This is a genomic window from Bifidobacterium sp. N4G05, from assembly GCF_002742445.1.
Classification (GTDB): Bacteria; Actinomycetota; Actinomycetes; order Actinomycetales; family Bifidobacteriaceae; genus Bifidobacterium; species Bifidobacterium hominis.
This window is the reverse complement of the sequence record NZ_NJNQ01000008.1, coordinates 1-57,671: the sequence shown is the minus strand read 5'-3', so window position 1 is coordinate 57,671 and position 57,671 is coordinate 1. Positions and strand designations below refer to the sequence as shown.

43 protein-coding genes, 1 tRNA gene and 2 pseudogenes (1 of these 46 running past the window's edge) are annotated in these 57,671 nt (G+C 56.5%); 30 read left to right on the top strand and 16 right to left on the bottom strand.

Features of this window, described 5'->3' with window-relative positions:
* Positions 1-465, top strand: partial view of an amino acid permease gene (locus CE153_RS08130; protein ID WP_180753460.1) — the final stretch only. 1,050 nt of this gene lie to the left of the window's left edge; only the last 465 of its 1,515 coding nucleotides appear in the window; its start codon lies off the left edge, out of view; its stop codon occupies positions 463-465.
* A gap of 126 nt (positions 466-591) precedes the next feature.
* Here the strand turns inward: CE153_RS08130 and CE153_RS08125 are convergent, their stop codons facing one another.
* The 3 genes from CE153_RS08125 to thiS all read right to left on the bottom strand — a co-directional run bounded on the left by CE153_RS08125 (position 592) and on the right by thiS (position 2,612).
* Entirely contained in the window at positions 592-1,506 is a 915-nt protein-coding gene (locus tag CE153_RS08125; RefSeq protein ID WP_003833695.1) for a thiazole synthase, read from the bottom strand.
* 70 nt (positions 1,507-1,576) lie between these two features.
* The gene (thiF, locus tag CE153_RS08120; RefSeq protein WP_099595824.1) at positions 1,577-2,290 is read right to left on the bottom strand and encodes a sulfur carrier protein ThiS adenylyltransferase ThiF; all 714 of its coding nucleotides are present in this window, start codon (positions 2,288-2,290) and stop codon (positions 1,577-1,579) included.
* Between the two features lie 127 nt (positions 2,291-2,417).
* Positions 2,418-2,612, bottom strand: coding sequence for a sulfur carrier protein ThiS (gene thiS, locus CE153_RS08115; protein ID WP_099595823.1), 195 nt, complete (start codon positions 2,610-2,612; stop codon positions 2,418-2,420).
* Between the two features lie 555 nt (positions 2,613-3,167).
* Between thiS and CE153_RS08110 the strand changes: the two genes are divergently transcribed.
* The 4 genes from CE153_RS08110 (at position 3,168) to CE153_RS08095 (ending at position 8,818) form a co-directional block, all read left to right on the top strand.
* On the top strand, positions 3,168-4,133 hold the full coding sequence (locus tag CE153_RS08110) for an aldo/keto reductase (RefSeq protein ID WP_099595822.1): 966 nt from the start codon (positions 3,168-3,170) through the stop codon (positions 4,131-4,133).
* A gap of 126 nt (positions 4,134-4,259) precedes the next feature.
* Complete coding sequence (locus CE153_RS08105; protein ID WP_099571133.1) at positions 4,260-4,754, top strand: MarR family winged helix-turn-helix transcriptional regulator; 495 nt, start codon at positions 4,260-4,262, stop codon at positions 4,752-4,754.
* A 298-nt stretch (positions 4,755-5,052) separates the two neighbouring features.
* Positions 5,053-6,984, top strand: coding sequence for an ABC transporter ATP-binding protein (locus CE153_RS08100; RefSeq protein ID WP_099595821.1), 1,932 nt, complete (start codon positions 5,053-5,055; stop codon positions 6,982-6,984).
* A gap of 1 nt (position 6,985) precedes the next feature.
* On the top strand, positions 6,986-8,818 hold the full coding sequence (locus tag CE153_RS08095; RefSeq protein WP_099595820.1) for an ABC transporter ATP-binding protein: 1,833 nt from the start codon (positions 6,986-6,988) through the stop codon (positions 8,816-8,818).
* 81 nt (positions 8,819-8,899) lie between these two features.
* On the opposite strand, the gene CE153_RS08090 is transcribed toward CE153_RS08095, so the two are convergent.
* Positions 8,900-9,916 carry an FAD:protein FMN transferase gene (locus CE153_RS08090; protein ID WP_099595819.1) on the bottom strand — a complete coding sequence of 339 codons (1,017 nt, stop codon included), beginning with the start codon at positions 9,914-9,916 and terminating at the stop codon, positions 8,900-8,902.
* Positions 9,917-10,133: 217 nt separating this feature from the next.
* Between CE153_RS08090 and CE153_RS08085 the strand changes: the two genes are divergently transcribed.
* The 8 genes from CE153_RS08085 (at position 10,134) to CE153_RS08050 (ending at position 20,173) form a co-directional block, all read left to right on the top strand.
* A complete protein-coding gene (locus CE153_RS08085; protein WP_410050013.1) occupies positions 10,134-11,558 on the top strand; it encodes an MFS transporter in 1,425 nt (474 codons plus the stop codon).
* 300 nt (positions 11,559-11,858) lie between these two features.
* Complete coding sequence (locus CE153_RS08080) at positions 11,859-13,622, top strand: FTR1 family iron permease (RefSeq protein ID WP_180753459.1); 1,764 nt, start codon at positions 11,859-11,861, stop codon at positions 13,620-13,622.
* Positions 13,623-13,711: 89 nt separating this feature from the next.
* On the top strand, positions 13,712-14,368 hold the full coding sequence (locus CE153_RS08075) for an iron transporter (RefSeq protein ID WP_039196667.1): 657 nt from the start codon (positions 13,712-13,714) through the stop codon (positions 14,366-14,368).
* Positions 14,369-14,713: 345 nt separating this feature from the next.
* On the top strand, positions 14,714-15,985 hold the full coding sequence (locus tag CE153_RS08070) for a DUF2318 domain-containing protein (protein ID WP_099595818.1): 1,272 nt from the start codon (positions 14,714-14,716) through the stop codon (positions 15,983-15,985).
* Positions 15,986-16,001: 16 nt separating this feature from the next.
* Complete coding sequence (locus CE153_RS08065; RefSeq protein WP_099595817.1) at positions 16,002-17,357, top strand: ABC transporter permease; 1,356 nt, start codon at positions 16,002-16,004, stop codon at positions 17,355-17,357.
* 125 nt (positions 17,358-17,482) lie between these two features.
* Positions 17,483-18,703 (top strand): ABC transporter permease, encoded by a 1,221-nt coding sequence (locus CE153_RS08060; RefSeq protein WP_099595816.1) that lies wholly within the window; start codon positions 17,483-17,485, stop codon positions 18,701-18,703.
* Positions 18,704-18,705: 2 nt separating this feature from the next.
* Positions 18,706-19,527: an ABC transporter ATP-binding protein gene (locus CE153_RS08055; RefSeq protein ID WP_099595815.1), complete on the top strand. Its 822-nt coding sequence runs from the start codon at positions 18,706-18,708 to the stop codon at positions 19,525-19,527.
* 88 nt (positions 19,528-19,615) lie between these two features.
* On the top strand, positions 19,616-20,173 hold the full coding sequence (locus CE153_RS08050; protein WP_099571123.1) for an FMN-binding protein: 558 nt from the start codon (positions 19,616-19,618) through the stop codon (positions 20,171-20,173).
* 139 nt (positions 20,174-20,312) lie between these two features.
* Here the strand turns inward: CE153_RS08050 and CE153_RS08045 are convergent, their stop codons facing one another.
* The 3 genes from CE153_RS08045 to CE153_RS08035 are packed head-to-tail and all read right to left on the bottom strand — an operon-like array spanning position 20,313 to position 25,887.
* Entirely contained in the window at positions 20,313-20,954 is a 642-nt protein-coding gene (locus tag CE153_RS08045) for a TetR/AcrR family transcriptional regulator (protein WP_099595814.1), read from the bottom strand.
* Entirely contained in the window at positions 20,951-23,143 is a 2,193-nt protein-coding gene (locus tag CE153_RS08040; protein WP_099595813.1) for a YhgE/Pip domain-containing protein, read from the bottom strand. Before CE153_RS08040 ends, CE153_RS08045 begins: the two co-directional genes overlap by 4 nt.
* Positions 23,140-25,887: a YhgE/Pip domain-containing protein gene (locus CE153_RS08035; RefSeq protein WP_099595812.1), complete on the bottom strand. Its 2,748-nt coding sequence runs from the start codon at positions 25,885-25,887 to the stop codon at positions 23,140-23,142. Before CE153_RS08035 ends, CE153_RS08040 begins: the two co-directional genes overlap by 4 nt.
* Before the next feature lie 372 nt (positions 25,888-26,259).
* On the opposite strand from CE153_RS08035, the gene CE153_RS08030 reads away from it, so the two are divergent.
* Positions 26,260-27,531: a putative ABC transporter permease gene (locus tag CE153_RS08030; protein ID WP_099595811.1), complete on the top strand. Its 1,272-nt coding sequence runs from the start codon at positions 26,260-26,262 to the stop codon at positions 27,529-27,531.
* A gap of 161 nt (positions 27,532-27,692) precedes the next feature.
* Here CE153_RS08030 and CE153_RS08025 read toward each other — a convergent pair whose 3' ends face one another.
* Both CE153_RS08025 and CE153_RS08020 read right to left on the bottom strand, forming a co-directional pair.
* The gene (locus CE153_RS08025) at positions 27,693-27,929 is read right to left on the bottom strand and encodes a glutaredoxin family protein (RefSeq protein WP_003833732.1); all 237 of its coding nucleotides are present in this window, start codon (positions 27,927-27,929) and stop codon (positions 27,693-27,695) included.
* An 884-nt stretch (positions 27,930-28,813) separates the two neighbouring features.
* Entirely contained in the window at positions 28,814-30,673 is a 1,860-nt protein-coding gene (locus tag CE153_RS08020; protein WP_099595810.1) for an InlB B-repeat-containing protein, read from the bottom strand.
* Positions 30,674-30,923: 250 nt separating this feature from the next.
* On the opposite strand from CE153_RS08020, the gene CE153_RS08015 reads away from it, so the two are divergent.
* Positions 30,924-31,196: a hypothetical protein gene (locus CE153_RS08015; RefSeq protein ID WP_099595809.1), complete on the top strand. Its 273-nt coding sequence runs from the start codon at positions 30,924-30,926 to the stop codon at positions 31,194-31,196.
* Positions 31,197-31,409: 213 nt separating this feature from the next.
* On the opposite strand, the gene CE153_RS08010 is transcribed toward CE153_RS08015, so the two are convergent.
* Positions 31,410-31,482: transfer RNA gene (locus CE153_RS08010), tRNA-Lys, on the bottom strand.
* A 147-nt stretch (positions 31,483-31,629) separates the two neighbouring features.
* Here CE153_RS08010 and CE153_RS08005 point away from each other — a divergent pair.
* Positions 31,630-33,291: a C69 family dipeptidase gene (locus CE153_RS08005; RefSeq protein WP_099595808.1), complete on the top strand. Its 1,662-nt coding sequence runs from the start codon at positions 31,630-31,632 to the stop codon at positions 33,289-33,291.
* A gap of 352 nt (positions 33,292-33,643) precedes the next feature.
* On the opposite strand, the gene CE153_RS08000 is transcribed toward CE153_RS08005, so the two are convergent.
* On the bottom strand, positions 33,644-34,675 hold the full coding sequence (locus CE153_RS08000; RefSeq protein WP_099595807.1) for a glycosyltransferase family 2 protein: 1,032 nt from the start codon (positions 34,673-34,675) through the stop codon (positions 33,644-33,646).
* A gap of 303 nt (positions 34,676-34,978) precedes the next feature.
* Positions 34,979-35,770: a TetR/AcrR family transcriptional regulator gene (locus tag CE153_RS07995; protein WP_099595831.1), complete on the bottom strand. Its 792-nt coding sequence runs from the start codon at positions 35,768-35,770 to the stop codon at positions 34,979-34,981.
* 175 nt (positions 35,771-35,945) lie between these two features.
* Between CE153_RS07995 and CE153_RS07990 the strand changes: the two genes are divergently transcribed.
* From CE153_RS07990 to CE153_RS07935, 12 genes and pseudogenes are all read left to right on the top strand, one after another.
* Positions 35,946-36,239 carry a DUF2089 family protein gene (locus CE153_RS07990; RefSeq protein ID WP_003833742.1) on the top strand — a complete coding sequence of 98 codons (294 nt, stop codon included), beginning with the start codon at positions 35,946-35,948 and terminating at the stop codon, positions 36,237-36,239.
* A gap of 303 nt (positions 36,240-36,542) precedes the next feature.
* Complete coding sequence (ftsY, locus tag CE153_RS07980; RefSeq protein ID WP_099595806.1) at positions 36,543-37,805, top strand: signal recognition particle-docking protein FtsY; 1,263 nt, start codon at positions 36,543-36,545, stop codon at positions 37,803-37,805.
* Positions 37,806-38,126: 321 nt separating this feature from the next.
* On the top strand, positions 38,127-39,422 hold the full coding sequence (locus tag CE153_RS07975) for an ammonium transporter (protein ID WP_039196694.1): 1,296 nt from the start codon (positions 38,127-38,129) through the stop codon (positions 39,420-39,422).
* Between the two features lies 1 nt (position 39,423).
* On the top strand, positions 39,424-39,762 hold the full coding sequence (locus CE153_RS07970) for a P-II family nitrogen regulator (RefSeq protein WP_003807443.1): 339 nt from the start codon (positions 39,424-39,426) through the stop codon (positions 39,760-39,762).
* A gap of 194 nt (positions 39,763-39,956) precedes the next feature.
* The gene (locus CE153_RS07965; RefSeq protein ID WP_099595805.1) at positions 39,957-41,783 is read left to right on the top strand and encodes a nucleotidyltransferase domain-containing protein; all 1,827 of its coding nucleotides are present in this window, start codon (positions 39,957-39,959) and stop codon (positions 41,781-41,783) included.
* Positions 41,784-42,202: 419 nt separating this feature from the next.
* Entirely contained in the window at positions 42,203-43,651 is a 1,449-nt protein-coding gene (dnaB, locus tag CE153_RS07960) for a replicative DNA helicase (protein ID WP_003833756.1), read from the top strand.
* A 2-nt stretch (positions 43,652-43,653) separates the two neighbouring features.
* Positions 43,654-44,607: pseudogene (locus CE153_RS09180) on the top strand (Mur ligase family protein); the annotation flags it as partial.
* A 117-nt stretch (positions 44,608-44,724) separates the two neighbouring features.
* Positions 44,725-45,180 (top strand): annotated as a pseudogene (locus CE153_RS09175) (DUF1727 domain-containing protein); the annotation flags it as partial.
* A gap of 113 nt (positions 45,181-45,293) precedes the next feature.
* Positions 45,294-46,052, top strand: coding sequence for a type 1 glutamine amidotransferase (locus CE153_RS07950; RefSeq protein WP_099595804.1), 759 nt, complete (start codon positions 45,294-45,296; stop codon positions 46,050-46,052).
* A 197-nt stretch (positions 46,053-46,249) separates the two neighbouring features.
* Positions 46,250-46,498 (top strand): phasin family protein, encoded by a 249-nt coding sequence (locus CE153_RS07945; protein ID WP_099571111.1) that lies wholly within the window; start codon positions 46,250-46,252, stop codon positions 46,496-46,498.
* A 200-nt stretch (positions 46,499-46,698) separates the two neighbouring features.
* Positions 46,699-48,546 (top strand): AarF/UbiB family protein, encoded by a 1,848-nt coding sequence (locus tag CE153_RS07940; RefSeq protein WP_180753458.1) that lies wholly within the window; start codon positions 46,699-46,701, stop codon positions 48,544-48,546.
* A gap of 331 nt (positions 48,547-48,877) precedes the next feature.
* Entirely contained in the window at positions 48,878-49,942 is a 1,065-nt protein-coding gene (locus tag CE153_RS07935; protein WP_099595803.1) for a glycerophosphodiester phosphodiesterase family protein, read from the top strand.
* 114 nt (positions 49,943-50,056) lie between these two features.
* Here the strand turns inward: CE153_RS07935 and upp are convergent, their stop codons facing one another.
* From upp to CE153_RS07915, 4 genes are all read right to left on the bottom strand, one after another.
* Entirely contained in the window at positions 50,057-50,698 is a 642-nt protein-coding gene (gene upp / locus CE153_RS07930; protein ID WP_039196723.1) for a uracil phosphoribosyltransferase, read from the bottom strand.
* A 321-nt stretch (positions 50,699-51,019) separates the two neighbouring features.
* Positions 51,020-51,763, bottom strand: a complete 744-nt coding sequence (locus CE153_RS07925; protein WP_099595802.1) for a hypothetical protein — start codon at positions 51,761-51,763, stop codon at positions 51,020-51,022.
* Position 51,764: 1 nt separating this feature from the next.
* Positions 51,765-52,862 (bottom strand): NUDIX hydrolase, encoded by a 1,098-nt coding sequence (locus CE153_RS07920; RefSeq protein ID WP_081995840.1) that lies wholly within the window; start codon positions 52,860-52,862, stop codon positions 51,765-51,767.
* 87 nt (positions 52,863-52,949) lie between these two features.
* A complete protein-coding gene (locus tag CE153_RS07915; protein ID WP_004220317.1) occupies positions 52,950-55,184 on the bottom strand; it encodes an RNA degradosome polyphosphate kinase in 2,235 nt (744 codons plus the stop codon).
* A gap of 825 nt (positions 55,185-56,009) precedes the next feature.
* Here CE153_RS07915 and CE153_RS07910 point away from each other — a divergent pair.
* Positions 56,010-56,840, top strand: a complete 831-nt coding sequence (locus CE153_RS07910) for a P-loop NTPase (RefSeq protein WP_099595829.1) — start codon at positions 56,010-56,012, stop codon at positions 56,838-56,840.
* Positions 56,821-57,671, top strand: an 851-nt coding sequence (locus tag CE153_RS07905) for a CpaF family protein (protein ID WP_099595801.1), incomplete at its 3' end; no start/stop codon positions are given. The genes CE153_RS07910 and CE153_RS07905, both read left to right, overlap by 20 nt.

The following is a 57,671-nucleotide window of genomic DNA, read 5'->3' as shown; positions in this document are numbered from 1 at the left end:
CGCCACTTGTATCAGCTGGCTTCTGATTCTGAGTCGCCTGCGATGGCACGTTTGGCTGAAGTTTCCGATCACAAGGTGCCTGCGAAGGCGATCGTCGCTTCAGGTTGCATGATTCTGTTCTCCCCGATCATCAACGCGATTCCGGGCATTTCCGGCGCGTTCGTGCTGTTCGCTTCGGCCGCTAGCGCCGTGGTGATTTTCATTTATGTGCTGACGATGCTCGCCCACTGCAAGTATCGTCAGAGCAGCGATTTTCTGCCGGACGGTTTCGTCATGCCCGCTTGGCAGGTGTTTGATTGGATTGCGGTCGCGTTCTTTGTGCTCGTGTATGTCACGTTGTTCCTGTCGACGGACACGATTGGTTCTGCGATTGCCGGTCTGATTTGGCTGGTTACGTTCGGCGGATATTGCCTGCTGCACGAGCGATTCCAGAATCGTGATCTTAAGGAAGCCTTGCATCGGTAGCGTTCGCAGGTAACGCAGGATACGAGTAAGGGGCGTTTGCCGAACGTGGGGGCATCACGTACGTTCGGCAAACGCCCCTTTTCAATATGGTCTTTGCGCGAATCCCCTTACGGGATTTAGCGCACGTCAGCCGATGTAGTCGGCTTCGTTCGTCGGACTGGACGGCACGGCATGATCTTCCGTAACCTTGCCCAAGCCAGACAAATACGCTTCACGACCCGCTTCGATCGCCTTCTTGAACGCGCGTGCCATCAGCGGAATATTGCCGGCGGAAGCGATGGCCGTATAAGCCATCACCGCGTCCGCGCCCATTTCCATGGCTTCCGCAGCCTGGCTCGGACGGCCAATACCAGCGTCGATGATCACCGGAACATTGGAATTCTTGATAATCACTTCAATGAAATCGCGTGCACGCAGGCCCTTATTCGAGCCGATCATCGCGCCAAGCGGCATTACGCAAGCCGCACCTGCGTCTTCAAGACGCTTCGCCGCAATCGGATCGGGGAACATGTACGGCATGACCACGAAGCCTTCTTTTGCCAGCTGTTTCGTGGCTTTGATGGTTTCCTCATTGTCGGGCAGCAGATACTTCGCCTCATGCTCGATCTCCACCTTCACGAAATCCGTCTGGCACACTTCGCGCGCGAGACGGGCAATGCGCACCGCCTCTTCGGCATTGCGTGCGCCGGACGTGTTCGGCAGCATGGTGATGCCCTTCGGAATGTAGTCGAGTAGATTGTTTTCGGTGGTGCGGCAGCGGCGCAACGCCATGGTGACGATCTGCGTGCCTGCGTTCTCAATGGTCGCCTTGATGAGGTTCAGATCGTAGCGGCCGGATCCGAGAATGAAACGGCTTGTGAACTTGTGGCCGCCGAGAATCAGCGGATCGGCGTCACCGGTGGCGATTTCGTCATACGCGTGCGCATCCGGCTCCGGCAGCAGTGCGGTATTCGTGGTGGTGCCGACCAGCTCGTCGAGTGTGGCGTTCGGTGCTGCCGCGAAGTCCTTTTCCGCGGTGGTGATCGTGTTTTCGGTGCTCATGGTTAATCCTTACTATGCGATCAGTGTCGTGTTATTCGTTGTAATTTGCGTTTGTGGTTGCGTTTCGCTGTCAGGCGTCTTCTTCGCCAAGAATCAAGCGAGTGATCATATTGGCTTCATGGCAGGCGACCACGCCCACACGCGGTGCCATCAAACCTGCGCCCGGTACCGGAGCGGTTTCGCCATCGCCGCAGAAGTAGAAATTCTTTGAAACGCGACGAGTATTCACCAAATTGGAGCTGCGGAATCCTGCCATTCCCGAAGCGCTCACCAACTTCTTATTCGGCAGATTCTCAAGCACGGCGTTCACCAGCATCGTCTTGTTTTCCGGCACGTCGAACGCTTCACAAATAATATCTTCATTGTCGAACAGCGTCGGTACGTTCTCGTCGGTCACTTTCACGGTATCAATGGTGATATCGATAAAAGGATTGATCTGACGCAAGTTGCTGCGCAATGCTTCCGTTTTGTACTGGCCGAGATCCTTCAAAAAATACTGTTGACGATTCAGATTCGTCATATCCACGCGATCAAAATCAATCAAATGCAGGTGGCCGACGCCAATGCGGGTCAATGCCACCGCAATCGTCGATCCGAGACCACCGCAGCCACAAATGGCCACGTGCGCCGCGTCGAGCTTGTCTTGCGTGGCTGCGGTATGGCGGTCGAGCAGGGCTGCGCGGATTTCTTCGCGGCTGACGAGCGTGGTCGGGTCGGGCTGGTTGTCGAAAGCGTGCTGGCGGGCGTCGATCTGCGCCTGCGATGCGGATGGTTCAAGAGTCATGGTTGTTCTCGTATTCTCGCTTTCCGTTCGTGCGTTGTTTTTGCGGGGTTGGCCGTGTTTTGTATGTTCTTGCGATTGTTACGCGTGTATTGCGCCGGTCGTAATCGCAAGAAATTTTGAAAGTAGTTCAGCCGCCCTGCACGAACGTGACGATTTCCAACGTATCGGTGCCCTTGAGCTGCGTCTGCGCACGCTGGGCGCGAGGCACGATTTCGCCGTTGAGCTCGACAGCCACGCGGTCGGCGCGCAATCCCTTGTTTTCGATGAGTTCGGCCACGGTGATTGGCGTGGCGACGTCCTCTTCCTTACCGTTGATGATCATTGCGGTTCCCTTCTGTGTCTGTCGTGGCACATGCTTCCTGCACTCCAAATGTCCGTTTCTGGTGAATCGGACATCCGGAGGTTCATTTTTGGTCTCTCAATGTCCGATTCTGCAGAATCGGACACGCACGGCATCTATTTCAGTCCACGGATGTCCGTTTCTGGTGAATCGGACACTTAGGTGCTTGTTTGAGCCGCTTGTGCGTCCGTTTCTGCAGAATCGGACACTCAAGGTTGGTACGAAAAAAGGGTCGCCGAAGGAACCGTACCCTATGAGGTGGTGCGCCCCTCCGTGACCCTAATCACGCGATATTCGGTTATCGCGAACGGAAGATGAGATACGCTTTGCGGCGTGAACAACCCGTCTCCTTACGGCGGCATTACCCGCATCAAGTCCTCGGTCGAAGCTCTATGAGCTCCCTCTCAGCCTTTCGGCTCCCGTTCGGTTGTGTTTTTATCTTCGCGCACGCGCCCGACAAGCTTGCGCCGGTTCACGTTGGGTTAGTCTTGATGTGAACATGTGTGAATTGACAGCGTGCTTGCAAGGAAGGGGAAGATGATGATGAACAACGAATTGGCAGGATTTACGATTCCTCGGCTTGGCATGGGAACAATGGCTTTGGCGATTGAGGGGCGCCCGGATCGTGATACTGCGATTCGTACGATTCATGCCGGTTTGGACGCGGGTGTTCGCTATTTGGACACGGCTTGGTCATATTATCTGCCGAGCGAGCCTGGCACCGGCACTGCGGAAGATTTGGGGTACGGCGAAAAGTTGGTGCGTGATGCGCTCGCTTCGTGGAATGGCTCCAGAGATGAAGTGCTCGTCGCCACCAAAACCGGCTATCGCCGTACTTGCGAGGCCATCGCGGCCACTGATGGCACGCATGCGGTGGGTGCTGATGAGAGTCGCCCGCAAAGTCAGCGTTTGCAGGCCGAAGGCAGCCGTTACGGTTGGATTGCCGACTCCCGCCCCGAAACCATGATTCGTGACGCCAAGGAATCCGCACTGCACTTGGGCGCCGATACGCTCGACCTGTTGTATTCGCATGGCCCCGACCCCGCGGTGCCTTACGAAGACCAATGCGGCGCGTTGAAACAGCTGCTCGACGAAGGCGTGATCAAATATGCGGGCATTTCCCGTGTGAATAACGAGCAGATCGACCTTGCACGCAGCATTATTGGCAGCGGATTGGTTGCCGTGCAAAACCAGTTCTCGCCGTCGCATCCCGATCCGGAACATACGATGGAGCATTGCGCCGAATTGGGGCTCGCATTCGTCTGTTGGTCGCCGCTCGGCGGATTCCTCGATACGTTCGATCAGAGCGCGTACGATCCGTTCCGCACGGTTGCCGCGCAACGTGGTTGCTCCTACCAGCGTGTGGTGCTGGCGTGGGAATTGACTCGTTACGAACGTCTGTTCACCATTCCCAGCGCTCGCAATCCGCAGGAAATCAATGATTCCTTCGCTGCGACGCAACTTCAGCTCACTCAAGAAGAACTCGTGATTCTTCCTCGATGATTATCGTTTATCGTTTCCTTTTTGCGCGTTTTTCTGTACTTGCATGCTGCGATCGGAGAAAAATGTTTATAATAAAAGATATTATCAAGATGTAACTAGCGAGCATTGAATAAGGCGAGGTGAAGCGTGGGCTTCGAGCGGGAGTCGTTTGACAGGTTGATGAAAGCGGTCTGGGGCAAGAAGTCGCAGATGCAGCAGGCGATGTCGCGCGATTCCAAGGGTGAGCCATTCATTATTCGCGAGCTCGAGTTCAGGGGTGCGCAGACGCCGTCGCAGTTGGCCGCTGCGTTGAAAGTCACGTCTGGCAGGATTTCCACGCTGTTGGCTGCGTTGGAAAAAAAGGGTCTGATCGAGCGTGAAGTCGATCCCAACGACCGCCGCATTGTGCATGTGAATCTCACCGAGCAGGGACGGGCGAAGGCCAAGCAGCAGCGTGAGGATATGTACGACGCCATTTGCTGGGTCTTTTCGCAGATGGGGGAGCGTCGCACGCGCGAATTTGTAGACCTTACCGAAGAATTCGCCACATATATGACCATCTGCATCCCCGGTCGGCCCCGCCCTACCGCCGAAGAGGTGAAGCGGGCTTTCGCGCAGGCCAATACTGAAGATCCGGCGTAGGGACTGCCCGTCGCATAAGTGTGCGGCCACCATGTGCCGTTCATGACTGTAAGTTTGGCCAAACGGTCTTGAGTGTGTCGTGAACGGTACATGTTTGCCGCATGCGACCGAACCAAGAATCGCTCTCAGCAAACACACAGGAATATGAGATTGTCTTACACTGTAAGTAATTAAATACTGTAAGACAATTCGATAGGACCATATGTAAATCATCGATCGCAAGTAATCCAACCAATCCAATCATCTTTATCAATCAAGCAAGCTTCAAACAACGCAACACAAGAGAAGGAATCCAAGCATGTTCCGCATTATGCGATACCTCTCCAAAGCGGAGATAGGCCAGATGCTCATTGCGCTGGTCAGCATCGTCGGGCAGATCTGGCTTGACCTGACCCTGCCGGACTATATGTCCGACATCACCACCCTCGTGGAAACCCCCGGCAGCGAAATGCACGATATTTGGATCGCCGGCGGCAAAATGCTGCTTATTTCGCTTGGATCGGCAGCATGCGCCATCATCACCGGCTATTTCGCGGCACGCATCGGCGCATCGTTCAGCCAGCGTCTGCGTTCCATGGAATTCCGCAAGGTCGAATCGTTCGGACCGGCTGAAATGAGTCGATTCTCCACGGCATCGCTGATCACGCGTTCCACGAACGATATTACGCAGATTCAGATGTTCATCACCATGGGATTGATGATGATCGTCAAATCGCCGATTATGGCGGTTTGGGCCGTCTGCAAGATTGCGGGAGACGGTCTCGAATGGACGCTCGCCACCGGCATCGCGGTAGTGGTGCTGCTGGCCTCCATTACGATCCTCATGGTTCTCGTCATGCCGAAGTTCAAGTCCATGCAGCGACTGACCGATAACATCAACCTTGTGGCGCGCGAGAACCTCACCGGCCTGCGCGTGGTGCGCGCCTACAATGCCGAGGATTACCAGGAAGCCAAGTTCACCAAGGCCAACAAGGAACTCACCGACACCCAGCTATTCACCAACCGTGCCATGGCCTTCATGATGCCGTTGATGAACACCATCATGAACGGTCTTATGCTTGCCGTGTACTGGATCGGCGCCTACCTGATCGACGCCGCCGACGCGGCCGACAAGCTCACCACCTTCTCCAACATGGTGGTGTTCTCCAGCTACTCCGTGCAGGTGATCATGAGCTTCCTGCTGATGAGCATGGTGTTCGTGCTGTGGCCGCGAGCGGACGTGTCCGCACAGCGCGTGCTCGAAGTGCTCGACACCGAACCGCTGATTACCGATGGCACCCGCAGCGACGCCGGCGAAGCGGGCAAACAGGGCGAAATCGAATTCCGCAACGTGTGCTTCACCTACCCGGATTCGCGCGAAGCCATGCTCGAAGACATCAACTTCACCGCCAAGAAGGGCGAAACCGTGGCGTTCATCGGCTCCACCGGCTCCGGCAAATCCTCGCTCATCAACCTCGTGCCGCGTTTCTATGATGCGACGCAAGGTGAAGTGCTCGTCGACGGCGTGAACGTGCGCGACTACACGCTCAAGGCATTGCGAGACAAAATTGGATATGTGCCGCAACAATCCTTCCTGTTCAAAGGAACGATCGCATCCAACGTCAGCTACGGCGACAATCCGCTCGACACCGACGATGCCGGCATCGTCGACATGGCCGATACTTCGACCGCGGCCGGCAGAAAGCGCGAAAAAGAGCTGATCGCAGCGCAAAACGAACATCGCGCACTCACCGCAGAACAGCGCGCCGACGTGCGCAACGCATGTGAAGTCGCGCAGGCGACCGAATTCATCGCAGCCAAGGAAAAGCAGTACGATTCCGCGATTTCGCAGGGTGGATCGAACGTGTCGGGCGGGCAGAAACAGCGCCTGTCGATTGCACGTGCCGTCTATCGTCATCCGGAAATCCTGATTTTCGACGATTCCTTCTCCGCACTTGATTTCAAAACCGATCGTGCCGTACGCGACGCGCTCGCCAAGGAAGCGAAGGATTCCACCAAACTGATCGTCGCGCAGCGCATCGGCACCATCATGGATGCCGACCGCATCGTGGTGCTCGACGACGGCAAGGTGGTCGGCCAGGGCACACACAGCGAACTGCTGGAAAACTGCGATGTATACCGTCAGATTGCGCAGTCTCAGCTAAGCGAAGACGAATTGAACGGCGGTAAGCCGGTTGAAAACGGCAATCAGGACGCCGAAGGAGAACTGAACGAAAGCGAGGGTCGCTGATATGCCAGGAGGATCTATGGGACGCGGCCGCGGAGCCGTTGAAAAACCGCAGGATTTCAGCGGTGTGATGAAGAAACTGGTGCATTTCTGCCGCCACTACATTCCCGCCATCATTGTGGCGCTCGTATTGGGCGCGATTGGCACGGTATGCCAGATCGTCGGCCCGGACAAGCTCAAGGACATGACCAACGAGATCGCCAAAGGCCTGCCTGCGCTAGTCAACGGCAAGCCGGTGCTCGGTGCGATCGATATGGACGCGGTCACGCACATCGCATGGCTGCTGGTGGCGCTGTATGTGGGGTACGCGGTGCTGTGCTACGTGCAAAGCTGGATGATGGCGAACGTCACGCAGCGCACTGCACAGGAGCTGCGCGAAGCCATCAGCGTGAAGATCAACAAGCTGCCGCTCAAGTATTTCGACAAGGTCAGCTACGGCGACGTGCTCAGCCGCATCACCAACGATGTGGACGCCATCGGCCAGACGCTCGGCCAGTCAGTCGGCTCGCTGATCACGTCGGTCACACTGTTCGTGGGCGCGCTGATCATGATGTTCTACAACAATGTGATTATGACGGTGTGCGCCATCGTTTCCAGCCTGGTTGGCCTGCTCATCATGGGTGCGATCATGAAGGTTTCGCAGAAGTACTTCTCGCGCCAGCAGATCGCGTTGGGTGATGTCAACGGTCACGTCGAAGAGATGTATGCCGGCCACACCGTGGTCAAGGCGTATTGCGGTGAGGCTGATTCGATTCGCGCGTTCGAAAAGTACAACGACGATTTGTACGATTCGGGATGGAAGAGCCAGTTCCTTTCCGGCTTGATGATGCCGTTGATGAATTTCGTCGGCAATTTCGGTTACGTGGTCGTGTGCGTGGTTGGCGCTGTGCTTGCGATGGATGGCAAGATCGAGTTTGGCGTGATCGTTGCGTTCATGATGTACATTCGACTGTTCACCCAGCCGCTTTCCCAGTTCGCGCAGGCGTTCCAGAATCTGCAGCGTTGCGCGGCCGCTTCCGAGCGCGTGTTCGGCTTCCTTGAAGAGCCGGAGATGGCCGACGAAGCCGACAAGCAGGCGCTGCTTGGCGTGAACGGCAAGCCGGTGCGCGGCGACGTTGAGTTCAGCCATGTGAAGTTCGGTTATGATCCGAGCAAGACTATCATCAACGATTTCTCCGCTTCGGTGAAGTCTGGCCAGAAGGTTGCGATTGTTGGTCCGACCGGTGCCGGCAAGACCACGATGGTGAATCTGCTGATGCGTTTCTATGAGATTTCGGGCGGTTCGATTGCGATTGATGGTGTGGATACGAAGTCCGTGCCACGCTGGAACGTGCATGACCAGTTCTCCATGGTGTTGCAGGATACGTGGGTGTTCCGTGGAACGGTGCGTGAAAACATCGCGTATTCGAAGCCGGGCGTCACTGACAAGCAGATCGAGGACGCATGCAAGGCCGTGGGTCTGCATCACTACATCATGTCGCTGCCGAACGGCTATGACACGGTGCTTGACGACAAGGCCACGCTTTCGCAGGGTCAGAAGCAGTTGCTCACCATTGCGCGAGCCATGGTTGAGGATGCGCCGATCCTGATTCTCGACGAAGCTACTTCTTCGGTTGATACGCGTACGGAAGAGCTGATTCAGAAGGCCATGGACGCGCTGACCGTGGATCGCACGTCGTTCGTGATCGCGCACCGCCTGTCCACAATCCGCGATGCGGACATGATTTTGGTCATGAACCATGGCGACATTGTGGAAAGCGGCACGCATGAGGAGCTGCTCGCCAAGGGCGGCTTCTACGCCGACATCTACAACAGCCAGTTCGCCCTCACCGACTGATTCACGGGGTCGACTGGTTCACGGAGCCGCACGCTCCCCAAAGGCGTGCGGTCTTTGTTTATTTCGGCTGTTATTCGGCTGTTATGCGGATCGCAGGAAAAGTTCGGCCGGGAAGTTGCGGCTGGCTGCGATTTGACGGGATTCGTTCAATGTTGCGTATGCGAAATCGAACGTGCGCTGCAATTGCGTTGCGTCGGAAACGAACAAGGCTGTGGCCAGGCCGTCCGCGACGGCGGCGGGGTAGTCGCGCGCAATGTCGGGCGTTGCGTTTGCCGACTTATCGGCAGTATGGTGCAACTTGTTGAAATGCTGCGGATTGCAGGGAATGTATGCCCAGCTGGCTTCGGTCTGCTGTGCTGGCAGTCCGTCGATGGCATTGAGCAGATGATGAATGGCGATTTGGGTGCGCTCGTTGACGGCTACGTTCCAGTGGCGTCGGCTGGGTGCGCTCGCGCACAATGCACCATTTACGATGTGTGCAACTCCAATCGCACGAGATGAATCTTCCGGATCCTCAAGTGCGATGGAAATAGGCTGTTCCGCATGAATCAGCAAATCACCCCCCGCATCAATCACAAACTGTGTCGACCGCAACATGCGCCCAAGCAAATCGACAAGATAGCCTTTGCCGCATGCGCCGAAATCCAACTGCACCGGGCCTCGCGTGACCAGTGTTGTTCCGTGACGCTCCACATCCTGCCCCCATGTGGCGCGTCCACGCAATGCCCCCAAATGCTCGGGTGCATCCTGCGTAACCGTAAAACTCATCGACGCATCGTATCCAAGTCGGATCAAATCCTCGCCGACGCATGGATCAATCGCACCGGAAGTGGCGGAAAATAGCGCATCATACAGGTCGAACAGCGGCGCGCACCAATCCGGAAAATCGAAACTTCCGCCATGCTCGGCCTTGCCAATCGTTGCGATCAGCGAATTATTGCGGAATCGAGACAGCACGCGTTCGTAATCTTCAATGAGCGATTCCATTGCGGAACGCGACTCGTCACCGATCGGCGAATCCGCGGAAATCATCATGCCGGTGCCGAGTGCTTTGGAAAACGCCGTAACATACGGCATGCGTTGCCCCAAAAAATCCATGCTTCCGATGCTAGCGTGTGTGCAATGAGAAATCAGCTGATTCTGACCGCACGATTCAGGGTTTCGCTCTTTCTGATCGCATGATTTCGATTATTTGACCGCACGATTTTAAAAAAGCGGCGAAAAACAAAATCGCGAGGTCGGCAGTGTCGAGAAAGAGACGAAGCTGTAAGTCAGGTGGTACAGTGGTTGACAAGGTGTCAACAGGGAGGTTGGTATGGGGCACGTCGATAACGCAGGTACGGTCACGAACGCAAACACAACCACGCGCACAACAAAAGCAGTGAAGAACCTGCCGATGCCCAAAATCTGGGCCTTCGCCGTCGGTCAATTCGGCTGGGCTCTGCTTTCCGGCATTATTTCGAACTGGCTTGTCTACTTCTACCAGCCCGACAACGAAACCATTTCGCAAGGGCAAACCGTGTTCGTGCCGCAAGGCCTTGCCGTGCTTGGCATAGTGACAGTGGTCGGCGGCATCACCGCGTTCGCCCGCTTCTTCGACGCATTCGTGGATCCGGCAGTGGCAAGCCTTTCCGACCGTTGCACGTCGAAATCCGGCCGTCGCATGCCGTTCCTCAAGTTCGCGGCCCTTCCGCTCGCACTCGTCACCGTGCTCGTGTTTTGGAGTCCAATCAACAACACAAGCTGGATCAACGGCGCGTTCCTGTTCGTTACGGTGATCGGCTATTACATTGCGCTCACGTTCTACTGCACGCCTTATAACGCGCTGATTGCCGAGCTTGGCCACGATTCCAAGCAGCAGCTCACCATCTCCACAGCCATCTCGTTCACGTGGGTGGCCGGCACCGCCATCGCGTATGTGGCACCGGTGATCTGGGCTGGTTTCGTGCCTGGCTTGGGGCGCGTGAACGCCATCCGTCTGACGTTCACCATCATGGCGGCCATCGCATTCGTGTGCATGCTGGTTCCGCCACTCACCATCAAGGAAAGCGATTACGTCAACTCGCAGCCCACGTCCGAGTCGACCATCGAATCGCTGAAGCAGACGTTCGGCGACGGCGAATTCCGCAAGTTCGTTTGCTCCGATGTGGTCTACTGGGTTGCGATCACCACGTTCCAGACCGGTTTGCCGTTCTTTGTGACGAGTCTGCTCAAGCTTCCGGAAACCACGACCACCATCTATTTCGTGCTCATGACCGCGGTTTCCGTGCTGTTCTATCTGCCGGTGAATCTGTTGGCGAACCGTGTTGGCAAGAAGCGGATTCTACTGGTTGCTTTCGTGATTTTCACATGCGCGTTCGCATTTGCCGGTGCGCTTGGTTCCGGCTTGCTTGCTGCGATTCCGCCAATGGCACAGGGCTTGATTCTTTCGATTGTCGGTGCGATTCCGATGGCTGCATTCGGTATTCTTCCGCAGGCGATTGTTGCGAATATTGCTGATGCGAGTTCGAAAACGACCGGTCAGGATCGTCAGGGCATGTTTTATGCGGCTCGCACGTTTGCGATGAAGATGGGTCAGTCGGTGGCGATGCTGCTGTTTACCGGCGTGAGCACGATTGGCATGGCGTCGGGCGCCGGCTATCGCATTGCGGCCATCTGCGCCGCGGTTTTGTGCGGCATCGGCGGTGTGGTGTTCGCGTTCTACAACGAACGCAAGGTGCTTGACGTGCTCGAATCCTGATTGCATTTTTCCGACCTCACGATTTGCGGTTTTTCGTCCTCCGGACCGCACGATTCCCGCTTTTCGTCGCACCAAAACTTTCAAAAAATCACTATGTGAGACGACACGCGCGGATTACAGAAAATAAGAATGGCGGAATTCCACCGTTTTGTGGGTGTTTACAACAAAACTGCCAAAAAATCAAGACTGTTATTTCGATTTTTTTCGTTCTATCTTGTGAAGTCGGTGCGCACTGTGCGTATGGCAAAGGTGGCGCACTCGTGAATCGGATTATGAACGGCTGAGAGAGGAAGCGGTCTTATGTCATCCTGCGATACGCAGCGGGCTACAAGTGTGTTCGGTCGCCTTGTCGCGTTCATTGCGGCCTTGATGATCGCGTTGGCCACGCTTTTCGCGACTACCGTAGTCCCGCAGTCGGCGTCCGCCGCCGATGACGGTCAAACGAATTTTGATTCCTGGACTGCCGCTGCGAAGAACATCGAAGACCAGCTTGCGACTGCCGAAAAAGACTACAATGACGGCAATTACGGTCAGGCTGGCACCGATTTCCAGACCGCGCATTGGATCGGTTACGACGCATCCAACTTCTCGAAAGTCGTCAACGACACCATCAGCGCCGACAAGCAGAAGGAACTGCTACAGCAATTCACCGATCTTGAAGGTCTTGCCTACCAGCGGGACCAAGGCGACGCCATCGCAGCCAAAATCGGCGCGCTGACCGCCGAAATCAACGCAACCGCGCAAACGCTCGACGCGAACGCAGACCTCGCCAATCCTAAGGAATACGCGAAGCAGCGTGCCGCGCAAACCGCGGAAGAGCGCAAGAAGCTCGACGCGGCCAAGAAGAATTCATCCAAAGGCAAAGGCGACCGCACGTGGAGTGAGGTTGCCAGCGAAATGACCGCCATTCTCGACAAGGCATACAAGGCGGCCACTTCTGGCAATGGCGATGAAGGCTCCGCTTTGGTCAACAACGCGTACTACCAGTATTACGAGAAGCTCGGCTTCGAAAAGAACGTGATGAACGCGATTTCCGGCGACCGTGTCTCGCAAGTCGAATACCAGTTCAAGATGACTCGCAAGACCATGCGCGACGGCGGTTCCGACAAGGAAATCAAGCAGCTCGTCGACGATTTGAAAAGCTGGCTTGTGAAAGACGCGGCTATCCTCGACGGTGGTGCGTCCGGCAATGTCAACGGCTTCACCAAACTCGTCACCAGCTCCGCCGGGCAGGCGTTCCTCATTCTGATCCGTGAGGGCCTCGAAGCGCTGCTGGTGGTGGCCGCAGTGATCGCCTACCTGGTGAAGTCCGGCAACAAGCGTTTCGCCAAGTGGATCTACCTTGGTGTGGTCGCAGGTCTGGCCGGCTCCGGTCTGGTCGCCGTACTCTTTACGTTCCTATTCGGCGGTTCCGGCCCGATCCAGGAGATTTCCGAAGGCGTGTGCGCGCTTATCGCCACTCTCATGCTGCTGTGGACCAGTAACTGGATGCTCAACAAGAGCTCCGTGGAAGCGTGGAACAACTACATCAGGAACAAAACCGAAGCGGCTGTGGCAGGCGCGCAAAACAAGGTCGAATCCGGTCAGGGCCTGGGCTTGGGCATGATCGCCTCGCTTGCCATGTTGAGCTTCCTCGCCGTGTTCCGTGAGGGTGCCGAAACGGTGATCTTCTACGAGTCCATCTACTCCATGAGCCAGGATGCGCACGGCATGTGGGTCGGCGGTCTGGCCGCCGCCGCGGTGCTGATCGTCATCTTCCTGATTCTGCGATTCACTTCGGTGAAGATTCCGATCGGCCCGTTCTTCCTCGTAACTTCGATTTTGATGGCCGCATTGGTTGTCATTTTCGCGGGTGGCGGCATCCACGCGCTCATCGAGGGTGATCTTATTGAAGGCACCTACTTGAGCACTGTGCCAACTAACGATTGGATCGGCTTGTATCCGTACGTCGAAACGATTACGGCGCAGGTGATTGCCGCGATCGCGGTGGTTGTGCTGTTCGTGGTCGGTTTCATCAAGAAACACAGGATGAAGTTGGCCGCGCAGGTGGAACAGGCTAAGTAAGCGCCAATCAATAATCACAAGTAAAGATTTAGAGATTTCCATAAGTTTCCAACGTTCCTCAAGGAACCAAAGAAAAGGAAGAGAACACAATGAAGAATAAGAAGATCGCCGCCCTGCTCGGCATCCTGTTGGCAGGCTCCATGGCCTTCTCCCTGTCCGCATGCGGCAATTCCGACAATGCCGCATCCAGCGGCAAGTCCAGCACCTCCACGTCGGAGACCAAGGGTGCCGACGACTCCAGCTCCAGCGATTCCGGCGCGGGCTTCGAGGAGATCCAGGTCGATGAGAACCATTCCGACCAGGAAGTCGGCCCGCTGACCGTCAACGCCGTGTACTTCCAGCCGATCGATATGGAACCGTCCGGCATGGGCCTGAAGGCCGCCGACGCGAGCTTCCACCTCGAAGCCGACATCCACGCCAACAAGAAGGGCACTGAGCTCGGCTACGGCAAGGGCGATTTCGTGCCGGACCTCACCGTGAACTACGACATCATCGACAAGACGTCCAACGAGTCCGTAGGCTCCGGCACCTTCATGCAGATGAACGCCTCTGATGGCCCGCATTACGGCGCCAACGTCAAGCTCGACAAGGCCGGCTCTTACAAGCTCGTGCTGAAGATCGAATCTCCGGAGAAGAAGGGTTGGATGCTGCACGTTGATCCGGAGACCGGTGTCAAGGGCCGCTTCTGGACCGAGCCGATCGAGGTCACTTTCCCGGATTGGAACTACACCCCGCAGGAGTGGTGATCTGAAACTCGAGTTCCGGCATATGCCAAGCGAAACGGTTTGGATGTAAGCCTGAATTCATGTTGGGATTCAACTCGTAGTTAACGCCGTTCACATATCGCGAAACGTATGCAAGTAGCGCGAATATGGGTACGGCGTTCGCGGTTGCTTGGATAGTCGTTCGACGCACTCAAGGCCGTTCGGCCGAGCCTACGGTCGAACAACCATCCAAGCAACCGCTCTCTTGCGTTTTAGGGGATACGCTTTTGGGAGATAACGCGCTTTTTTGGGAATCTTGGTAAGGGGGTTCCTTTTGCGTGCCGAATTCACTAGGCTTTGACTGGGATATACGACGAAAGGTGTGAGATGCTGACGCAGTACGTCACGGTGTTGCAGGGAACGCTGGCACCGGCTTTGCTGATTATGGCGCTGAACGTGATGCTCACGGTCGGCGAGGGGCGTGACAAGCCGTTGAGTGCGTACTGGCGTCTTGCGGGCTTCATTATTGGATTCGCGGGTGCCATTGTGTTCGCCGCGTTGCGTGCGTCCGCGGTGATCAATCAGCGTACGTTCGTCAATTACCCCACGTTGTGGTGTTGTGTGATTTTCGATATCGCAGTGTTCGTTGTTGTGCTGTTCGCGCGTCGCATCACTACGGATTGGCATGATCATCGCGCGTTGCTTGATATTGCGAATGCGATTGGCGCTCTTGCGATTGCCGCCACCACCTTCCGTGCGTTGCCTGATGTTATTTTGCGTTTGACGATTTTCGTGGAGCCGGGAGATCCGATTTTCACTTCGGATATGCTGCTTCGTGCGCTTGGTTTCGCATTGGGTGCGGCCACTGCGATTGTTGCGGCGTTGATTTTCCGTACGATGCGTTCCACTGCGATTCGTTGGTCGTTCACTACGGCTGTGCTGCTGCTGATTGCGCTGCTGTTTGTTTCGCATTTCACTGATCTTGCGCAGATTCTGCAGTCCAAGCGCGTCGTTCATTTCCCTACGGAAGCGTTTCTGGCGTTGGTGTGGTGCATTAATCATCAGCGTCATATGGTCATTGCCATGGTGTTGGTGTTCATTATTCCGGTGGTTGCCAGCATTGTGATGGGCTTCAAAATCAAGCCGGAAGGCGCCAATGAGGCCATTGTGCGATCGCATATCGCGTTCCGTCGTCGTGCGAAGGCGGCCGGCGCATGGAGCCTTGTTGCGATGATCGGCATCACGTTCGCGCTTACGTATGGTGTGGCGCAAACGAAGAGGGTTATTACGCTGTCTCCGCCTGAGGATTATTCGCTGAGCGACGGCGTGGCCATTATTAAATTCAGCCAAATCAACGACGGTCATCTGCATCGCTTCCAATACAAGGCGAAAGACGGCACGGTGATGCGTTTCATCATCATCAAGAAGAATGGTGGAGCTTACGGTGTCGGTCTTGACGCTTGTGATAACTGCGGTGACGCGGGCTATTACGAGAAGGATGGCAAGATCATCTGCAAGAAGTGCGATGTCGCCATCAACCTCGCCACTATCGGATTCAAGGGCGGCTGCAATCCTGTGCCGTTCGATTATCAGGTTGAATCCGGCAAAATCGTAATTCAAACTTCGACGCTCGACGCATTGTCGACGCATTTCCAGTGAGCGGAAAGAGGTAGTCATGTTCTTTTTTCGAATGATCTTCCGCTCGTTCAGCAGACAGTTCAAACGCAGACTGCTGATCGCGGTCACCGTGTGCCTGTCGGCTACGGTCAGCGTGGCCATGCTGGGCGTGGTGTTCGACGTTGGAGACAAGCTGAACGCCGAACTGTCGACGTACGGTTCCAACATCACCGTGCAGCCCAAGGCCGATGCCGTCGTCAACGACCTGTACAACACGGGCGGTGACGCGGATAGCAGCGCTTCCGGCACTTCCGAATCCGATCCGACCACATTTTTGAAGGAATCGGATGCACCGAAGATCAAAACCATCTTCTGGGCGTTCAACATCACGAATTTCGCCCCCGAACTTAATATCCATGCTGACGTGAACTGCGCGTCCGAATCGGCGGATTCCAGCTCCTGCAAGGCTTCCAGTGTGCCGATCGTGGGCACATGGTTCGCGAAGACCCTGCATATGGATTCCGGCGAATCTACCGTGGCGGGCATGAACGGCATGCGTTCGTGGTGGAAGCTTGACGGCTCCTGGCCGAAAGACGATAGCGCGCAAGGCCTGATCGGCACTACGCTCGCATCCAAACTCGGCGTAACCAAGGGAGATGCCGTAACCCTCTACAAAACCACCGCCGACGGCAGCCGCAACAAGCAGCGGATCACCATCACCGGCATTTACGATTCCGGCGATAGCGACAACAATGCGATGTACATTCCGTCATCCACCGCGCAGGTGCTTGCGAATCTGCCTGATTCCATCGACAAGATCGAAGTCAAGGCTCTGACCACGCCAGACAATGATTTGGCGCGTAAGGCGTCGAAGAATCCGAATGCGCTCACGCAAGACGAGTGGGAAACATGGTATTGCACCGCGTACCCTTCGTCCATCGCCTACCAGATCGAAGAGGTTATTCCCGGTTCCGTAGCCAAGCAGGTGCGTCAGGTGGCCGCATTGCAGGGCGATGTGCTGCAGAAAACGCAGGCGGTGATGGTGCTGATGACCGTGCTTTCGTTGGTCGCGGCCGCTATTGCAGTGGCGAATCTGATGGCCGCCTCGATTGGTGAGCGCGGTTCCGAATTGGCGTTGCTGAAGGCGATCGGTGCCACCGATGGCGCGGTTTCTCGCCTGATGCTTGCTGAAACGGCTGTGATTTCGTTGATTGGCGCGATTGTCGGTGCGCTGTTGGGTTCCGGTGTTGCGCAGATTGTGGGACATGTGGTATTCGGCTCCGGCATTACGATGCGTCCGATGGTGTTTGTGCTGGTGTTTGTGCTGCTGACGCTCACCGTGCTGATCGCCTCGTTCTCGTCGATCCGTTCGATTCTGGGACTCAAACCTGCGGAGGTCTTGCATGGCCGCTGATTTCAACTTGAGTTCCGTAAACTCGGCCGCGGCTGCGGCCTCGGTCACGAACAGCACACTGTGCTGTTCGTCCGCGGAGGTGTTGCATGGTAGGTGAGTTCAAGACAGTCCGTAAGGGGCATGAGATGACTAATCGCAAGATGTTCTTCACCATGCTGTGGGGCGCGGTGTTCCGCCGTCGTTCGCGAGCCGTTATGGCCGTAATCGCCTCCATGGTGGGCGCTGCCACGCTGTTCTGCCTTGCTGCAACGTGTATTGCCGTTCCACAGCAGATGAACGAGGAAATGCGTGCGTATGGCGCGAATCTTATCGTCACGCCGTCCGAATCAACCGAAAAGTCCAACGGCATCGACGCCGATACCGCCAAAGCGTTGAACCAGATGGTGAAAGGCTCATACAGTGCCCGTTCCGCCGCCTACCGGTATGAAAGCGTCCGCATCAACTCGGCGCCATACACGCTGGCCGGCATCACGACCAAAGACGTGAAAGCGCTCAACCATCATTGGAATGTGACTGGCGATTGGCCCAGCGAAGGCAATGTGATGCTCGGCCGTGACGTGGCCGACGCGCTCGGCGTCTCCATCGGTTCGACCGTAACCATCGGCTACCGCGCATCCGACGATACGCAGAATCCCGGCGCTCTTGGCCAAACCGAAGCGCAAGCCACGGAAAACGGCCGCGTTTCGTCCGACATTATGGAGAACACCGGCACCGAATTCCGTGTCGGAGGCATCGTCGATACGGGCGGCAGCGAAGACGAAATCGTCTATGCAGTCAACGCTGACGTGGCCAAACTGGCCGGTTCCAAACGCGGTGCGGACGTGATCGAATATTCCGTCAATGCGGTAGGCAGCGAACTCAACGACGTCGTCAAATCAATCAATGCGAATCCGTCAACCGGCGTAAAAGCGCAGACCGTCACCAAAATCACCTCATCCGACACCCGCATCATCGCCATGCTGCAAACCCTGTTCTGGATTGTGTCGCTGGTCGTGCTCGTGCTGACGCTGGTCGGCGTGGGCACCACCATCAGTTCCATCGTGTCTCAGCGACGCAATGAAATCGGCTTGCGCAAAGCGTTGGGCGCATCGTCGCAGGCCATTGGCATTGAATTCTATGTGGAATCCGCCATCTACGGACTGATTGGCGGACTGGTCGGCACTGCCATCGGCTACCTGCTGGCCCGCGTGCTGTGCGTGTCCGTATTCGAGCGTGCCATCGGCTTCAACTGGCTGTTGGGCGTCGCCTCGTTGCTGTTGAGCGTGCTCATCGCCGTCATCGCATCCATTCCGCCGGTTCGCCGCGCAACCCGTATCGACCCCGCCATCGTTTTGAGGGAGGAATAATCATGAGTTCCGAGAATACGTTGAATACGTTGCTTGAATTGGATCATATTTCCAAGATTTACGGCGATTTGCGTGCCGTCGACGATTTGACTTTGACGGTTCCGCAAGGTGAATGGCTTGCGATTGTCGGTTCGTCGGGTTCCGGCAAAACCACGCTGATGAACATGATTGGCTGCATGGATACTCCTTCGAAGGGTTCCGTCATGCTGGAAGGCCGCAAGTTGGAGGATTTGAACGCCAAGCAGCTTGCCGACGTGCGCAAGAACATGATTGGCTTGGTGTTCCAGAAGTTCTATTTGGTGCCGCATCTGACGGCTGTGGAAAACGTGATGGTGGCGCAGTACTACCATTCCGTAGTCAACGAGCAGCAGGCGTTGGAAGCGTTGGAGCGCGTCGGTCTGAAGGAGCGTGCCCACCATTTGCCCGGTCAGCTTTCTGGTGGCGAACAGCAGCGTGTGTGCATCGCACGTGCGCTCATCAACTGTCCGAAACTGATTCTTGCCGACGAACCGACCGGCAATTTGGATGAGAAGAACGAGAAGATCGTGCTTGACCTGTTTCGTCAGTTGCACGAGCAGGGCACTACCATCATCGTTGTGACCCATGATGCGCTTGTCGCATCTTGTGCCCAGCGCGAGATCATGCTCAACCATGGCGTGCTCGTCGGTGAGAAGTGGAATGATGAAGCCGCAAAGAAAGCCTATGAGCAGGCGGGTGGCAAGCCGGCATATACCGGTTCCGCTGCGGAAGGCGCACAGAATGGCGAGACGGCCATCAGCTTCGCCGACCCGACCAAAGCCGCGAAAACCGGTGGTGAGGAATAAGCTGAAATCAGCCGAAATCGCGTTGAAATCGTACTGAAATCAGCCGAACAATCCAAGCCATAGCACTGACGAATCGTACGGAGCGAACATGAGCAACGAATCATCGAATGCGATCAAAGTAATCGCACTGTCTGCGGCAAGCCTTGCATTGCTGTCGGCATGCGGCGAACCCAAGGCGACGCCAATGGACGACGAATATGCCGGAAATTCCGGCGAAAGCGTGCAATCGCAGGAAAAAAATTCGAAGAACAGCGGTAGCGCCACCGACTCCGGCGATTCTGCGGATACGGACGTCAAAAACCATGCCGACGATCCGAACAGCACTACATCCGACAAGCAAGACACCGGCAACTATGCCGACGGTACCTATTCGATCAACGGCCAGTACGGGCCTGTGGGTGAAGACACCATCGACGTGCATGTGACGGTCAAAGATCAGACCGTCACCAATGTGGAGGTTATCGGGCATCCGTTCACGTCCATCTCCAAAAAGCACCAGAATGCATTCGCCGAAGCCATCAACGGCGTGGTGGACGGCAAGCCGCTCAAAGATCTCAAGGTAGACAAGGTGGCCGGTGCCAGCTGGACGTCGGAAGCGTTCAACAAGGCGTTGGACGTGGCCCGTCAGGAAGCGTCGATCCAGTAGGCCCAGTAGCGGCGAAAAGTCTGCAAACGTACAATGAGCGCCCCGGCTACAGCCTCACCCAAAGAGTGATTAAAGGCCGTAGCGGGGGCGCTCATTAGTTTCAGATACTACTACGTGCAACTCTGCTCTGCAATGCCTTTCAGACGGCCATAACGGGCCACAGAACAGCCGCCATGTTCTCAGGCCAAGGAATACTCGCGTCGCCATGCAACGCCTTACAGGCGAGCATGGAGCCGAGTATCGTGCTGAACAGGAATTGCGGGTCCAATCCATTACGGAACATTCCGGCTTTCATGCCGCGTTCAACAAACTCAGAAAAACGCTTTTCCGCAGGAACAAGCACTTGATCGGCAATCGCATTCAACGAAGTGTTATCGGACGAAAGCACCACGCCAACGGCCTTCAAACCAAAATCGCTGTCGAAAAAACAACCTTGAATGCGTTGCAATATCGTCAGCAAACCGTTTTTCGACAACTCGACATCGCTGAAATCCGGCAATCCCGCAACTTCCAGCTGCACGCGGCGCAACAGATCATCCGCATTCTTATAGCGGCGATAAATCGTGGTCTTCGCAACGCCGGAACGACGAGCGACCTCTTCGATGGTCACCGCGCCGACACCATCGGAAATCACAATCGCAAGCGTGGCCTTCATAATCTTATGATCGGTCTGCTCACGAAGCTGCTCGCGGCGGCTATGCGCCTTGCAAACAGCCTCATGCACGTCACTGACCGCGTCGGAAACGGCTCCGGAAACCGCCTCATGCACCCCGGTAATCATGAGATCACCTTGGTGCTTTCCACCTTTGCCACATACCACTTGTTGAACTTGACCAGAGGAATACGCAGCACCAGGCCAATCAGCAACAGCGGAATCAGGAACAACAGCAGCGAGCCGAGCGCATGCCAGTAATCGTTGTTGTAAATACCGGCAATTGCCGCACGCAACGCCACAATCGAATGCGTGGCCGGCAGGAACGGGCTGATATCGCTGATAATCTTCGGCAGCACGGCAAGCGGATACGCGCCATTCGAACCGGAAATCTGCGCCACCAGCACCAGCACGCCAATAGCCTTGCCCACATTGCCGAAACTCGCCACCATCGTGTACGTGAAGAACGAGAACACCAAGGAGCTCGTCCAGCCAGCCAGCATGAACAGCCACGGATGCACCGCCTGCACATGCAGAAACAGGAGATTGCCGCCCAGCGAGAACGTGCTCTGCAGCAGCGCGATCACACCGAACACGCCATAATGGCCGAGGAATAGCTGATGCGGCTTCGGATTGTCGAGACCCTCACGGTTCTTGCGTGAAATACCGGGTTTCAGCGTCACAGCCATAAGCAACGAACCTACGAACAGCGGAAGAATCGTGTAGAACGGCGCCAGCTGCGAGCCGAAATTCTTAACAGGGAACACAGCCGTGCGCTTCACCTGGACGGGCGCCGCAAGAGCTGCCGCCAGCGAATCCGTGTTGTTGCCGAGCACTTCCTTGACGGTGCCCATATCGCCGCTGTTCAGCGCGTCGGAAAGTGTGCCATTGAACGAAGACAGCGCGGTGCTCGCCTTGGTGAGGCTTTCGGCGGTGGAATCAAGCACTGTGCGAATATTGGTCAGCTGCTTGTCTGCCGATTTCGTGGTGCTGTTGAGATCTCCCAACGCGCCCTTCAGATCGGCGGCCGTGCTGCTCAATGCGGTGGCCGTGCTGCTGATTGAATCGGAAATATCGTTGAGCTGCGGCTTGAGCTGGCTGTCGAAATCGGTTTTGATGCCGTCGATGGAGGCCTTCGCCTGCTGGGCAAGCTGGCTCACGCGCTCGCGGTCGGCTGTGGTGTCGCTCACTTTCGCGTCGATATTGTCGGCGCTGGTGTTGAGTGAATTCGCTAAATCGTTGAGTTGCGTAATGGTCGCGCCCACGTTGGTTTTGAGATGATTGATGGCGATTTTCGCGACTTCCGGCACCAGATTGTTGTTGCTGAGTTCGTCGAGGGCATCGTAGATGTTCTGATAGCTTTGCGCCTGCTTGGATACGTTCGCAGCCTGATTGCGCAGGGCGGTGGCCGTATTGCCGGCTTGAGTGCCCGCATTGTTGAATACGCTGTCAATATCGGTGGAGACCGCGCCGAAGCTGTTCGACGAGCTGCTCAACGCGGTGCTCAACGCATTCGTGCTGGTTTTGACGGCTCCGGTCAGCTCGTCGATGCCGTTCTTCGACTGTTTGAGCTCGTTGACGGCGTTCTTCGCGCTGCCGCTCACGTTGGAGAGCAGGCTGTTGGAACTGTCAAGCAGGTTCTGCGCGCTCAACGTCAGCGAGCTGAACGTGGTCAACGCGGACGACGTGTCTGTAAGCGTGTTCGCGAAATTGCCCATGTTGTTGCTGAAGTTGGTGAGCGTGGCCTGCGATTCCGGTTTGTCAAGCTCATCGGCCAGCTGCGAGGCGATGTTGAGCGCGGTGCTCGTCAACGTTTCGGAGAACATTTCGTTGATCTGTGCTGCCACGGTGTCGGCTCCTTGGCCGGTGATCTTCGGAGCGAGTGCGTTCTTCTTCTCGTTGTTGTAGTAGGTGAGCGTGGCATGGTCGCCGTCTGCGGTGAAGAACGTCATCATGCGGGTGCTGAAATCCTTCGGAATCACCACTGCCGCATAGTATTTGCCGGATTTGGTGCCGTCGATGGCCTCTTTTTTGGTGGTGAAGGTCCAGTCCATCTGGTCGTTGGCGCGCAAGGTATTGACCACCTGGTCGCCAATACTGATCTTCACTGGAATGAGGTCGGACTTGTAGCCTTCATCGTCGTTGGCGACGGCGAATTTCAGATTGCCGGTGTTGGCGAACGGATCCCAGCTTGCGCTGATGTTGAACCAAGAGAACAGACCTGGAATCACCACCAGTCCGGTAACGATGATGATGGAGACGATGTTGCTGGTCAGGCGTCGAACGTCGCCGACGAACAGTTTCCAGATGTTTTTCATGCGTTGCTCCTTTCGCTGTTACCGTTGGAATTGGTGTTGTTTGCTGTGCCGGTGTTGCCGGTCGCGTTCATGGCCTGTACCAGTGTTGCGATGCCGTCGGCATCGGCTTGGCTGGTGCTTGCGACGTTGGCGATCGCCTGTTTGGTTTCGTGTTTTCTTCGTTGTGCCTTGCGCATCAGCTTGTCTCGCCTGATTTGTTGCGCGCGCTTCTTGCGGCGCAGCCTTGCAGCTTGGCGTTCCACCAGCTGTTCGCGAATCGCTTCGTCACTGAGGCTGCCGAGTTCCACCTGGCGTTGCAGGCTGAAACGCATATATTCGATGACCATCAGGAATCCGATGATGAGCAGCACCCAGATGATCCAGGTGGCAAGCACCACGCTCTTCTCGCCGTTGGTGAAGGAGAAAATCAGCACCAGAATCACCGGCACAATGAAACCGGCGATGAGCGCGCCACGCTTGAACTTCGGATACAGTTCGGCGAAACGGCTTGCGCGTTCTTCGATCGCCTCACGGTAGCCGCCCTTGTCGGCAAGCACCTGAATGGCTTGGGATACGTTGTATCCGCGTTCCGGAAGCTGCACTTCCTCGCCGATGATCATGTCGCTTTCCTTGATCTGACGGGCGAACAGGCGGTTGAGATTAACCAGCAGCGGTCGAATCGCAAGTCCAATGAAGAACGCGGCCACGGCGAACAGCAGCAGCGTGCCAATCGACTTGAGCCAATGCCCATCGTAGAAGCCGGCAATCGTCTCGCGGAACGCGTCAATCGAATAACTGAATGGCACGAACGGGTAGACCATGCGGAAGAATTTCGGCATCATCTCAATCGGATACAGGCCGGAAGCGCCCGGAATCTGCACGATAATCAACGCGACGCACAATCCCTTGCCGATATGCATGAACGTGGTCGATAGTGCGAATGTGATGCTCAGATATACCAGCGATGTGATGGCGCCGGTAAGTACGAACAGCGGTGCGTTCACGGTCTGCACGCCAAGCAGCAGGTCTCCGATGGTGGTGATCGTGCCTTGGGCCGCGCCCATGATGCCGAGCAGCATGTATCGGGCGAAATATTTTTCGGAAGCGGTCAGGTCGAGGCCTTCGAGGCCTTCATCGTCGACTTCTACCTTGAAGATCACCACGAAGGCGAACGCGCCCACCCACAGGGCCAGATTGGTCATGAGCGGAGCCATGCCGGAACCGTAGGAGTTTATCGGGTACACGTTCTTCGTGTCGATCACGGTGGGGGACTGCATGAACGAGGCGATTTTCTCCGTGTCGAGGGAGCTGCCGCCGGTCAGGCTTTTCAGCATGTCGACGCTGCCGAGCGCTTTCAGATCGGTGCTGACGGTGATGAGTTTGTTCTCCACCTGCTCGAGCTGCTTGTCGGTGTTCTGCAACGTGGTACGGGTGTCGTTCGCCACCTGGTCGAGTTGGTCGAGCACGGCGGAGGTCTGGTTGACCACGGTGGTCTGGCTGGTTACGGTGCCGGACAGTGTGCCGGCGGTCATGGCGAGCGAGCTCAGACCGGAGTTGAGCTGGGGGAGCGCACCGGAATTCAACGTGTTGCGGGCATCTCCCATGCTTTTCAGCGAATTTTGCGTGCTGTTGTTGAAGTCGGTGGCGAGTTTGGACACGCTGTCGGACGTGGATTGTGTGTTCTCGCTCAACGTTTTGAGGTCGTTGAGCGTGCCAGCGGCCGTGTTGTTAGTGTCTTCGAGCTTCTTGATGATGTCTTGGTACTGCGCGTTGTCGCTGACGTTCTTGAGCTTCTCGATGAGCTGGGCGTTGCTGTCGGTCACGCTTTGCATGTTGCTAACGGCCTGCTGTGCGGTGCCGCTTGCGGAAGAGACGGCCGTGGTCACCTTGTTGATGCTGGTGGTGGTGTCGCTGGCGGCCTGCGAAATCAGACCGGAACCGTTCTCCAAAGCGGTGTTGGCGTTGGAAGTGAAGGTATTGAGGCCGTTTTGTGCGGTGCTGATGGCGGTGGCGGTGTTCGCCAGGCCCTTGCCTGCGCTTGCTGCGGCCAGCTGCACGTCGTTCATTGCCTGACGGGCGGATTGCGTTTGTTGCGGCACGTTGGCGAGCTGTGCGTCAAGATCTTCGATGGTGGAGCGGATGAGGCTTACGTTCTTCTGGGTTTTGTCGAGTTCTGCTGTGGTTTCGTTGACGAAGGAGTTGGTTTTGCCGTTGATGGTGTCATTCGCGGAGTTCACGGCTTTAGTGAGTACTTCGCTGACGGTGGAGACGAAGGTGTTGTTGACGGTACGGTCGACGGTGGTCGCGCCTTGATCGGTGATTTTCGGGGAGATCGGGCTCGATTTTTCGTTGACATAGTATTCCAGCGTCGGCCGGTTCTTGCTGTCGGTCACGACGTTGGCGAGATCCTCGCTGAAATCGGAGGGGATGATGATCGCCGCATAGCAGTCGCCGGACTGTACCGCTTCCATCGCTTCGGCCTTGCCCATGAATTCCCAGCCAAGCTGGTCGTTGTCTTTCAGCGTGTCTTCGATCTGGTCGCCGAGGTTCATTTTGCCGAGCAGGGCGTTGTCGGTGCCTTTGTCGACGTTGGCTACGGCAACTTTGATGCCTTGGGTATTGCCATACGGATTCCAGAATCCGTAGATGTTGAACCATGCGTACAGCGGCGGAATGATGGTTATGCCGATCATGATGACCCAAGCGGCAGGTACGGTGACGAGTCGTTTGAGGTCGCGACGCAGAATCTGCAGTACGTTGCGCATTGTCTCCCCAGTCCAATGGATGTTCGACCGTGTTGGCACGTAGCGATACGTTATTCGTAGCGCTACGCCTCCCGTATCGTAATACCCGCTCTCGGACAAATTTGGGCACAGGCGTAAATGCGCTCCGTCCATGACTGAAATAAACACGACAAACCGCGGCAGGACTGTGAATCTTGCTGTTGGCGACCGCGTAACTTGCATTCTGTGTATGTGCACGTCGAGTCTGCTGTCTGCACATCTTGTGATTGCGGGATGACATGTGACTTGCGCAGACAGAAATCGCAGGTTGTGCGCGTTGCGCGCAAACAATCATCTCGTGTAGCGCACTGCGATTGGGTTTTGGTAGCGTTGTTCTAGGGAGGACGAACAAGCATGAGCAAGATTGAAGATGTGAGCGAGGCCATCGCCGACGAAACCAAAATCGCAGCCATCGAAGAAGCGGGCATTATTACGCAATCGCAATCAGCAGAAGATGATGACAATCCGGCTGATCGCAGACTGCCGCTGATTGCACGCATCTACGGCATCGTCATGCTGGTCGAAGGCGTGGTGACGTTGCCGATCATCGTGATTTCCTGCCTGTACGCAGTCCACGCCGCGCTTTCCGGCAAACTGGCGTTTGGCGCGCTGAATCTCACCACTATTCTGTCGATTATTCATGCTGCAGTGCTGCTGGTCTCCACCGCATGCCTTGCGATTTTCGGCGTGCTGCTGATTCTCAACAAGCGTCGGCATATCGCGCAATGGACGTATTTGATGATTCCGCTCACGCTTGCGGAAGGCCTATTGTCGTTGGCGTTGCAGGGTTTGGGCGTGAATTTGATCAGTCCGACCGTGCAGCTGCTCGTATTGGTTGCGTTGCATATCACGGCTGATCCGTCGCTGCGCGAGGAACGACGTTTGCGGTTCGCGCTTCGTCGTTTGGATGCGCGCAGCGAGTATGAGACGGCTGTTTCGAAGGGTATGGCCGGCCGTGATCTGACTGGCAAGGGCTACATTTCGTTGGATTTCTTCAACTTGTTCTGGCTGTTTGTGGTCGGTTGCGTGTTTGGTCTGGTAGTGGAGACGCTGTACCACTATGTGCTGTTCGGCGTATGGCAGGATCGCGCCGGTTTTTTGTGGGGGCCGTTCTCGCCTATCTACGGTTTTGGCGCGGTGATTCTGACGGTGTTGCTCAACCACTTGTGGCGGTCGAATTGGATGCTGATTTTCTGCGCGAGCGCGGTGATTGGCGGCGCGTTCGAATATTTCACTAGCTGGTTCATGGAGGTTGCGTTCGGTATTCGCGCGTGGGATTACACGGGTCAATGGCTGTCGATTGATGGGCGTACATCCGGCAAATACATGTTTTTCTGGGGAATACTCGGCTTGGTGTGGGTGAAGCTGATTCTGCCGCATTTGCTTGCGATGATTCAGCGTATTCCGTGGAAGATTCGCTATACGTTGACGGCGGTGTGTTTCGCTCTGATTTTCGTTGACGGTGTGATGACGTTGATGGCGCTGGATTCCTGGTATTCGCGTATGGCGGGTATTGCGCAGAATTCGCCTGTTTCGCAATTCTTCGCCACGTATTTCGACGACGACTTCATGGCCAATCGGTTCCAGACCATGACGCTCGACCCGTCCACGGCCAGCCGCATGTAGTGTCTGACTGTTTTATGGATGACTGCTTTATGGACTAGATGGCGAAGCTTCGTGGAAGAACGCGGATGGTGACGTCCGCTGTTGGTCGCGCCCTGCGCGGCTGCATGTGACCTGTGCCCGCACTGCCTTCGCGGACTCGGTGCACTGCGACTTCTACTTGCTTATGCGGCGAAGCTTTGTGCGAGCTGGCGGATCAGATCTGGCCTGTGTCCGCTCCACGAGGAGTTTGGTGAGATGACTACCGGAATCTGCTTGAAGCCAGCGTTTTTGATCTGTTCGAAGGTGGACGGGTTCTTCGTCAGGTCAACGGTATCGTAACGCACGCCCAGCTTTGCAAGCTCCTGTTCGGTGGCTTCGCATTGCGGGTTGCTCGGATTGGTGAAGACGGTCACGGTCATTCGATTTCCTCCCTATGCAAATGGCTTCCGTCGTTTGCGAAAGCCGTGTCGGCCACGTTCTTCGGTTATGCTCGCTTACGCAAGCCACTATCTAGCATACACACTACAGGTAGTGGTGTGTCGTGAGTTTCCTCACTGTATATAGTGGGGAATTCCCCGGAATTCCCTAAAATACGAACGTTTGTTCGAATATGTCTAGTGTACCCCAAACCACGGAATTCGCGTCCAAGCGCATGTCGTGCGTGTTTTATGGAGAGGGGTGTATATAGGGGTGACTTGGTGACGTCAATGCCTGTCTGATAGTACCGCGAAAGCTGTTTATTCATATGTAAAACGCCGGTAATATACCGCAAATGACCTCAGTTGTCACCCCCCCCCCCTAAAATGATAAGTATGCGTAGCGCGAATTTGCGTGGGCGTGTTGAAAAACCTTGATGATTCCGATTTGCCTACTGTTTTAAGGACTGTTGGGCTGACAGGAAATTCTGAGGGGGCTGTGAGCATATTCGCGGGAATTTGCTCTACGGTATGCTGAGGTTCGGCGGTTTTCCGCTGAATGCAGGAAACCCCTGGAAATCGTACGATTCCCAGGGGTGGATGGTTGGTCGCTGGCTAGGGCAGCGCATCAGGGTGAAGAAGTGTTTTCGAAGGCTCTTCCTCACCTATCAACTGCGTTTGAGGTATAGCCCTCGCCGGCAGCCAGCCAAGTCTTATCTTATACACCCTTAGCTATGTCGGTGACCTTATTGCGGGGTGTGTTCAATAAAGCCATAACGTGCCATTAAATACGGCAATTTGGGTCCGCGCAAGTACTCCAGAGAGGAGCCGTTGCACGGACCCAAATTAATCGCTTTCAGGCGAATGCCACCTTGACTGAGTTAGACTCAGGCGCGCTTGCGGAGCACGGTGATGCCAGCGAAGCCGAGCAGGGCAAGCACGGCGAACGCCGCAACACCGCCGACGGTAGCGCCGGTGTTGCCGAGAACGGCCTTCTTGATCTTCTGGGCAACGGTCTTCTTGGTGTTGCCCTTGGTGTCATTCTTCTTGGTGGTGTCGGCCGGCTTGCTGTCATCCTTCTTGGAGTCGTCGGCCTTGGTCCACTGTGCGTAGACGAAGGTGTTGGCGGAGACGAAATCGGTGTCGAGGACCTTGCTGTTGCCGTCCTTGTCATAGGACCAGCCGGCGAAGGTGTAGCCCGGACGCACGAACGGGAATTCTTCGCCCTTCAAGGAGTCAACGAGGTTGGCGCCATCCTCGACAGCTTCAACCATGGCGTCACCCGCGGTGGTGCCATTGGCGAAATATCCACCATTAGTGTTGGCGATCACGTTGAACTTCGTGACTTCCTGCCACTGGGCGTACACCCAGGTGTTGGCGGAGACGAAATCGGTGTCGAGGACCTTGCTGTTGCCGTCCTTGTCATAGGACCAGCCGGCGAAGGTGTAGCCCTCGCGAGTCACAGTCGGCAGAGCGTTTACCAGCACGCTGTCCTGTGCTGCAGATACCTGGATATCTCCGGCTTCGCCCTTATGGTCGCCGTCGGCGATGGTGCCACCGTTCGTGCTGACAGTCACGTTGAACTGCTTGGCGTCAACGACCGGCTTCTGCTTGGTCCACTGGGCGTAGACCTCGGTGTAGGCGGAGACGAAGTCAGTTGCGACGACCGGGCTCTTGCCGTCCTTGTCGTAGGACCATCCAGCAAACAGGTAACCATCACGCTGTACCTGCGGCAGAGCGGAGACCAGGCTGCTGTCCTTCTTTACGGAAACCATGGTGTCGCCCGCGCATCCAGCATCGGTGCCATCGATGAAAGTGCCGCCGTTGGAGTTGACCTTGACGTTGAAGAACTGCGCTTCTTCAACCTTCTTGACCCACTGGGCGTAGACCCTGGTGTCGGCGGAGACGAAGTCAGTTGCGACGACCGGGCTCTTGCCGTCCTTGTCGTAGGACCATCCAGCAAACAGGTAACCATCAAGCTGTACCTGCGGCAGAGCGTTTACCAGCACGCTGTCCTGTGCTGCAGATACCTGGATGTCTCCGGCTTCGCCCTTATGGTCGCCGTCGGCGATGGTGCCACCGTTCGTGCTGACAGTCACGTTGAACTGCTTGGCGTCAACGACCGGCTTCTGCTTGGTCCACTGGGCGTAGACCCTGGTGTCGGCGGAGACGAAGTCAGTTGCGACGACCGGGCTCTTGCCGTCCTTGTCGTAGGACCATCCAGCAAACAGGTAACCATCAAGCTGTACCTGCGGCAGAGCGTTTACCAGCACGCTGTCCTGTGCTGCAGATACCTGGATGTCTCCGGCTTCGCCCTTATGGTCGCCGTCGGCGATGGTGCCACCGTTCGTGCTGACAGTCACGTTGAACTGCTTGGCGTCATTCTTGGTCCAAGCGGCCCACAACTGCGTCCAGTTCTTGGTAATGACAGCGTTGTTGGAGATGATGGAGCTTCCATCTTTGGTTTTGCTGTAGCCGGCGAAGGTGTAGCCGGCGCGAGAGATGGTTGGAAGTTGGGACGCGAAAGTCGCAAACTTGTCGCCGACCTTGCCGGATGCCGACGCGTCGCCGCGGGCGCCGCCGGCCCAAGTGCCGCCATTGCTGTTTACGGTAATGAATGCGTCAGCAGCCTGAGTCTGCTGCTGAGTGGCTGGGGCATCGCCTTCAGCCATTGCGACTGCCGGTGCCAAGGCAGCCAGAGTTGCTACAGCTGCAACGCCCGCAATAATCTTTTTGCTAAAAGACATTTGGGGAAACCCTTTCTTAGTTACGTAACTAGTTGCCCCAAAGCGATGCCTTCGAAATACCGCCCTGAATGCGTGGAGCTCCCCCTCATAAGAATTCCAGAAAGCTATGATAGCTGCCCCCTAGTGACTTTTTCAAGAGGCTAGGGCGTGTTCGTTGGAATTACAATCTTTTCTCGATTCCCCACTTTCCGATTATGGCCGTATTGGCGGGAGTCCTTTGAAACCGGCAAGGGCATATCTGGAGTGCGTTATGTCGGTGGTGGAGCCTCGGCCGGCGTTGAAGGACGTCGTGTCACGCAGCGCGCTTGACGCATACTGTGCGGAACATGACATCGGTTACAAAAATTTGGGCGAAAACAGTTTTGTGACTACTTGGGAGGGAAACGGCACCATTGTGTACGTGCGCGAGCTGGTAGGCGACGGCGTGGTGCGTGCGGTATGGATCGAGTATCCGTCGTCCGCGTCAGATCGGGGCAATGCGATTGTGGAACAGGTGGCTCCCACGCTTAAGGCGCTCGGCTGAATGGGCATATGTGCTCTGGGTTTCGGGCTTTGAACCGTGGGTGCAATTGTGGGTTATGAGGATCGCTTGAGCGTCTTGGATCGTGCGGGTCGCTTGGTCTGCAAGCTGTGGGATGCGAGTCGTGTTGCAGTGAGTATGACTAATTGCGTCTGGAGTCAAAAATCGCGGGAATTGAAAAACCCTTGGAAGCTAATGTTTCCAAGGGTTTCGATGTGCCCCCCGTGGGATTCGAACCCACAACCCACGACTTAAAAGGACGCTGCTCTAACCGTTGAGCTAGAGGGGCAACAGAGAGCTAGTATACAGCATATTTACGCAAAACGCCACACGAATAAGTCGGAAGTGACGAAAAACGCGAATCATCGTCGAAATATCATCAAATTTCCGCGAATCACAATACCATTTCTGCATATCTGCTCGTACAGTGGAACGCATGTCATGTACCACGATTCTTGTAGGAAAGAAAGCCAGCTACGACGGCTCCACCATCATCGCACGCGACGATGATTCCGGTTCCGGCCGTTACGACCCCAAGAAATTCATTGCGGTAGCACCGCAAGACCAGCCGCGGCATTACCGCAGTGTGCTCAGTCATGTCGAAATTGACCTTCCCGACAATCCATGCCGATACAGCATTGTGCCGAACGTGCTGCCGAATCGCGGAATTCTCGCGGAAGCGGGCGTCAACGAGCACAATGTGGCGATGAGCGCCACTGAAACCATCGCAGTCAACGAGCGCGTGCTAGCCGCTGATCCACTCGTTGAACTGCAACCGGCGAACGAAGCCACTAGCACCCCCGAAGTTCCGGGTGGAATCGGAGAAGAAGATGTCATCACCCTCGTGCTGCCTTACGTAACCACGGCACGCGAAGGCGTCGCACGTCTCGCCGAACTGCTTGAAACATACGGCACCTACGAATCGAACGGCATCATCATTTCCGACGTAAACGAAATCTGGTATGTCGAAACGATCGGCGGGCACCATTGGATCGCCCGCCGCGTGCCGGACGACTGCTATGCGACCATCCCCAACCAGCTCGGCATCGACGATTTCGACTTCGACGATGCCTTCAACGCCCAACGCGAATTCATGTGCAGTGCCGATTTGCGCGAATTCATGGACGCGCACCACCTTGACCGCACTATGAGCGCGGCTGCAAGTAGCGGCTTCGGATTCCAGCCGACGAGCGCTTTCGGAAACGTCAGCATGAACGGTGGCGGCAGTAGCAGTAGCAGTAGCGGCGCGGCGCTGGGACGCAACCATTTCAATCCGCGCACAGCCTTCGGCACCGCCACCACCAAAGACCGCATCTACAACACGCCGCGCGCCTGGTACATGCAGCGCTACCTCAATCCAAGCGAGGATTGGGATTCGCCAGCCGCCCGCTACACACCCGCGTCCGACGATATTCCGTGGTGTCGTGTGCCTGAGAACGCTGTGACGCTCGAAGACGTCGATTTTCTGATGAGCGCGCACTTCGAAGGGACCCCTTATGATCCGTATGGCACGCTCGGAACGTCGGAAAGCCGCCATCGCTACCGTCCGATTGGCATCAACCGCACCGGGCATATGGTGGCCATGCAGATCCGCCCGTACGCGCCGGAAACCAGCCGCTCGATCATGTGGATTTCGTACGGTTCCGGCCCCTTCACCGCGGCCACGCCGTTCTATGCGAACGTCAACGATACGCCAGCCTACCTGCGCGACACCACGCCGGAAGTCTCGACCGACAATCTGTACTGGGCGAACCGTTTGATCGCCGCGCTCGCCGACGCGCATTTCTACGAAACCAGCAATGCGATCGAAGAATTTGCGGAATCGGCCCGCGCTTACGGCCATCGTCTGGTGGAACGTACTGATGCCGAATTGCGTGCGATGTCCGCGCAACCGAGCGCGTCCGAATCGCAAGAGAGTGCAGAGGCCGCGGAGATTACGGAAAATACAAGTATTGCAACCATCGCCAGACTGCAGCGGTCCAACGAAGAAATGGCGGAATACTTGCGCACTCACGTTACGAAACTGCTCAACGACGTGCTCTACACATCCAGCAATCTCATGCACAACAGTTTCGCCATGTCCGACCGCTGGAACTGAGCATAAAGTCCCGAAATCCGGCAAAACCCGTCCCAATGAGCCAGGTTTTCGCACTCGGGGGCCGCATGAACGTAGGCTGTTGGAAGCGTCAGTGCTGCTTCCAACAGCCTCACGACTGCATCCTCACCCCCGTACGTCAGTTTTTGCCCATATCTCGCTTATATATGGCAGATTTCGAGAGCTGGCATGAGGCATTTCGCTTATATATGGCACTCGTGCTTGGTAACAAGGCGACTTCGGGGGTAAAAATATGCCCTCTAAGTCACCTTGTTATCGAGGCATCTGCCATATATAAGCGAGATGTCAGCGGACGAACTGTGGAATCTGCCATATATAAGGCAGATAGTGCCGATCAGTTGAACCCGACGACGTGTTCTGCCACGAAATATCCCTTGCGAATCACGAAACGACCAATCGACCCGCGCAAATTCAACGCACGAGACATGGCCTTCTTGCGCACATCCTTGTAAATAGTGGGGGAGTACGCCTTAATGTCGTCCCACATATCCTTTTTCTTCTCATAATTTTCCGGATCGCGAGACAAAATCATGAACACACTTGCCACGGAACTTTCAATCGCCAGGAAGTGGATCATATAACGGTACAGGCCGTCCGGCACCGTGCCGCGTTCCGGAGTTGCACGCACCATGCACTGGTTGACGAGGCGCAGCTGGTCGACGCGGCGGATCATCACATCGGTCTGCACGCTTTGCCCGTCGCGCCCGATGAAATAGTGGTAGAACGGCGTATCCAAATACTTCATGGTCTTCACCCACGGGAACGGCTGGTACGCATAAATGAAGTCCACGTAGAACGTGTGCTCCGGCAGCTGCATACCGGACTCTCGCACCACGGCGGTGCGGTACGTCAGCGCGTGCATGAGAATGTATTCAGCCAAGCCGAAATGCCCAAGATCGTTCCAAGTCAGGCGCTCGCCGGCCTTCATGGCATGTCGGAAGTTCACTACATGCTTGTTGCGCTTGCCAACCTTGTCATACACATAATTAGTGACGAGCATGTCGATCGGCTCGGTGGAATCGGCCTCTTCGCGCAGCACGGCCATGACCTGTTCGAGCGATTCGGGGCCAACCCAATCGTCGGCGTCCACAACCTTCACATACATGCCGTGTGCCGCCGCGATGCCGGTGTTGACGGCCCCGCCGTGTCCCTTGTTCGCCTGGTGGATGGCGCGCACGATGCCCGGATAGCGGGCCTCGAATTTCTGTGCCATTTCCAGCGTGCCGTCGGACGAGCCGTCATCCACGATCAGCACTTCGATGTCGTCGTTGCGCTTCGCTGCGATTAACGACATGACGCATCGTTCCAAATATTCGGTCATGTTGTACGCGGGCACCACAAAGGTGAGCGTCTTCTTCTCCTGCATAGTCTTCCTTGGTTGGCCGAGGTGACCTTCCGCGCGCGGCGCGTGGTCACTGCGTAACGAAACTAACGTAGCACCTTGTTCGCTTCAGAGGAACGGTTTGTACGCAATCGGCACCCTGAATAGCGCAATCTGCACCTGAAATTTCCCTTAAGGGTACCGTTGTTGACGATTCGTCAGTTTTCGTCGATGTTTATTGGCTGTTGCGCTGCTTGCGATTCCCTTGTTGCGGGCACTGTTCAATTCTTGCGTTTGGCGCCTGTTGGCGTGGGCTGCGATGCTTACGATGACTGGGGGCGGCTGGGTTTACGACTGCTGTTCGGCTTGCGTGCCTTGGCTTCCGGCTGCGCCTTGTTCGGTATTCTGTTCAGCGTTCTGCCCGACTGGGCTTTCCGTATCGTTTTGTGATTGTGCTTCTTTTGCGGCCTTGCGCTCGCGTTTCGCGATTTCCTTGATTTCGCGCCTTTCCTGCTTTTCCGCCTCTTTTGCGGCTTTGTCGCTTTCGAAACGCAGCTCCGGCTTGGCTTCCATGCGGCTCAAGCCATGCCAGGCCAGATTCACGATGTGCGCGGCGAGCTGCTCCTTGCTGAGCTTGCGCTGGTCGGCCCAATATTGGCAGGTGTAGACGGTCATGCCGATGAGCATCTGCGCGTAGTACGGCACGCCCTTGGCGGGCAGATGCTGCCGCTTGAACGCCTCGGTGAGTATGTCTTCGACGCGGATGGAGATGTCGCCGAGCAGCGAGTTGAATGATCCCGCGGGATCGGTTTTCGGCGAATCGCGGGTGAGCACGCGGAATCCCTCGGCGTTCTCCTCGACATAGGTGAGCAGCGCGAGGGCGGTGCGTTCGACGATCTGCCGCGGATGCGCCTGTGGATCAGACAGCGCGTTGATGAGGGTGTCGGTGAGCGCGCGCATTTCGCGGTCCACCACCACGGCGTACAGGCCCTCTTTACCTCCGAAATGCTCGTACACAATGGGTTTCGACACTTTTGCGGTGGAGGCGATCTCCTCCACGCTCACTGCTTCGAAACCCTTCGACGCGAACAGCGAACGACCGATTTCGATGAGCTGCTCACGCCGCTGATACGACGTCATTCTGGATGTATTGGCCATGCCGTCCAGTTTTTCACGCACCGTGGATAGCTCCTTGACCGTCCGACCCCCACGTATCGTCCGATTCTGGTGAATCGGACACGTGTGTCATATTGACAATGTTTCATTGCAGCTTTAATATATTTAATAAATAATAAATTTTATTGAAGGGGGTGATGTGGACCGTCTACCAGAATGGTTGGCCAACCTTGCGGAGGAGGATTTGGCCTTCATCAAGAACTTCGTGCTATCGTCAGGATCTCTGAAGCAAATGTCTCAGCTGTATCAAGTCTCCTACCCGACCATGAGGCTCCGGCTTGACAGGCTTATCGAAAAAATACGGTTGAACGACAACGAGACGGAGGATCCATTCATCCTCTTGGTGAAGAGTCTCGCCATCGACGATAGATACGACGTCGACACGGCTCGAATACTCATAGACGAGTACAGAAAGAGAAGGGATGAATCATGAGCTGGACATGGATCGCATTGTTGATTGAGATCCTAGGCGTAATCGCCGTATTCGTTCTGGTCTTCCTCATCGCGAGGAGCCTGATTCGCTACGCAAATTCCCTAAAGAAAGGAGGCAGTCCTTCAAAGCAGGCAGCAGAAGACAAAAAAATCACTCTTCATGATTTATAAAAACGTTACCAGGTCAAAACGCATTATCGATGCCTTGCATGGCAGAGCACCTTATTCCCCTGGCGGATCGGACATTCGTGGTGCGTCCGCAGGGCGGAGCCGGAGTGTCCGTTGCGCTTTTTAGGCTGGAGTCATGGATACGAATGTGATTATTGCGATTGTCGCCGTTGTCGTTATCGCGGCAATTCTGGTGATTGGCGGTTGGTGGCTCGGTAAGACCCGCAAGAACGCCGTCGATAAGTCCACGGAGGATGCGAAAGCCAAGGCTGACGCCCGTCTTGCTACGGAAGCAAAGTTGGCTGCGGCTGATTCTTCCACGGTGAAGCCGTCCGTTGATTCCAATGTTGATGCAGCGGAAAAAGCTCCGGCTGAAAGTCAGCAGAAGTCCTCAGCTCAAGCTTCCTCTTCCGAAACGGCGACTCCTGCACCAGCCACCGAAGCCAAGCCCGAACCGGTTCATGAAACCCCCGAATCCGCCGGCACGCGCATGCAGCGTCTTAAGGCGCGCCTGTCGAAATCCGGCAATCCGTTCGGCAAGGCTCTGTTCAACATTCTTGCGAAGGATCAGCTTTCCGAAGCCGATTGGGAGGACGTCGAAGACACCCTCCTGCTTGCCGATGTGGGCGCGGAAGCCAGCGAACAGCTCGTCGAGGAACTACGCAACGACGCCCGAATCGCGGGCCAGTCCGATCCGGCCGAAGTGCGTGCCGCGTTGAAGGACAAGCTGTTGAAGCTCGTAGGCACTGACACGGATCGCCGCCTCAATGCTAATAAGGAGGGTGCCAACAAGCCAAGCGTCATCATCATGGTCGGCGTGAACGGCACGGGCAAAACCACCACTGCGGGCAAGCTTTCTCGTCTGCTTGTTTCCGAAGGCAAGCAGGTCATGTTGGGAGCTGCCGATACCTTCCGCGCGGCGGCCGCCGACCAGTTGGAAACTTGGGGTGCCAAGGTCGGCGTTCCGGTCGTGCGTTCCGACAAGGACGGTGCCGATCCGGCGTCCGTCGCATTCGAGGCCAGTGTCAAGGCCAAGGAAGAGAACGCCGACGTGCTCATCATCGACACCGCCGGCCGCCTGCAGAACAAGGCGAACCTCATGGACGAGCTCGGCAAGATCCGCCGCGTTATCGAAAAGAACCTTCCGGTCGACGAGGTGCTGCTCGTGCTCGACGCTACCACCGGCCAGAATGGCATGACGCAGGCCAAGGTGTTCGCCGAAGCCATCGGCATTACCGGTGTGGTGCTCTCCAAGCTTGACGGTTCCGCAAAGGGCGGCATCGTGATTTCCGTGCAGAAAGAGCTTGGCGTGCCCGTCAAGCTCGTCGGCCTCGGCGAAGGCCCGGACGATCTCGCCCCGTTCGATCCGGAAGGCTTCGTCGACGGCATCCTCGCCTGAGATGATTGCGCTCTCGAGAAAGCCTCCCCGCGTGGGAGGCTTTCTTTTTACCCCCGACCAGTCCTATCTCGCCTATATATGGCAGATACGCTGAAAAATGGTCTGATATTGGTTTTGTCTGGGAGCGGTGCGCAATCTGAAACAAAACGTGCCAGCCGCTTTATTCCGCCATTTTCGGTTGGCGTAATGGCGAGATGGCGTTACCTTGCTGTAACACGTCGTAACGTTTTCAAAACGCGGGCGGCGTTCCATACCGTTTTGTCAGCCCCATACGATGGGGCCGGAAATGTGAACTCAAAAAGAAAGAAAGAGGAGGGTGACATGGGTCAGCTTGATTCTGGAAATGCCGCGTGGATTTTGACTTCCGCGTCCCTTGTGTTCCTCATGACGCCGGGTGTGGCGTTCTTCTATGGTGGCATGGTCCGCGCAAAGGCCGTGCTGAACATGATGATCATGGAGGCGGCCGCTCTGTCCGTCACAATGGTGATCTGGGTGCTGTGGGGCTGGTCCATCGCCTACGCAGGCACTTCGGTCGGCGGTGTCTTCGGTGATCCGGCCACGGGCTTCCTGCTGAAGGATTCCATGGTTTCTGACGGCGGTGTCTTCACGTCGGCTTCGCTGAACTCCAACCACTATCCGGTCAGCGTCGATGTGGCGTTCCAGTCCGCATTCGCCATGATTACCGTCGCTCTGATTTGCGGCGCTATCGCTGAACGTGTCAAGTACTCCACTTGGATGATTTTCGTCGCGCTGTGGATTACCTTCGATTACGCTCCGCTCGCCCACATGGTGTGGAATGGCGGTCTGCTGAGCGCTGACGGCGCGATCTCCCAGGCCATCGGCGCTGCCGCCCACGATTTCGCAGGTGGTACGGTCGTGCACATCAATGCTGCAGTCGCCGCTCTGGTGATCGTGTTGATCATCGGCAAGCGCAAGGGCTTCGGCACCCAGCCGTTCCGTCCGCACAATGTTCCGTTCGTGATGCTTGGCGCTTTCCTGCTGTGGTTCGGATGGTTTGGCTTCAACGCTGGTTCTGCGTTCGCTGCTAACGGCACCGCAGGCTACGCTTGGGTTTCCACTTCCGCTGCAACTGCCGCCGCAATGCTCTCTTGGGGCTTCACCGAGAAGATTCGTACCGGCCACTACACCGCCATGGGTGCCGCTTCCGGCATCGTCGCAGGCCTGGTTGCCATTACCCCGGCTGCCGATGTGGTTTCCCCGCTGTGGGCCATCGTGCTTGGCGCCATCGCCGGTGTGCTCACTTGCCTCGCTTGCGGCCTGAAGTTCAAGCTCGGCTACGATGATTCTCTCGACGTTGTCGGCGTCCACGGCGTCGGCGGTTTCACTGGCACTGTGCTCATCGGCTTCTTCGGCGAGGGTACCGGCCTGTTCGCAGGCGGCGACTGGAAGCAGCTGGTTGTGCAGCTCATCGTTGCCCTCGTTGCCATCATCTGGTCCGCTGTTGTCACCGGCATCATCGCCTTCGCTCTGGAGAAGACGATTGGCTGGCGTGTCACCGAAGCTCAGGAAGTCGGCGGTATCGATCTTGCCGATCAGGGCGAACGTGCTTACGATTTTGCTGGTACCGCCAGCTCTGTTCTCAAGGAGGTGAAGTGAGATGAAGCTCATTACCGCTATCATTCAGCCGCATAAGCTTGACGATGTCAAGGAAGCTCTCGCTGCCGCAGGTGTTCACGGTCTGACCGTGTCTGAGGCTAACGGTTACGGCCGCCAGCGTGGCCACACCGAGGTTTATCGTGGCGCAGAATACACCGTGGATCTCATTCCGAAGATTCGCATCGAGGTGCTGTCCGATGACGCCGACGCCGAGACTCTGGTCGGTGTGATCGTCAAGTCCGCCGGCTCCGGCACTATCGGCGACGGCAAGGTCTGGGTTGCCCCGCTTGATTCGGTGACCCGCGTGCGCACCGGCGAGACCGGCTCTGCCGCTATCTGATAATTCATTCGGATAGATATTAAGGGCCCCGGGCTTAGGCTCGGGCTATCGATAGACAGATCCCCGTACGTGCTTCGCGCCGTGCGGGGATTTTCATACGATTTTCGAGTCAGTTTTTCTGCCTCGGATTTCCCACTTTCGCTTTTTACCTGCTCAGATTAGCTTGCTTTTGCGAAGATTCATAAGGATTTGCTATGACTTCAGCGGTTGATGGTCTTAAACAACGTTTCATGGATATGAGTCAGTCGGATGCCGACGGCGTGTACCGCAATGGTGCGGCGAAGCGCAAGGCTCGTACGGATTTGGCCATGGATTGCCTGACGAAGTTGTGGCAGGAGGCCTGCCAGACGGTTTCTTTTGACGTTCCGCAAGTTGGTATTGGTCTTGGTGCGGTGGGCTCGTTGGCTCGCGGCCAGGTTGGTCCGAGTTCCGATCTTGACTTGGTGGTCATTTATGAGCCTCACGCGCTCACTGACCAGCAGCTCAATGAGCTTGCCAACAAATTGTGGTATCCGATTTGGGATTCTGGTCTTGATCTTGACCAGTCGGTGCGTACCCGCGCGCAGTGCGAGGCTGTCACCGACCATGATCTGCCTGCCGCGATGGGTTGGCTGGATGTGGTGCCGATTGCGGGCGACGCGCAGTTGATCGAATCCACGGCTGTCTCCATTTTGGAACGTTGGCGTAGGGCCGCCCGCAAGCGCTTGCCCGAATTGTTGAGTTCCGCCAAGTCTCGTTTGGACGAGTTCGGACGTATGGCGTACGGCAATCAGCCTGATATTAAGGAGTCTCGCGGTGGTTTGCGAGATTCCGTGCTGGTCTCCGCGCTTGCCGCTTCTTGGCTTGCCGACCGCCCGCACGGCCAGTATGACGATGCTGTCGAACGGTTGCTGGATGTGCGTGACTGCATTCATTTGGTTGCCAATAAAGACACGAATATGCTGCTGGCCCCCTATCAGGCGAGGGTTTCGGCGATGTTGGGTTTGGCTGATCCGACGTTGCCGAGTGGCGAGCGTGAGGTGAAGTCGATTGATGATTTGCAGACGTTGCTTGCGCGTGTTGGCCGTCAGATTGCGTTTTCGCTTGATTCCACGGCTTCCCGTGCCGAGCATTCGTTGACTCATGAGAAGCCTCGTTTTGCGTTTTTCCAGGTGTTCCAGCCTCGTGGCGGTGGCAAGCGTCAGGCGCCTACGTTTGATGTGGTCGCACCCGGTATTGCCAAGCATGAGGAGGAGATCGTACTTGCGCCGGGTGCCGATCCGAAGTCTGATCCGTGCCTTGCGTTGCGTGCGGCTGTTGCTGCGGCTGAGTTTGGTCTGCCGATTGCGCCCGGCACGTTGCAGAATCTGAAGTCATGTCCGATTGATGATCGCACGTGGAATGATGAGTCGCGTAGTCTGTTCTTGCGTTTGCTTGCGAGCGGTCCCGCATTGTTGCAGGTGTGGGAGGAGATTGATTTTGTTGATATTCCGGGTCGTTTGATTCCGGAATGGTTGGCGATTCGTAATCGTCCGAGCGCTTCGGCCGTGCATCGTTACACGATTGACCGTCATTCGGTTGAGGTGGTCACGCGGCTTGGCCGTGAAACACCTCGTGGAAACCGTTATGATGATCGGCATTATCAGGCGTTGCTGTTGGCTGGTATTTTGCATGATATCGGCAAGCGTCCGGGGGTTGCCGATCATGCTGCGGAGGGTGCCCGCCATGCGTCTACGGTGTTGAAACGTATGGGTTTTGACCGTGACATTATTTGGTGGGTCACGTTGCTGGTGCGCGAGCATCTTACGTTGTCGGAGTTTGCGACTGGTCAGAATCCTAATGATCCGAATGTCGGCGACGAATTGGCCTCTCGTCTTGATCATGATCCGCTGCTGCTTGACATGCTCTTTGACCTGACTCGTGCTGACGGTTCGTCGTTGGGTGCCACGTCCGGCGAGACTATTTCCAAACAGTACGGCTGGAGTAAATGGCGTGAAGCCCTCGTCCGAACCATGTACGACGCCACCCGCTACCACATGTGAGGCCGCGTAGGCTGTGAGCGAATGCCCGGCAAAGCGACATGATTGCCGATGCGCTACCCGCCGCGTCGTCGGAAACTCATCGTTTAAGAAAAAGTGGGGAACATATCACCTTCAGTTCACTTAAGCAAGTCAAAACCAGGGGAATGGGCACCCGTACGAAAGATGTCCCCAAGTTGTCCACTTGGTTATCCCCATTTGGTGGATAACTCGATATGTTTTCCACATAGTTATCCCCAGTATGTGGATAACTCGGGTTTTTTCGGCTTTCTTATCCACAGCGAATCGATTCGCGCGTGTCGGGTGATTTCGATCCTGCCAATGCGGAGATTCCTCCAGAATCTCATCGCAACATCATTCGTGAAGCGGCACAGGTATTATGGTTTTTCCCGGTACACTACACATCGAAGAGCTGGAGAAGCATGGCGGAGAGCAATTCTTGGAACAACGGCCTGAATCAAGGGCAAAACCGCGGTTTTTCAGGCAATGGCAGCACTTCCGGAACATCTGGAGCGGCCATTCGCGACGCCATCTTCGACCGTGTGCCGCCACATGACGACGCCGCCGAAATGGCGGTGCTCGGCGGCATGCTCATGAGCAAAGACGCCATCGGCGAAGTCTCACAGATGATCGACATCACCGACTTCTACCAGCCGCGTAACCAAACCGTGTACGAAGCCATCATCAACCTGTTTTCCGCATCGCAACCCGTCGACGCGGTGCTGGTAGCCAATCAACTGCTCAAAGACGGCGACCTCGAAAAAGTGGGGGGATCCGACTATCTGCACAGCCTCGTCGCATCCGTGCCGACCGCAGCCAACGCAACCTTCTATGCCGACATCATCCACCAGCGCGCCATCTTGCGCAATGTAATCGCAGCCGGCACCAAAATAGCGCAGCTCGGCTACACGGCCGAAGGATCCCAAGCCGAAGACGTCGTCAACCTGGCACAGGCCGAAGTCTACGAAATGTCGACCGGCAAAGTGAGGCAGGATTACGCGCCGATCGGCACCGTCATCACCGACACCCTTGACCAAATCGACCGACTGCAGAACGGCGAAGTCTCCAAGGGCGTACCAACCGGATTCCGCGACATCGACGAAGTGACGCAAGGTCTGCAGCCAGGCCAGATGATCGTTGTGGCAGGACGCCCCGCCATGGGCAAGTCCACGCTCGGCGTCGATTTCGCAAGATCCGCCGCGTTGCACCACAATATGACATCCGTGATCTTCAGCTTGGAAATGAGCAAAAACGAACTTGCGCAACGAATTATCTCCGCGGAAACGAATATTCCGTTGGCAGCCATGCGCCGAGCGGAAGATATTACGCAGGAACGTTGGAATATCCTTAATAATCTGCAAGATAAACTGCAGAACGCGCCATTATTCATCGACGATAGTCCGAACATGAGTTTGATGGAGATCCGTGCGAAATGCCGTCGATTGAAGCAGACGAACGATCTGAAATTGGTGGTGATCGACTACCTGCAGCTCATGACTTCCGGCAAGGCCGTGGAAAGCCGCCAGCAGGAAGTGTCTGACTTCTCGCGTGCATTGAAGCTGCTTGCCAAGGAATTGGAAGTGCCGGTGGTGGCGCTGAGCCAGCTGAACCGTGGCCCCGAAATGCGTCAGGACAAGAAGCCGCAGCTTTCCGACCTGCGTGAATCTGGTTCTATCGAGCAGGACGCCGACGTGGTGTTTCTCGTGCACAGGCCGGACGCCTACGACAAGGAGGACCGCCCAGGCGAGGCCGACATCATCATGGCGAAGCACCGTAACGGCCCGACCGATACCTTCAATCTCGCGTTCCTTGGCGCATACTCCAAGTTCAAAGATATGCCGCAGGACTATCAGAGCCAGCAGGAGGTATAAGCATGACGTGGAACTCATTCGCAACGCCGTTGATTGGCAAAGCCGTGCGTGCGGCCTCACGCCTGGCGCATGGCGGCGGCAGCGCGTTCCCCGGCAAAATCGTGGAACAGATCGACCCGCAATTCCTCGCACGCACGCTACAGCAACTGCCGCTCGGCGTGGTGCTCGTATCCGGAACGAACGGCAAAACCACCACCACTCGTATGGTGGCAAGCATGCTGGAATCGTTGGGATTAAAGGTGTTCACCAATCCGACCGGATCGAACTTCACCCGTGGCGTGGTCTCGTCGCTGCTGGCGGAAGTTTCGCTCGGCGGCAAACTGGACGCCGACATCGCCGTATTGGAACTCGACGAAGCGTACGCGGTGCATTTCGTCAAACAAGTACAGCCCGACTACTGCCTGCTGCTCAACGTGATGCGCGACCAGCTCGACCGTTTCGGCGAAATCGACAATACCGCGAAACTGTTGAGCAAAGCCGCCGAAGCGACCACCGGAACCGTGGTACTCAATCGTGAGGATCCGCGCATCGCACGACTTGCTGACGTCGCCCATACTGAAGATGGTGTGGAAGTGCGCTATTTCGGTCTTGACGGGTCGTTGCGCAGCTTCTTCCCGTCCGACGATGATATGCGCACGACGGTTGATACGGAATCGGCAACTGATACTGAAGCGTCAGTTGGTATTGACTTGTCCGAATCTGCAGAATCGGACGAGAATACTGCGATTAACGATTCCTCGGCAATTGCGAAAACTGGGGAAAATGCAGAAAAATCGGAAAATACAGAATCTGCGGAACAGTTTCCGGCTGACGTGACCCTGCTTGCTGTAGGCGACCATCGTGCTAGCTTCGGCATCGACGGCGAAACGTACGAAACCGGCGTGAAACTGGAAGGTGTGTACAACCTGTACAACGCGGCGGCCGCACTGGCCGTCGTGCGAGCGGTCGTGGCCGATGCGCAAGCAATGTTCCTGCCGTTCGAAGAGAACGTGACCGACGAACTATTGCGACAAGTGGGAATCTCACAGCGCATGATCGATTTTGCGCACGCCACCACGCAAGCCATGATCGACGCGGCAGCCGAAGTCACTCCGGCGTTCGGACGCGGCGAAGTCATCGACGTAAACGGTTCGCCGGTAGAACTGCTACTCGTCAAAAACCCCATGGGATTCCGTCTGTCGCTCGCATCCTTCACTCCCGAAGGCTGCGACACCATGATCGCTATCAACGACGAGTACGCCGACGGTCGTGACATGAGCTGGTTGTGGGACGTGGATTTCTCTTCGCTGCGAGGCACCGGTGTAGCCATGGTTTCAGGCGTACGCGCATGGGATATGGCGTTGCGCCTCGAATACGACCAAGTGCCGGTGAACAGCGTCAACACGGAACTTGAAGAGGCCGTCTCAACGTTCGTGAACGCAAATCCGGGTACCCCTAAGCACATTTACTGCACGTACACGGCGATGCTTAAAACGCGAGCGGCGCTCGGCAAAATCGCCGAAGTCGCCGACGCTGGCGTGGGCAAGTGACGGCGCGCATCCGCACAATCCGGCAAAACGTGCGAAAAACGCATGAAAATCGGTGCAACGCATGAAAACGCAAGAACGTATGAAGAACGTATGAAACGCATGAGGGAGACGATATGAGCCAGGCAATCGACATCGTGTCGCTATATCCGAAAGACATGAACATCTATGGCGACTCCGGCAACGTACTCACCATCCAGCGCCGACTCGCGCTGTACGGCTACGAACCGCATGTGCACGCCTACAATCAGGGCGACGCGTGGCCCGAACACGTCGATATGATTCTGGGCGGCGGCGGGCAAGACACCGGCCAGAAGAAAATCGTCGACGACTTCTTCAAACGCGCCGACCTGCTGCGCTCGCTGGCCGCAGACGGCACCCCCATGCTCATGATCTGCGGCCTGTATCAGCTGTTCGGCGAATATTTCGAAACGGTGGATGGTTCCCGACTTGACGGCATCGGCGTGATCGGCGCGTACACGGTCGGCCAGGAAGTGCGCATGATCGGCAATCTGACCGAGCATTCCGCCGATTTCGGCGACATCATCGGCTACGAAAACCATTCCGGCCAAACCTTCCTGCGCGAAGGCGTGCAGCCGCTCGGCGTCGTCGACGCGGACGGTACCGGCAACAATGGCGAGGATCATACGGAAGGCGCACGCGTCAACAATGTGATTGGCACATACATGCACGGTTCGCTGCTGCCGAAGAATCCCGCGATCGCCGATTTTCTGATCCGTACCGCCGTGGAACGCCGATATGGTTCGTTCGATCCGGTTGCTGCAGGGCAAACGCAGGCGCAGCGTTCGGAACTTGACCGCATCAATACAATTGCCGACAACGCGCGTCGCGTGGCCATGTCACGTCCGCGCTGATCGGCCGCTCGTTTTTTGGGTGAGTTTCGCACGATCTCACTGTCCTGCGTTTTGCGGCTTCGTTTTCGTTTTTCCGTACGCTGTGGGCATACGGCAGCGAACTTTCCGCAGAATTGCGATGATTGACCAGTTTCGTTGACTTTATTTGTGAAGATAGTGCGATAGAGTGGGTACTACCATCACCTAAGGAGGTAATCATGGCTGATTTTGATTTTGGTGACGGCCTGCGTAAGGTCTTTCTCGCCGGCGTTGGTGCTTTGGCGACCACGGTTGAGAAGAGCCAGGAAATCGTTGACGATCTCGTCAAGAAGGGCGAGCTGACCGTCGAACAGGGCAAGGCCCTCAATGCCGAACTCAAGCACAAGGTCGCGGAGGTCAAGGAAGCCTCCGAAGCCAAGACTGCAGAGGAAGCCAAGGAAGCGGAGTCTGAAGCCAAAGCCGAGTAACGTTCAATCGTTCCTATCGCCGTCTGCGCGTCGCATCACGTTCAGACGGCGATTTGCTATGCGGAACTTGCACGGCATGCGAAACGTGCGTGCCATGCGTGCCATGCGAACAATCGCGTGCGAATCGCATGAAATACGCGGGACGCAAGCTCCTATGAATCCTACTCATCGTAATCCGACCAACGTTTGCGAGCAGCGATATGTCTTTGAATTCCCCAATCGAGCCGGACGCGGCCCGCCCCGAAAGCGTGGAACCGGTCACACTCTCCGACCGAGTCAACGCGGTGATCCATCCGACGGCGGACCCCTCGCCCGACGCGGCGGCGGCAGCCAAATTCGTGGAAAAAACGGGAATGCCGCAATCGCGCAAACAGAACAGCGCAACTTTTACGCAACCCGAAACTATCGGACTGTTTGGCTCTCGCAAAGACTCCTTCTCGCAGCGTTACCACCTAACGCGACGTGGCAAACTGAAACGACTTACGCAAATCGCACAAATCGTCAACCAGTTCGACATTGTGCACGGACTGACGCCCATCAAAATGCGTCTCATGCTCGAAGCGCTCGGCCCGACCTTCGTGAAAGTCGGACAGATCCTATCCATGCGATCCGAAATCCTGCCCCAATCGTTCTGCGACGAGCTGTCCAAACTGCGCGCCGATGCCGATCCTATGCCGTACGGTACGGTACTGCAGGTGCTTGAGGACGAATATGGCCGTCCTGTTGGCGAGATCTTCGAACATATCGACGCCACGCCGCTTGGCTCAGCGAGTCTTGCACAGGTGCATCGCGCGAAACTTTCCACCGGCGAGGACGTGGCCGTAAAAGTACAGCGGCCGGGAGTGCGCGAAACCATGGCACAGGATGTGTCCATCATGCGCACCATCGCACGAATAGCCGCCAAAACAATGCACAGTGCGCAAGTGGTCGATCTCTCCGGCGTGGTCGAGGAATTGTGGGACACCTTTGAATCGGAAACCGACTTTTTGATCGAAACCCGCAATTTGGCCGAATTCAAACGATTCTGCGAACGCTACAAATACATGGACTGCCCGAAGCCCTACCCGGAACTGTGTACCGAGCATGTGGTGGTCATGGACTATGTGGAGGGCATCTCCGTTTCGCACCCCAACGAACTTATCGAAGCGGGCTACGATCTGAAGGAGATAGGCACCAAACTTGTGGACAACTATGCCACGCAAGTGCTTGACGAAGGCTTCTTCCATGCGGATCCGCACCCGGGCAACATCATGGTGCGTGGCGGGCAGATCGTGCTGCTCGACCTAGGCATGACGGGTCGGCTTAATGCCAAAACCCGTTCCGTGCTGAAGGACATGATCTTTGCCGTCGCCAAACAGGATTCGCCCGCGCTTGCCGACGGTCTGCTGCGTTTCGCCGGTGCCGAGGCCGATCCGGAGGATTATCCGGCGTTATTGGCCGACTTGGACGTGATCGTCAAGGAATTCGGCACAGTGGATTTGGCCGAGCTGGATATCGCCGCCATGCTCACCGCATTGACGCAAATGGCGCAACGCCACGGCATTGAAGTGCCGAGCACCGTCACCACGGTCGGGCGTGCGCTGGTCACTTTGGAAGGCCTGCTCGACGAGTTCATTCCAGACGTGAATATGATTCAGATCATCTCCGACCATATCGCCGCAAGCACGTCGAAGAAGGATTTCGCCAAGGATGAGGCGAAATCGCTGGTTATCGAAGGTCATCAGGCGCTACACAGTCTGCTCGCTGCTGCCAATGAGCTGAAAGTGGCGTCCCGCATGCTCACGCGCGGCCAATTGCGCGTCAACATGGAAATGGTAGGTTCGCAGGAACCGCTGCACATGCTCGCCGAAATGGTGAACAGGCTTACGATGGCGCTGATCGTGGTCGGATTGTTCATCGGTTCGTCGATCGTCTACTACGCTGGCATCAAACCGGTGATTTTCGGCATTCCGATCGTCGGTTTCATGGGATATGTGATCGCGTTCATTTTGTCCGTCTGGATAGTGTTCGACATTTACTTCAAGGGACGTTCCAACAAAAAACGGTAGTTTTTTGTGGTTCTTAGCCCCGGTCTCTGGGCTGAATATGTGTGCTTGACGCACGCAAGGTACCGCTACGCGGTCTTCGGGCCTTATCTATGCCCTATTGAGATTTTTATCTTTTCTACTGATATATGTTTTCAGAACCACGAAAGTACCAAATGGGTTTGTACGTTATCGGAGATGACGGACGCTCAACAAACAGGCGATCGCGTATTGCGTAGATGACGGCTTTTTTGTGATTTATGGGCTAATCTCAGAAGAGACAGATTCGATGGCCGCGAACGGTGCGAACCAATGCGAGAGAATGCGCGAACGGCCATGTAAGGGAGGAAAGCCCATGTCCAAATCATTCGTCAATAAAGTGTTGGCGGGCGGTGCGCTCGCCGCAGGTGCCGCAGTATGGGCGATTGCCCCGCGTACCTTCTCCGACAAGCGCCGTAATTACGTGCCGTCCATTCCCGACGTGTGGTACGCGCACCGCGGCCTGCACGACGCAGGTTCCGGCCTGACTGCGCAGTATGCCAATGAAAGCGGCGAATACGTGGCGCTCGCCCGACGTATGGCCATGAAGGCGGGCTATGGCAGTCCCAGCGTGACTGGTGCGATCGCTCCGGAGAACTCGCTTGCGGCGTTTGCCGCGGCCTGCGAGGCGGGTTACGGCATCGAACTTGACCTGCAGATGACCGCCGACGGCGAAATCGTGGTGGTGCATGACAGCGATCTGATGCGCGTCGCCGGAGATCCGCGTCGTGTGGCCGATCTTACCTACGATGAGCTGACCCGTATCCCGCTGTTCCCAACCGACGCCCCTGGTGCCGCCGTCGCCGCACCGTTGCCGGGTTCGCTTGAAAAGCCGCCGCTGGTCACCACGCCTGACAGCGCTCCGGAAGGGTATTTCCAGCATGTGCCACTGTTCGCCGACGTGCTCAAGGTAGTGGCGGGCCGTGTGCCGCTGATCGTCGAATACAAGTTCGACGACAATTCCAAGTGGAATCCGCGCGACGTCGAGCTCATGGAAAAGGGCGACGCACTGCTGCAGGCCTATTCCGGCGCGTACGTGATCGAATCGTTCAATCCGGCCGCCGTCAACTGGTATAAGGAGAACCGTCCGGAAGTATGCCGTGGTCAGCTTTCCTGGTGGCCGCAGGGGGAGGAGAAGCCGTCTGATCCTGCTGCGCTCGCCAAGGAATATGCGGCCGGTGCGTTGATTTTCGACTGGATTTCTCGCCCTGATTTCGTCGCCTACGACTGGCATGGCGGCAACAGCCCGCAGGTGCGTCTGGCTCGTTTCATGGGTGCCGTTCCCGTGTCGTGGACGGTGCGTAGCCGCGATGAGCTCGCCCAGTGCGATGACTGGTTCGACCATCATATTTTCGAGGCGTTCGTGCCTGACGAGCAGTAGAGGTTTTTACATATGATTTCGGCCTGCCACCGCATGATTTGCGTTGTGGCAGGCCGTTTTTATTCGATTTACTTGATTGACTGATTGGGTTGATTCGGTTGAGCTCTGATGCGGTCAGTCGATCACGCCATACAGACGGTCGCCGGCGTCGCCCAAGCCTGGCACGATGTAGCACTTGTCGTTGAGCTTCTCGTCGACGGCGCACAGCACCAGCTTGAACTTGATGGACGGATCGAGGTTCTCCTCAACGAACTTCAGGCCTTCCGGAGCGCCCAGAATGCACACGGCGGTAACATCCTTTGCGCCGCGCTCGGCCAGGTAATGCGTTGCTGCGACCAGCGTGCCGCCGGTGGCGAGCATCGGGTCGATCAGGAAGCACTGACGGCCGCTCAGATCGTCGGGCAGACGGTTCGCATACGTGATCTGCTGGGTCGGGTTCTCCTCGTCGCGCTTCATGCCGAGGAAGCCGACTTCGGCGGACGGAATCATCTTGGTCATGCCGTCAAGCATGCCCAGGCCCGCGCGCAGCACAGGCACAATGATCGGCGCCGGGGAAGCGATGTGCTTGCCTACCATCGGAGCGACGGGGGTTTCGATCGGCTTGTCCACGACTTCGATGTCGCGGGTGGCTTCGTAAGCCTCAAGCATCACGAGCTCGGAAACGAGCTCGCGGAACGTGGAGGACGGGGTGTTCTTATCTCGAAGAACGGTGAGCTTATGGTCCACCAGCGGGTGGTTCAAAACATGAATATCCATGTTTTCTAAGCGTAGTCCATAATTGCGAGGAAAAGCGCGGGAGCTGGGAAAGGAGTCAAGAAAGACGCTGAAAAATCGTATGAAAAAAGCAACGAAATTTAAGAAGAGGGAAAGCGCCGAACCACGAAAGCGCCTGTCGGCGCAAAGGCCGCTCGCAGCGGCAAAAAATGGAGCCCGGGGCTATGCATGGCCCGGCGCGAATTCCTATTCTACAGATGCTGCAGACCGCACGGTACACCGTGTCGCGAATTGATATTGCGATTGCTGTGCGGCACTTTTATTAGGGGATAAGAGAAGTGGATTGCATTACTCCAGATTGCGCTACTCCAGTTTTCCTCGCCTCCACAGATTCGCCCCATGACGAAAATCCTTGGCGGTGACAAACAGATTGCCGCCCGTGTGCATCAAGCGGGCCGCTTTCGTGCGTGCTTGCTTTTTCGTGGCGTCCGAGCTTTCCGCTTGTACGGCCTCTGAATTCACCGCCTCCAAGCGTGAGGCCATATTTCGTGCCTCAATGCGCAATCCCAACGCAACCACGTCGGTGAACGCCGCTGCACGTTCCAACGCAATCGCGAAATCGCCGGTGAATGCGCCCGTCAGAATCGAATCGGCGGTGTGCGCAATGTCATCTTCCGTGGGTGCTTGGTCGACTCCGGCAATTGCCGAAGCGGTAGTTGCAACCGGTTCTCCGACGCGCCACAATCGTGCGATTGACTCACGATTCTTCCGCATCCACGTGCGCAGCACATACAGTCGCCATAGAATGCCCGGCAGCGAATCCGGCTCAGATCTGCTCCATAATTCGGCGATCACGTCAACGCCTTCGCGGTCCACCAGCGTGAGCACGCGTTCCACAAGTTCGGCGTCCTGCGTGTGATGCACGCGGTCCAGCAGCGCGGCCGCCGAGGCATGGCTCATCTCGTTGATCTGCGCCGGATCGGCACCTCCCGCAATGTTGTCGGCCATCATCTGGTCGAGTTGCCCCGGGCGGGCCGGGCGCGGCGATCCAGTGTTGGTGAAACCGGCGGAACGGCTTGGAATAACCGAGCCGGAACCGTAATGCATGTTAGTAGACAATGGGTGAAACCTTTTGAATATCGATAATGCTGGGACCTTGCGGCGTATCGATTATAAACAGCGCTACGGCGGTGCCGGTAGGCATGAACGGCGTTTTGGCGATGAGCTGCTTTGAGAGCGCTTTGCGAGCGCACAGTCCGCGCAGATGGTCAAACATACCCCCGATTACCGGTCGGTGCATGCAGATTGCCGTGGTTTCGCGGGTTTCGAGCGTGAGCTGGATCTGCTTGAGGAACGCCAGCCATGCGATGGTCGGGTGTTCGGCGAAGGCGTCTTCCGTGAGCGCGTCGATGTGTTCCATCGGGCGTTCGGTCTGCCAGCTAAGCACCTGCAGTGTTTCCTGACAGCGTAGCCATGGTGAGGTTGCGAGGCGGGTTGGGTTGTAGCAGGCAAGTTCGCGGTTGAGTGCGAATGCCGCGGCCGCGCCTTTCGGAGTGATCGGCCGGTTCGCGTCGGTGCCTTTCCATGATTTGCGCGATTCAGCCTTGGCATGGCGCACGATCAGCAGATTCTGCGCGGTCGCGGCACCCTCCTGTACGCGGTCCACGAAGATGGCGAGGGTGTCTTTATCGGTGGAATGTGTGAGGATTTTACGTGCTTCACGCACGGAAACCCACACGATATCGTTGATTTCGCCTACATCTGCGCGATGCACAGGGCCGAATGCGTCAAGCAGATGTTCTGCATCATCTCCGGAAATCGGTTGCGCCATCCAATACAACGTGTGCTTGGTGTCGACGGTGCGATCGTGCGAATGCCGGGTTTTCTTGCCTTCTTCGGATAACGGATACTCGACTTCGCACAGATACGGGCCGAGGGCGATGGAAACGCCTGTCTCCTCGCCGATTTCTCGTACTGCGGCATGACGATGTGATTCGCCCTGCTCGAGTTTGCCTTTCGGCCAGCTCCAGTCATCGTACTTTGGTCGATGTACGATGCACACTTCAATGCTGTTGAGTTGTTCTTTTGGAGATTTCTGTGCTGCGATTGCTGGATTTTCAGCGATTTCGCTACCGGCTTTCCACCGCCATACAATACCCCCGGCGGCTTCTACGACACGTCTCATGTTCTCGCTCATATCTTTCATTGTAAGTGGTAGGCGCGGTTACCGTTCATGATTGCGCAACGAAAATGGCCGACCCCGCAATTGCAGAATCGGCCATTTTCGCGAAACTTAGTGCCTTGCCGGTCGGCGCGTATGCTTCTTGATGAGATATTCCTGGGAATCGACCAGCGGGCGACCCTCCTCATCCTTCGCATGACGCACGTAGGTGCCGTCGGCTGCCATATGCCACGAGGTGGTGGAATCGGCCATCTGCAGATCCACGTACTTGATCAGTTCGTCGATCTGCTCCGGAGCGGTGATGCGCACCAGCGCTTCGACTCGACGGTCGAGATTACGGTGCATCAGATCGGCGGAACCGATCCACACTTCCGGACCTGCGGCCGGGCCCTCACCGATCTGCGGGCCATCAGAGTTCGCGAATGCGTAGATACGGCTGTGCTCGAGGAAACGACCCAGAATGGAACGCACGCGAATGTTCTCGGAAAGTCCCGGAACACCCGGCTTGAGCGCGCAGATACCGCGTTCCACGATGTCGATCTTCACGCCGGCCTGGCTTGCACGGTACAGCGCGTCGATGGTCTTCTCGTCAACGATGGAGTTGACCTTGATCTTGATCCATGCTTCCTTGCCTGCGCGTGCGGCATCCTCTTCACGGCGGATGCGCTGAATCAGGCCGGAACGCACGGTACGCGGCGCTACCAGCAGACGGTGGAAGCTCGACTTCGGAGCATAACCGGACAGCTGGTTGAACAGGCGGGTCATATCCTGGCCGACCACCGGATCGCAGGTCAGCAAGCCGAGATCGGTGTAGATACGGGCGGTCTTCGGATTGTAGTTACCGGTGCCCACATGGCAGTAACGGCGCAGGCCGTCGGCTTCCTGACGCACCACAAGGCTCAGCTTGCAGTGGGTCTTCAGGCCCACGATGCCGTACACCACGTGCACGCCGGCACGTTCCAGCTTGCGTGCCCATGCGATGTTGGCGTCTTCATCGAAGCGTGCCTTGATTTCGACCAGTGCCAGCACCTGCTTGCCCGCATGCGCCGCGTCGATGAGCGCGTCGATGATCGGGGAGTTGCTGGACGTACGGTACAACGTCTGCTTGATGGCGAGCACCTTCGGATCCGCCGCAGCCTGCGCTAGGAACGCCTGAACGGAGGTAGAGAACGAATCATACGGGTGATGCAGGAGGATATCGCGTTCGCGAATCGCTGCAAAAATGTCTTGCGCGCGGGACGACTCCACCTCGGCAATCTGACGATTGGTGGTCGGCACGAACGAACGGTACTTCAAGTCCGGACGGTCGATGCCGCCAAGTTCGAAGAGCACGGTCGCATCGAGCGGTGCCGGCAGACGGTACACCTCATCGGCGCTGACGCGCAGCTGGTCGGCGAGCAGCTGGGAAAGGAACGGGCTGGTCTCGTCGGAAATCTCAAGACGGATCGGCGGTCCGAAACGACGGCGCAGCAGCTCCTTCTCCATGGCGTTGAGCAGGTTCTCTGCATCATCCTCTTCCACGTCGATATCCTCGTTACGGGTAACGCGGAAGGAACGTGCTTCCTTGATAATCATGCCCGGGAACAGGGATTCCAGGTGCGCGATGATCAGGTTCTCCATGGTGATGAAGCCGTAGCGCACGTTGGTGGCATCGTCGTCGGTCATATCGTCGACGGGCACGAGACGGTTCAGGTTTCCAGGAATCTTCACGCGAGCGAAGTGGGACTTGCCGGAAGCCGGATTCTCCACGAGCACGGCGAGGTTGATGGAACCGCCGGAAATGTACGGGAACGGGTGGGCCGGGTCCACGGCCAGTGGCGTCAGAACAGGGAATACCTGCTGACGGTAGTAGCGAGACAGGCGCTCCTGTTCGGCTGCGGTGAGCTTGTCCCAGCTCAGAAGCACGATCTGTTCCTTCGCTAGGTCGGGAAGAATGTGATCGATCATGTAGTGCGCGTGCTCGTCCTGCAGACGGTGTGCTTGCTCGCTGATGGCGCGCAGCTGCTGCCTTGGGCTCAATCCGGAGGCTGCCGTCACGGCGATGCCGGTGTCGATGCGGCGCTTCAGACCTGCGACGCGAACCATGAAGAACTCGTCGAGGTTGTTCGCGAAGATTGCGGCGAAGCTTGCGCGTTCGATGATCGGCAGGTCCTCGTCCTGAGCGAGTTCGAGGACGCGCTTGTTGAACTTCAGCCAGCTCAACTCGCGGTCGAAGAAGCGGTCGTTCGGCAACGGCTCTTCGCCGGCCTGAAGCTCACGCTTATCGTTTTTATCGGTCTCGGCGATATGCTCAGCTATCTGGCTGCGCAAGATCGCCTTTGAGGGTGCGTCAAAAATCTGTGCCATACTTTCCTACTTTATCCTTAAGTAGCGGGACATGCCGTCAAAAGCGTCAAAATTTAGCAGGAGTTAACATTCGTTCGTTCGTATGCAAAATAAAGTGTCGACACGCCGTCTTTTTGCAGCAAACGCACGCAATCAAACAAACACGCCGCGCGTTTCGCACATGATGAAACATTTTCGTGATTCTTGCGATCGCAAAGCAACAGTTGCGATAAATAGGGAACATCAGCCGATTTCGGTTTGCGATTGCCGGATTGCTGAGCATAATTACAAAGTACAAGAACAACTTAAGAGCAGAGCCCACAAAGAGTGTATGGCCAAGATAGGTCGTTACGTTGGACGGGCATTGGATAGACTTACCGTTACGACGATGTTGTTGTGCAGAGATTCTGCTTTTAAAGTTTCTTGCAAGGAAGGCCCGCTTCGGCGGGTCTTCCTTTTTGTTTTTTTTTTAAGCGTGCTGGCATGTGTCCGTCCCGTTTTCCGAAGGGAATCGACAGACGTGGATACTTGATGCCCTGTGGATAGCTGTGGATGACACGCCGTGGTTGTGGATAACTAGCGTCCTCCGACCACAGGGCCGGTTCGGCTTGCGATGGTATGCATCGGGACTTTTCAATCGACGGTATGAGTAACGCAACGTCTTTTCCTAATATGCCTCCGGTACCACTGCCGTCGGGCGGACTGATGCCGGTCGCGAGCTCGGCCACATCGCGATCGGCACCTCCGGCGCAGCGCAGAACCGTCTCTCCGCAACGGTTCTATACGTCACCTGGATTAGTCCAAGGCGGAGCGACACCGGTCGGCGCGATGCCTGGAACGTACGGCATGGTTGCCGAGCGTGGCCGTACGGTGCGAGAACAACGCTGCGATGTGAGCAATGTGGTAATCGTTGACTCCGTGGTGGCGGGAGTGGGAGCGAGCACCCTGGCGGCCATCTTGGCTCGTGAGCTGAACGAGCGTGGACTCAAATGCGTACTTGTCGATGCCGATCTGCAAGGCGGAGGCCTTGACGTGCTTCTCGGCGTGGAAAACGAGGACGGCTCGCGACTTGGGGAAATCAGTGCACCGCTTGGCACCATCGACGGCAAGGCGTTGCTGCGGGAGTTGCCAGTCTGGGATGGCGTACCACTGCTGTCCTGCGATCCCTGGAAAACCGAAAATCCGCAATCCTGGGAAGTGCAGGCATGCATTCGTGCGCTATCGCAGGTACGTAGCGCGGTCATCGTCGACATGGGGCAATGGAACGGACTGCAAGATCTGACAGAACTACGACAGGCCATCCGCATCACCGTGGTCGAAATGACGGTACTTGGCCTTGCCCGTGCCAAAGCGAACATGCAGTCGCAACGTAATCTAAGCGATCCAATCGGAGAACACGATGCAGCAACGCAGGAACGGGAGTTTCTTGTAGGCATGCAACCGCGCGGAACCATACGCGACCATGGTGTGACGGCGGTCGAGGAAGCGGCGGAATATCTCGACTGCGATATCACCGCGTTCATCACAACGGACGCCAAACTTTGTAGCGAACTGTTGGAAGGGCTCGGACTTCGCAAACCTAATCGTGCGAATGCAAAAGCCATCGCAACGCTGGCTGATCTCATTCAGGAGGCATTGGGAGAAAAGAGCGTCAACCATGGAACTCGGCCCGCTTAGCGACATCGCATCCGAACCGGGCGTCACCGACATTGCGGTGACCTGCGACGGCACCGTATGGGCGGATCGCGGCCAAGGGATGCGGCCGTACGCGTTGCGTGTGCCATTCGCCAATCCGCAAGCCATACGCGATTTCGCCGTACGATTGTGCTCGCAGCTCGGCAGAAGGCTCGACGACGCATGCCCGATAGCCGACGCCTCCACCGTGGAAGGCGTGCGCGTGCACGCGGTTATCGCACCGCTCGTTCCACAAGGCGCGGCCATCAGCATACGATTGCCGGACGCGGTTGCTCCCAGTCTGGAATCCTTGGCGAAAAACGGCATGTTTCCAATCAAATGGATGCCTTTGCTGGAAGGATTCGTGGAACGCAAGGCTAGCGTGCTTGTGACCGGTGGCACCGGAGCTGGCAAAACCACTCTGCTCAAGGCAATGCTCATGCGATGTGCGCCGGGGGAGCGCATCATCACTGTGGAAGAGGTGCGCGAACTTGGCATGCTTGACCACGACAATCGCGTGTCGCTGGTGACGAGAGACGCCAACATGGAGGGCAAAGGTGCCATAGGACTGTCGCAATTGATATGCGCGACATTGCGAATGCGACCTGATCGCATTGTGGTGGGCGAATGCCGAGGCGGAGAAATCGTGGACCTGTTGCGCGCGCTGAATTCCGGGCATCGCGGAGGTATGACCACCTTGCATGCCAACCAAGTAGCAGCGGTCCCTTCGCGACTGGTGGCATTGGGACTGCTTGCCGGGTTGAATCCGCAGGCTACTTCGGCGCTTGCTCAAGACGCATTTGACGTGGTGCTGCATGTGGGTCGGGTGGGAGG

Bases quoted from the DNA above. Each gene is read 5' to 3' on its own strand.
- CE153_RS08085 (WP_410050013.1), top strand. From the start codon at position 10,134: ATGGGGCACGTCGATAACGCAGGTACGGTCACGAACGCAAACACAACC.
- CE153_RS07970 (WP_003807443.1), top strand. From the start codon at position 39,424: ATGAAGCTCATTACCGCTATCATTCAGCCGCATAAGCTTGACGATGTC.
- CE153_RS07965 (WP_099595805.1), top strand. From the start codon at position 39,957: ATGACTTCAGCGGTTGATGGTCTTAAACAACGTTTCATGGATATGAGT.
- ftsY (WP_099595806.1), top strand. From the start codon at position 36,543: ATGGATACGAATGTGATTATTGCGATTGTCGCCGTTGTCGTTATCGCG.
- CE153_RS07910 (WP_099595829.1), top strand. From the start codon at position 56,010: ATGGTTGCCGAGCGTGGCCGTACGGTGCGAGAACAACGCTGCGATGTG.
- CE153_RS08125 (WP_003833695.1), bottom strand. From the start codon at position 1,506: ATGAGCACCGAAAACACGATCACCACCGCGGAAAAGGACTTCGCGGCA.
- CE153_RS08080 (WP_180753459.1), top strand. From the start codon at position 11,859: ATGTCATCCTGCGATACGCAGCGGGCTACAAGTGTGTTCGGTCGCCTT.
- CE153_RS07920 (WP_081995840.1), bottom strand. From the start codon at position 52,862: ATGAAAGATATGAGCGAGAACATGAGACGTGTCGTAGAAGCCGCCGGG.
- thiF (WP_099595824.1), bottom strand. From the start codon at position 2,290: ATGACTCTTGAACCATCCGCATCGCAGGCGCAGATCGACGCCCGCCAG.
- CE153_RS07925 (WP_099595802.1), bottom strand. From the start codon at position 51,763: ATGCATTACGGTTCCGGCTCGGTTATTCCAAGCCGTTCCGCCGGTTTC.
- CE153_RS07995 (WP_099595831.1), bottom strand. From the start codon at position 35,770: ATGACGTCGTATCAGCGGCGTGAGCAGCTCATCGAAATCGGTCGTTCG.
- CE153_RS08020 (WP_099595810.1), bottom strand. From the start codon at position 30,673: ATGTCTTTTAGCAAAAAGATTATTGCGGGCGTTGCAGCTGTAGCAACT.
- CE153_RS08070 (WP_099595818.1), top strand. From the start codon at position 14,714: ATGCTGACGCAGTACGTCACGGTGTTGCAGGGAACGCTGGCACCGGCT.
- CE153_RS08075 (WP_039196667.1), top strand. From the start codon at position 13,712: ATGAAGAATAAGAAGATCGCCGCCCTGCTCGGCATCCTGTTGGCAGGC.
- CE153_RS07950 (WP_099595804.1), top strand. From the start codon at position 45,294: ATGAGCCAGGCAATCGACATCGTGTCGCTATATCCGAAAGACATGAAC.
- CE153_RS08040 (WP_099595813.1), bottom strand. From the start codon at position 23,143: ATGAAAAACATCTGGAAACTGTTCGTCGGCGACGTTCGACGCCTGACC.
- CE153_RS08035 (WP_099595812.1), bottom strand. From the start codon at position 25,887: ATGCGCAACGTACTGCAGATTCTGCGTCGCGACCTCAAACGACTCGTC.
- CE153_RS08000 (WP_099595807.1), bottom strand. From the start codon at position 34,675: ATGCAGGAGAAGAAGACGCTCACCTTTGTGGTGCCCGCGTACAACATG.
- CE153_RS08095 (WP_099595820.1), top strand. From the start codon at position 6,986: ATGCCAGGAGGATCTATGGGACGCGGCCGCGGAGCCGTTGAAAAACCG.
- CE153_RS08030 (WP_099595811.1), top strand. From the start codon at position 26,260: ATGAGCAAGATTGAAGATGTGAGCGAGGCCATCGCCGACGAAACCAAA.
- CE153_RS08100 (WP_099595821.1), top strand. From the start codon at position 5,053: ATGTTCCGCATTATGCGATACCTCTCCAAAGCGGAGATAGGCCAGATG.
- CE153_RS08045 (WP_099595814.1), bottom strand. From the start codon at position 20,954: ATGATTACCGGGGTGCATGAGGCGGTTTCCGGAGCCGTTTCCGACGCG.
- thiS (WP_099595823.1), bottom strand. From the start codon at position 2,612: ATGATCATCAACGGTAAGGAAGAGGACGTCGCCACGCCAATCACCGTG.
- CE153_RS08110 (WP_099595822.1), top strand. From the start codon at position 3,168: ATGATGATGAACAACGAATTGGCAGGATTTACGATTCCTCGGCTTGGC.
- CE153_RS08050 (WP_099571123.1), top strand. From the start codon at position 19,616: ATGAGCAACGAATCATCGAATGCGATCAAAGTAATCGCACTGTCTGCG.
- CE153_RS07975 (WP_039196694.1), top strand. From the start codon at position 38,127: ATGGGTCAGCTTGATTCTGGAAATGCCGCGTGGATTTTGACTTCCGCG.
- CE153_RS08090 (WP_099595819.1), bottom strand. From the start codon at position 9,916: ATGGATTTTTTGGGGCAACGCATGCCGTATGTTACGGCGTTTTCCAAA.
- CE153_RS08065 (WP_099595817.1), top strand. From the start codon at position 16,002: ATGTTCTTTTTTCGAATGATCTTCCGCTCGTTCAGCAGACAGTTCAAA.
- dnaB (WP_003833756.1), top strand. From the start codon at position 42,203: ATGGCGGAGAGCAATTCTTGGAACAACGGCCTGAATCAAGGGCAAAAC.
- upp (WP_039196723.1), bottom strand. From the start codon at position 50,698: ATGGATATTCATGTTTTGAACCACCCGCTGGTGGACCATAAGCTCACC.
- CE153_RS08005 (WP_099595808.1), top strand. From the start codon at position 31,630: ATGTCATGTACCACGATTCTTGTAGGAAAGAAAGCCAGCTACGACGGC.
- CE153_RS07945 (WP_099571111.1), top strand. From the start codon at position 46,250: ATGGCTGATTTTGATTTTGGTGACGGCCTGCGTAAGGTCTTTCTCGCC.
- CE153_RS07940 (WP_180753458.1), top strand. From the start codon at position 46,699: ATGTCTTTGAATTCCCCAATCGAGCCGGACGCGGCCCGCCCCGAAAGC.
- CE153_RS08015 (WP_099595809.1), top strand. From the start codon at position 30,924: ATGTCGGTGGTGGAGCCTCGGCCGGCGTTGAAGGACGTCGTGTCACGC.
- CE153_RS07915 (WP_004220317.1), bottom strand. From the start codon at position 55,184: ATGGCACAGATTTTTGACGCACCCTCAAAGGCGATCTTGCGCAGCCAG.
- CE153_RS07935 (WP_099595803.1), top strand. From the start codon at position 48,878: ATGTCCAAATCATTCGTCAATAAAGTGTTGGCGGGCGGTGCGCTCGCC.
- CE153_RS08055 (WP_099595815.1), top strand. From the start codon at position 18,706: ATGAGTTCCGAGAATACGTTGAATACGTTGCTTGAATTGGATCATATT.
- CE153_RS08025 (WP_003833732.1), bottom strand. From the start codon at position 27,929: ATGACCGTGACCGTCTTCACCAATCCGAGCAACCCGCAATGCGAAGCC.
- CE153_RS08060 (WP_099595816.1), top strand. From the start codon at position 17,483: ATGACTAATCGCAAGATGTTCTTCACCATGCTGTGGGGCGCGGTGTTC.